The organism is Acinetobacter kanungonis, assembly GCF_009939195.1.
Classification (GTDB): Bacteria; Pseudomonadota; Gammaproteobacteria; order Pseudomonadales; family Moraxellaceae; genus Acinetobacter; species Acinetobacter kanungonis.
This window is the reverse complement of sequence record NZ_JAACKC010000010.1, coordinates 114,504-167,339: the sequence shown is the minus strand read 5'-3', so window position 1 is coordinate 167,339 and position 52,836 is coordinate 114,504. Positions and strand designations below refer to the sequence as shown.

At 43.0% G+C, this 52,836-nt stretch carries 48 protein-coding genes (1 of these 48 cut by a window edge); 17 read left to right on the top strand and 31 right to left on the bottom strand.

Features of this window, described 5'->3' with window-relative positions:
* Positions 1-201 precede the first annotated feature (201 nt).
* The 5 genes from GWK51_RS15775 (at position 202) to GWK51_RS15755 (ending at position 4,373) form a co-directional block, all read left to right on the top strand.
* Positions 202-1,125 carry an MlaA family lipoprotein gene (locus GWK51_RS15775; protein ID WP_161934424.1) on the top strand — a complete coding sequence of 308 codons (924 nt, stop codon included), beginning with the start codon at positions 202-204 and terminating at the stop codon, positions 1,123-1,125.
* A gap of 103 nt (positions 1,126-1,228) precedes the next feature.
* Complete coding sequence (gigA, locus tag GWK51_RS15770; RefSeq protein ID WP_100242108.1) at positions 1,229-2,197, top strand: RsbU family protein phosphatase GigA; 969 nt, start codon at positions 1,229-1,231, stop codon at positions 2,195-2,197.
* A gap of 113 nt (positions 2,198-2,310) precedes the next feature.
* Entirely contained in the window at positions 2,311-2,832 is a 522-nt protein-coding gene (gene gigB / locus GWK51_RS15765; protein WP_100242107.1) for an anti-anti-sigma factor GigB, read from the top strand.
* A 24-nt stretch (positions 2,833-2,856) separates the two neighbouring features.
* Positions 2,857-3,684, top strand: coding sequence for a carbon-nitrogen hydrolase family protein (locus tag GWK51_RS15760; RefSeq protein ID WP_161934423.1), 828 nt, complete (start codon positions 2,857-2,859; stop codon positions 3,682-3,684).
* A 260-nt stretch (positions 3,685-3,944) separates the two neighbouring features.
* Complete coding sequence (locus GWK51_RS15755) at positions 3,945-4,373, top strand: organic hydroperoxide resistance protein (protein ID WP_161934422.1); 429 nt, start codon at positions 3,945-3,947, stop codon at positions 4,371-4,373.
* Between the two features lie 64 nt (positions 4,374-4,437).
* Here the strand turns inward: GWK51_RS15755 and gspE are convergent, their stop codons facing one another.
* Entirely contained in the window at positions 4,438-5,928 is a 1,491-nt protein-coding gene (gene gspE / locus GWK51_RS15750) for a type II secretion system ATPase GspE (RefSeq protein ID WP_161934421.1), read from the bottom strand.
* Between the two features lie 125 nt (positions 5,929-6,053).
* On the opposite strand from gspE, the gene GWK51_RS15745 reads away from it, so the two are divergent.
* Both GWK51_RS15745 and GWK51_RS15740 read left to right on the top strand, forming a co-directional pair.
* Entirely contained in the window at positions 6,054-6,854 is an 801-nt protein-coding gene (locus GWK51_RS15745) for a hypothetical protein (protein ID WP_171519192.1), read from the top strand.
* Positions 6,855-6,863: 9 nt separating this feature from the next.
* The gene (locus GWK51_RS15740; RefSeq protein WP_100242102.1) at positions 6,864-7,781 is read left to right on the top strand and encodes a mechanosensitive ion channel family protein; all 918 of its coding nucleotides are present in this window, start codon (positions 6,864-6,866) and stop codon (positions 7,779-7,781) included.
* A 2-nt stretch (positions 7,782-7,783) separates the two neighbouring features.
* On the opposite strand, the gene GWK51_RS15735 is transcribed toward GWK51_RS15740, so the two are convergent.
* The gene (locus GWK51_RS15735; RefSeq protein WP_161934419.1) at positions 7,784-10,624 is read right to left on the bottom strand and encodes a DUF2339 domain-containing protein; all 2,841 of its coding nucleotides are present in this window, start codon (positions 10,622-10,624) and stop codon (positions 7,784-7,786) included.
* 202 nt (positions 10,625-10,826) lie between these two features.
* Between GWK51_RS15735 and polA the strand changes: the two genes are divergently transcribed.
* Complete coding sequence (polA, locus tag GWK51_RS15730) at positions 10,827-13,589, top strand: DNA polymerase I (RefSeq protein ID WP_161934418.1); 2,763 nt, start codon at positions 10,827-10,829, stop codon at positions 13,587-13,589.
* 85 nt (positions 13,590-13,674) lie between these two features.
* Here the strand turns inward: polA and GWK51_RS15725 are convergent, their stop codons facing one another.
* Genes GWK51_RS15725 through ppx form a run of 5 tightly spaced genes read right to left on the bottom strand, consistent with a single transcriptional unit; the run spans position 13,675 to position 18,798 of the window.
* Positions 13,675-14,244, bottom strand: coding sequence for a YggT family protein (locus GWK51_RS15725; protein ID WP_100242099.1), 570 nt, complete (start codon positions 14,242-14,244; stop codon positions 13,675-13,677).
* A 26-nt stretch (positions 14,245-14,270) separates the two neighbouring features.
* On the bottom strand, positions 14,271-15,101 hold the full coding sequence (gene proC, locus GWK51_RS15720) for a pyrroline-5-carboxylate reductase (protein ID WP_100242098.1): 831 nt from the start codon (positions 15,099-15,101) through the stop codon (positions 14,271-14,273).
* Positions 15,102-15,125: 24 nt separating this feature from the next.
* On the bottom strand, positions 15,126-16,481 hold the full coding sequence (gene tilS / locus GWK51_RS15715; RefSeq protein WP_161934417.1) for a tRNA lysidine(34) synthetase TilS: 1,356 nt from the start codon (positions 16,479-16,481) through the stop codon (positions 15,126-15,128).
* Positions 16,418-17,242 (bottom strand): acetyl-CoA carboxylase carboxyltransferase subunit alpha, encoded by an 825-nt coding sequence (locus tag GWK51_RS15710; RefSeq protein WP_100242096.1) that lies wholly within the window; start codon positions 17,240-17,242, stop codon positions 16,418-16,420. The genes tilS and GWK51_RS15710 overlap by 64 nt, the downstream gene beginning before the upstream one ends.
* 35 nt (positions 17,243-17,277) lie before the next feature.
* Positions 17,278-18,798 carry an exopolyphosphatase gene (gene ppx / locus GWK51_RS15705; RefSeq protein ID WP_161934416.1) on the bottom strand — a complete coding sequence of 507 codons (1,521 nt, stop codon included), beginning with the start codon at positions 18,796-18,798 and terminating at the stop codon, positions 17,278-17,280.
* Positions 18,799-19,063: 265 nt separating this feature from the next.
* Here ppx and trxA point away from each other — a divergent pair, with 265 nt between their 5' ends.
* The 3 genes from trxA to GWK51_RS15690 all read left to right on the top strand — a co-directional run bounded on the left by trxA (position 19,064) and on the right by GWK51_RS15690 (position 21,648).
* Positions 19,064-19,390: a thioredoxin gene (gene trxA / locus GWK51_RS15700; RefSeq protein ID WP_016166116.1), complete on the top strand. Its 327-nt coding sequence runs from the start codon at positions 19,064-19,066 to the stop codon at positions 19,388-19,390.
* A gap of 323 nt (positions 19,391-19,713) precedes the next feature.
* Positions 19,714-20,982: a transcription termination factor Rho gene (gene rho / locus GWK51_RS15695; RefSeq protein ID WP_100242094.1), complete on the top strand. Its 1,269-nt coding sequence runs from the start codon at positions 19,714-19,716 to the stop codon at positions 20,980-20,982.
* A gap of 411 nt (positions 20,983-21,393) precedes the next feature.
* A complete protein-coding gene (locus tag GWK51_RS15690; RefSeq protein WP_161934415.1) occupies positions 21,394-21,648 on the top strand; it encodes a hypothetical protein in 255 nt (84 codons plus the stop codon).
* A gap of 100 nt (positions 21,649-21,748) precedes the next feature.
* Here the strand turns inward: GWK51_RS15690 and GWK51_RS15685 are convergent, their stop codons facing one another.
* The 3 genes from GWK51_RS15685 to pheS form a co-directional block, all read right to left on the bottom strand.
* Positions 21,749-22,045 (bottom strand): integration host factor subunit alpha, encoded by a 297-nt coding sequence (locus tag GWK51_RS15685; protein WP_016166119.1) that lies wholly within the window; start codon positions 22,043-22,045, stop codon positions 21,749-21,751.
* Complete coding sequence (gene pheT / locus GWK51_RS15680) at positions 22,042-24,423, bottom strand: phenylalanine--tRNA ligase subunit beta (RefSeq protein ID WP_161934414.1); 2,382 nt, start codon at positions 24,421-24,423, stop codon at positions 22,042-22,044. The genes GWK51_RS15685 and pheT overlap by 4 nt, the downstream gene beginning before the upstream one ends.
* Before the next feature lie 136 nt (positions 24,424-24,559).
* Complete coding sequence (gene pheS / locus GWK51_RS15675) at positions 24,560-25,540, bottom strand: phenylalanine--tRNA ligase subunit alpha (RefSeq protein WP_100242091.1); 981 nt, start codon at positions 25,538-25,540, stop codon at positions 24,560-24,562.
* Positions 25,541-25,695: 155 nt separating this feature from the next.
* On the opposite strand from pheS, the gene GWK51_RS15670 reads away from it, so the two are divergent.
* Entirely contained in the window at positions 25,696-26,724 is a 1,029-nt protein-coding gene (locus GWK51_RS15670) for a hypothetical protein (protein WP_161934413.1), read from the top strand.
* 119 nt (positions 26,725-26,843) lie between these two features.
* Here GWK51_RS15670 and GWK51_RS15665 read toward each other — a convergent pair whose 3' ends face one another.
* The 3 genes from GWK51_RS15665 to rpmI all read right to left on the bottom strand — a co-directional run bounded on the left by GWK51_RS15665 (position 26,844) and on the right by rpmI (position 27,785).
* Positions 26,844-27,056 carry a hypothetical protein gene (locus GWK51_RS15665; RefSeq protein ID WP_161934412.1) on the bottom strand — a complete coding sequence of 71 codons (213 nt, stop codon included), beginning with the start codon at positions 27,054-27,056 and terminating at the stop codon, positions 26,844-26,846.
* A 162-nt stretch (positions 27,057-27,218) separates the two neighbouring features.
* Complete coding sequence (rplT, locus tag GWK51_RS15660) at positions 27,219-27,578, bottom strand: 50S ribosomal protein L20 (RefSeq protein ID WP_004675688.1); 360 nt, start codon at positions 27,576-27,578, stop codon at positions 27,219-27,221.
* Positions 27,579-27,590: 12 nt separating this feature from the next.
* Entirely contained in the window at positions 27,591-27,785 is a 195-nt protein-coding gene (gene rpmI / locus GWK51_RS15655; protein ID WP_001096359.1) for a 50S ribosomal protein L35, read from the bottom strand.
* A 236-nt stretch (positions 27,786-28,021) separates the two neighbouring features.
* On the opposite strand from rpmI, the gene GWK51_RS15650 reads away from it, so the two are divergent.
* Complete coding sequence (locus GWK51_RS15650; RefSeq protein WP_161934411.1) at positions 28,022-29,275, top strand: MFS transporter; 1,254 nt, start codon at positions 28,022-28,024, stop codon at positions 29,273-29,275.
* 105 nt (positions 29,276-29,380) lie between these two features.
* Positions 29,381-30,118, top strand: coding sequence for a TonB family protein (locus GWK51_RS15645; RefSeq protein ID WP_161934410.1), 738 nt, complete (start codon positions 29,381-29,383; stop codon positions 30,116-30,118).
* A gap of 90 nt (positions 30,119-30,208) precedes the next feature.
* Here GWK51_RS15645 and GWK51_RS15640 read toward each other — a convergent pair whose 3' ends face one another.
* The 5 genes from GWK51_RS15640 to thrS form a co-directional block, all read right to left on the bottom strand.
* Positions 30,209-30,637, bottom strand: coding sequence for a YqaA family protein (locus GWK51_RS15640; protein WP_161934409.1), 429 nt, complete (start codon positions 30,635-30,637; stop codon positions 30,209-30,211).
* A gap of 4 nt (positions 30,638-30,641) precedes the next feature.
* Entirely contained in the window at positions 30,642-30,935 is a 294-nt protein-coding gene (locus tag GWK51_RS15635) for a hypothetical protein (RefSeq protein ID WP_142767856.1), read from the bottom strand.
* A gap of 357 nt (positions 30,936-31,292) precedes the next feature.
* Positions 31,293-31,910 (bottom strand): glutathione S-transferase N-terminal domain-containing protein, encoded by a 618-nt coding sequence (locus GWK51_RS15630; protein ID WP_161934408.1) that lies wholly within the window; start codon positions 31,908-31,910, stop codon positions 31,293-31,295.
* A gap of 195 nt (positions 31,911-32,105) precedes the next feature.
* Positions 32,106-32,657, bottom strand: a complete 552-nt coding sequence (gene infC / locus GWK51_RS15625) for a translation initiation factor IF-3 (protein WP_100242083.1) — start codon at positions 32,655-32,657, stop codon at positions 32,106-32,108.
* A 5-nt stretch (positions 32,658-32,662) separates the two neighbouring features.
* The gene (gene thrS, locus GWK51_RS15620; RefSeq protein WP_161934407.1) at positions 32,663-34,585 is read right to left on the bottom strand and encodes a threonine--tRNA ligase; all 1,923 of its coding nucleotides are present in this window, start codon (positions 34,583-34,585) and stop codon (positions 32,663-32,665) included.
* A gap of 491 nt (positions 34,586-35,076) precedes the next feature.
* On the opposite strand from thrS, the gene GWK51_RS15615 reads away from it, so the two are divergent.
* Positions 35,077-36,720, top strand: a complete 1,644-nt coding sequence (locus GWK51_RS15615) for an acyl-CoA synthetase (protein ID WP_161934406.1) — start codon at positions 35,077-35,079, stop codon at positions 36,718-36,720.
* A gap of 92 nt (positions 36,721-36,812) precedes the next feature.
* On the opposite strand, the gene yjgA is transcribed toward GWK51_RS15615, so the two are convergent.
* The 13 genes from yjgA to cysM all read right to left on the bottom strand — a co-directional run bounded on the left by yjgA (position 36,813) and on the right by cysM (position 49,036).
* Positions 36,813-37,346 (bottom strand): ribosome biogenesis factor YjgA, encoded by a 534-nt coding sequence (yjgA, locus tag GWK51_RS15610; RefSeq protein ID WP_142767852.1) that lies wholly within the window; start codon positions 37,344-37,346, stop codon positions 36,813-36,815.
* Positions 37,347-37,348: 2 nt separating this feature from the next.
* The gene (locus GWK51_RS15605) at positions 37,349-37,618 is read right to left on the bottom strand and encodes an HPr family phosphocarrier protein (RefSeq protein WP_100242079.1); all 270 of its coding nucleotides are present in this window, start codon (positions 37,616-37,618) and stop codon (positions 37,349-37,351) included.
* Complete coding sequence (rapZ, locus tag GWK51_RS15600) at positions 37,615-38,466, bottom strand: RNase adapter RapZ (RefSeq protein WP_100242078.1); 852 nt, start codon at positions 38,464-38,466, stop codon at positions 37,615-37,617. Before rapZ ends, GWK51_RS15605 begins: the two co-directional genes overlap by 4 nt.
* 22 nt (positions 38,467-38,488) lie before the next feature.
* Positions 38,489-39,337, bottom strand: coding sequence for a pantoate--beta-alanine ligase (gene panC, locus GWK51_RS15595; RefSeq protein WP_161934405.1), 849 nt, complete (start codon positions 39,335-39,337; stop codon positions 38,489-38,491).
* Between the two features lies 1 nt (position 39,338).
* Positions 39,339-40,148, bottom strand: a complete 810-nt coding sequence (gene panB, locus GWK51_RS15590; RefSeq protein WP_161934404.1) for a 3-methyl-2-oxobutanoate hydroxymethyltransferase — start codon at positions 40,146-40,148, stop codon at positions 39,339-39,341.
* 43 nt (positions 40,149-40,191) lie between these two features.
* Positions 40,192-40,680, bottom strand: coding sequence for a 2-amino-4-hydroxy-6-hydroxymethyldihydropteridine diphosphokinase (gene folK, locus GWK51_RS15585; RefSeq protein WP_161934403.1), 489 nt, complete (start codon positions 40,678-40,680; stop codon positions 40,192-40,194).
* Positions 40,677-42,131 carry a polynucleotide adenylyltransferase PcnB gene (pcnB, locus tag GWK51_RS15580; protein WP_161934402.1) on the bottom strand — a complete coding sequence of 485 codons (1,455 nt, stop codon included), beginning with the start codon at positions 42,129-42,131 and terminating at the stop codon, positions 40,677-40,679. Before pcnB ends, folK begins: the two co-directional genes overlap by 4 nt.
* Before the next feature lie 133 nt (positions 42,132-42,264).
* Entirely contained in the window at positions 42,265-42,669 is a 405-nt protein-coding gene (locus GWK51_RS15575) for a ComEA family DNA-binding protein (RefSeq protein WP_100242073.1), read from the bottom strand.
* Positions 42,670-42,693: 24 nt separating this feature from the next.
* A complete protein-coding gene (gene mazG / locus GWK51_RS15570; protein ID WP_161934401.1) occupies positions 42,694-43,449 on the bottom strand; it encodes a nucleoside triphosphate pyrophosphohydrolase in 756 nt (251 codons plus the stop codon).
* Positions 43,450-43,525: 76 nt separating this feature from the next.
* A complete protein-coding gene (locus GWK51_RS15565) occupies positions 43,526-45,832 on the bottom strand; it encodes a RelA/SpoT family protein (protein WP_142767845.1) in 2,307 nt (768 codons plus the stop codon).
* A 29-nt stretch (positions 45,833-45,861) separates the two neighbouring features.
* Positions 45,862-47,253, bottom strand: a complete 1,392-nt coding sequence (gene rlmD / locus GWK51_RS15560; RefSeq protein WP_161934400.1) for a 23S rRNA (uracil(1939)-C(5))-methyltransferase RlmD — start codon at positions 47,251-47,253, stop codon at positions 45,862-45,864.
* 6 nt (positions 47,254-47,259) lie between these two features.
* Positions 47,260-48,078, bottom strand: a complete 819-nt coding sequence (locus tag GWK51_RS15555; protein ID WP_100242069.1) for a 3'-5' exonuclease — start codon at positions 48,076-48,078, stop codon at positions 47,260-47,262.
* Between the two features lie 28 nt (positions 48,079-48,106).
* On the bottom strand, positions 48,107-49,036 hold the full coding sequence (gene cysM, locus GWK51_RS15550; protein WP_161934399.1) for a cysteine synthase CysM: 930 nt from the start codon (positions 49,034-49,036) through the stop codon (positions 48,107-48,109).
* Positions 49,037-49,189: 153 nt separating this feature from the next.
* Here cysM and GWK51_RS15545 point away from each other — a divergent pair, with 153 nt between their 5' ends.
* Entirely contained in the window at positions 49,190-52,000 is a 2,811-nt protein-coding gene (locus GWK51_RS15545) for a GacS-like sensor histidine kinase (RefSeq protein WP_161934398.1), read from the top strand.
* Positions 52,001-52,090: 90 nt separating this feature from the next.
* A protein-coding gene (locus GWK51_RS15540; protein ID WP_161934397.1) for a crotonase/enoyl-CoA hydratase family protein crosses the window boundary here: on the top strand, positions 52,091-52,836 show its 5' portion. 43 nt of this gene lie beyond the right edge of the window; only the first 746 of its 789 coding nucleotides appear in the window; it begins with the start codon at positions 52,091-52,093; the stop codon falls past the right edge of the window.

The following is a 52,836-nucleotide window of genomic DNA, read 5'->3' as shown; positions in this document are numbered from 1 at the left end:
ACACTTGCAACACCCTTTTTTAAATTAATTCAAAAAAAGCGTTCATCCGTTCATTTAATCGGCAAAAAAGCAGTTTTATTACATATTTTGATCAAATTTGTTTTAATACTGAGCTCATAACAACTGTTACAATACGCTCCATACTCTTTAATTTAGACCACTTAAGTTGCTTGCGACATTAAGAATCGTCTTGGATCTATTATGCAACATACTCACTATTATTTATGTGCAACACTTTTAGCGGTTAGTTTTGCTTCTACTGTACAAGCAAATGATGAGCTCTCTACTACAGCCGCAAGCGACGCTTCTGTAAATGAAGTTGCACCAGATGAATCATCGACGACACAGGTTTCTAGACTTGAATCTTTAAAAGAACTTAAAAATGTAAAAGCGAATGATTTAAAAGTGAATGCCAATGCTGCACAGCCTGATAGCATCAAAGATCCTTTAGAAGCCTTAAATCGTGAAACCTTTGCATTTAATGATTTCTTAGACCGGAATTTTGCAAGACCAGTAGCCGTACAATACAAAACTAAAGTTCCTGATAGTGTGCGTGGTGCTTATCGTTCTTTTCGTAAAAACTTAAATGAACCTTGGAATGCCGTAAATCAATTGGTACAAGGTCGTCCATCACGTGCGGCGAAGTCATTAGGTCGTTTTACCATTAATACAGTAACCACTTTAGGTTTTGCAGACCCAGCGAGACGCTTGGGCTTAGATATGGAAGAAGAAGGGTTCGGCACAACACTTGGTTATTACAGCGTGCCATCTGGTCCATATTTGGTTTTACCGATTATCGGCCCAAGTACTTTCCGAGATGGCATTGGCTTCTTTGTTGATGGTCAAGCCCGTCCACAACGCTATATGTTCGACAATAACGATGGTATTTACTGGTCTGATCAAATGTTACGCGGCATTGATGCACGTGCTCAAATTCTTGATGTTGAAGATGTACTTCAAGGTGACCGCTATGCTGCAATTCGTGACATTTACCTACAACGTAAGAATTTTGAGATTGCACAAAAGCAAGGTTTAGATGCGGATAACATTTCTTTTGTAGATGAAGAGCCAGACGATGGCATGGATGACACACAAGATGAAGATTCATCAACACCTTCTGAATAATTTGTAAAACTTATTTGTCTGGAAAAATATTCTTTTTCTAGCAATTACGTGATTGATATAGTACATCTAACTAGGTACACGCCAAGGATCATACAATTTATATATGTATTTCATTCAACCGACTCGCAATATTCCTTATTTAGATCAGGTGCTTAACACACTACCAAGTGTGCAAATGATTCACATAGATGACTTAGACTTGTATGATCCGACCATTATTGCCATAGCCGATGTGCAAGATTACCTCATTCATCAATGGAATTTACCGACCATTGTATTGGCATTCGAGAATGAAGGTACGGCTTTGGCACAAGCTTGGGAAGTGGGTGCTTTGGCTGGCTGGATCTGGAACCGCTTACCCGCAAACCCAGAACACTCCTTATTAAAGATTGATGCCCAGTACAAGCGCAATCAAGACAGTCGTGATCTTCCCTCGGCTGCTGAATTACAAAAACGTTTACTGCCTAATCCAATTGAACTCACCAATTATCAGGTTGAAACCCTGTTCCAACCTTCAGCCTATCTTTCAGGCGACTGGTATGACTACTGGAAACTGAGTGATAAAGAAATCATCTTCTATTTAGCTGATGTGTCGGGTCATGGTGTGACCAGCAGTTTACTTACCTCTTGGATGGCTGCTTTCCATGGTCGCTCTAAAACCCCAAGAGAGTTGATTAAAAAACTGAATGGCATGCTGGTTCAGGAAAATATTGAAAAGCACATCACCATGATTGCGGGTACGCTGAATTTAGAAACCCATGTTTTAAAATGGTCGAGTGCAGGACACTATCCGCCCGCAATTCTTTTAGAACCAAATCATCCGCCTAAAATTCTAAATACCAGCAGTTTCCCGTTGGGTCTTACGGAAGACCTTGAAGTGGAAGAATTTGAATGTGTATTAAACAAACAATCGCGTTTCATTATTTGCTCGGATGGCGCCCTTGAACCTTTCGATGGCGGACTGAACGAACAATTTGAACAATTGGTCTTCCATTTGCAAAATCAATCATTTCAAGCACCCGAACATGTTGCAGATGATATTGCCATCTTAAGTTTATGCAGAATGAATTAGTCTATTTTTCAAATATTTAAAGATTTAAACCTGCATCTACGACTCTAGAATACTTGAGTCTGTACTTGCCCTATGTGATAATTTTCCTATCCTTCTCTGAAAATGGCATTTATATGTCAACAGGTCATGTTGAATATGCAAGCTTAGATGGAACGCATATTTTTAAGCTTATTGGCGAAGTGCGTGCCCAATCTTGTATCAGTCTAGACAAACTTTTAAACCGAATTGAACAACAGGCGAATGTTGTTGGGGCAATCGTAGATTTAACCCAAACGACATTCATCGACAGTACCGTGTTAGGCATTTTAGCGAAACTTGGGTTGAAGCTAAAACAAGCGCATAACATTCAGGCTGTCATGTTATCAACCAATCCCGATATTACGACTTTAGCCAACAGCATGGGCTTAGGTCAGGTTTTTGTCATCCTGAATTATTGTGGTGACCCAAGCGTATGTACACTTGAATTAATGGAAGAACATGTAACGCATTCAAACATGCTTACAACTGTACTTGATGCGCACAAAACCTTGATGAAATTGAACGAAAATAATCAAAATATGTTTGAACCACTGGTCAAACAACTTCAAAAAGAACAAGATAACATGGAACAAGCGTCTAATCAGCAAAACGCTTAATGCACCCGTTGCAAGGATGAACACATGTCTTTACTTTCTGTTGCTCAAATGAATTCTCAAAATGACATTGAAGAAAACTTCAAGGTCATCGAATCATTTATTCAACAGAGTAAAGCACAGGGTTCCTCTTTGGTGGTGTTTCCTGAAAATTTCGTGTGTTTTGCAGCAGGCAAGCAACGAGATACTGCTCTACAATTTGAAGCGATTCAAAAACGACTTGAGACCTTGGCACATCAGTATCAGATCTGGATTATTGCTGGGACCTTACCCTGTCCTTTCCGCCCAGATGGTTCCGTGATTCAAGATGGTCGTGTCCGCACCGTCAGTTTATGTATTAGCCCTGAACGTACCGAAGCCCGTTATGACAAAATTCACTTGTTTGATGTACAAGTGGGAGATGCTGTTGGGGGCTATCAAGAGTCCAAGTTTTTTGAACCTGGATCTGAGCTTGTGGTCGCTAAAACACCTTTTGGCAATATTGGCATGATGGTTTGTTATGACCTCCGTTTCCCCGAACTGGCTTTGCATTTACGTGCCCGTGGTGCCCACATTTTAACGGCGCCTGCTGCGTTTACTTACACCACAGGTCAGATGCATTGGCAACTGCTGCTACAAGCTCGCGCGATGGACAGCCAATGTCAAGTTTTAGGTTCTGCACAACAAGGTTGGCATGGTGAAAAACGTCAGACTTGGGGACATACGGCTGCCACCAATAGTCGTGGACAATTACTAGATATCATTCAAGAGGATGGTGCGCATTTAATTACTGTGCCATTTGACTTACAAGAACAACAACAAATCCGTGAATCTATGCCCCTGATGCAACACCGTAGACTGGTTCAGTTCGGTTAATTCACGCTTATTTCTCTATCAGTCATATATTTTATTCAGCTTAATTTACCGCCTCATTTCAAACTGATCACTCTGATGCAAGCGTAGTGATTTCAGCCTAGATTGCATTAACCCTGCTTGACTATAATTTAATCTTAATCAAACACCTTTGATGTATAGGTATCCTGTATAGAGATGTAAATTTTATTGCTTAAGACTTGCACTACTATTTAAATCGTGTACGATATATTTGTATTCGATATAAATTAAAGGTGAATAAGATGTCTCTAGAACAAGTGGTTTACCGTGCTAAAGCAAAAGCAACGGGTGGTCGTGATGGTCGTGCAATTTCTGATGATGGTATTCTGGATATCAAACTAACACTCCCTAAAGAAATGGGCGGCATGGGTGGTGGTACCAACCCTGAACAACTTTTTGCAGCAGGCTATTCAGCTTGTTTCTTAGGTGCCATGAAATTTGTAGCGAACCGTGATCAATACAAGATTCCAGCAGATGCATTTATTGAAGGTGAAGTTGGCATTGGCCCAATTCCAACAGGTTTTGGCATTGAGGTGACTTTAAATGTGCATCTTCCTACCATGGATGCCGATGAAGCTGAAAAACTTGTCGCTGCTGCCCATATTGTTTGCCCATATTCAAATGCGACACGTGGCAATATTGATGTGAACTTCAACATTATTACTGCGTAATAGAGTTCTGCTCATCTCATTACAAAAAAAGCGCCCAAGTGGCGCTTTTTTTAATTGATTGCCCTTATTCCTCGGTTTGATTGGTCACACGTAACACTTCTTCCAAAGTGGTTTTGCCTGCCAAAACTTTCCGTAATCCATCATCACGAATAGAACCCGAGTGCTGACGTGCATAATTTTCCAACTCAAACTCAGCTGCATTACCATGAATTAGACGACGCATCGACTCATCCACAGGTACGATTTCATAAATGGCTGTTCGACCACTAAAGCCCACATGTGAACATTGCTCACAGCCTTGCGGCTCTGGCAATTTCAAACCTTGTACCACAGGCACAATCGATTTAAACATCTGTTGTTCAAACGAATCCGCCTCATGCCAAGTAGTGCAATGCGGACACAAGGTGCGTACCAAACGCTGTGCAATTACGCCAATCAGTGAACTTGAAAGCAAGAAGGGTTCAATCCCCATATCTTTTAATCGAGTGACAGCTCCAATTGCGGTATTGGTATGTAGCGTCGATAACACCAAGTGACCGGTTAAGGATGCTTGAACTGCAATTTCGGCAGTTTCTAAATCACGAATTTCACCGACCATGACCACATCAGGATCTTGACGCAACATAGCTTTTAAGGCTCGTGCAAAGGTCATGTCCACCTTGGTATTCACCTGCGTCTGACCAATCCCCTCTAACTGATATTCAATCGGATCTTCAGCGGTCAAAATATTACGCGTGTTGTCATTCAAGTCAGATAAAGCGGCGTAAAGCGTAGTGGTTTTCCCCGAACCTGTCGGACCTGTTACTAAAATAATGCCATGCGGGCGATGCACCAGCTGCGTTAAACGTTCATAGTCAGGTTGCAATAAACCCAAGTGGGTCATATTCAAGCGTCCCGCTTGTTTATCCAATAAACGCATCACCACACGCTCACCATGTGAAGACGGCAAGGTCGACACACGCACATCCACTTCACGACCCGCTAGACGCAATGAAATACGTCCATCTTGCGGAACACGTTTTTCCGCAATATCTAGCTTCGCCATGACTTTAATTCGCGACACCAAAAGCGGTGCTAGTTCACGGCGTGGCTGTACAATTTCACGCAGTTGACCATCAACCCGCAAACGTACCGAAAGTTTCTTTTCAAAAGCTTCAATATGAATATCCGAAGCACTGACGCGAATCGCTTCCGAAAGCAAGGCATTAATCAAGCGAACAATCGGAGCATCATCTTCCTGATCCATCAAATCTTCAGCTTCGGGAACCTGATCGGCTAAACTAAGTAAATCGGGGTGATCTTCCAGTCCCGCAGCCACTTGCTGAGACTCCCCTGTATCCCCTGCATAACTTGAACTTAACAGTGCATTGAAACGTTGATCATCCAACACTTCATAATGTGCAGGTGTCGTCAGTAAACGGCGTGCTTCTTGTAATGCAATCCATGCGGTATTTTCACGGCGTACAATAAAAACCTGATCCCCATCATATCGAAGTAAAACGCCATGTCGTTTGGCAAAACTATAAGGAATTTGTATTTGTTTAAGTATTTGCATCACAAAATTATAATGATGAAAAAGAGGCTTTTGAGTGTACTCTAAGCTTATGACAGCGTGAAGTCTGTTTTTGACTGAACTGACTAGAGGATTTTTTTATTTTGGCACCATCTGATTTAGAGCATATTCAAGCCGATCATCCATCACTAAAATGGTGGGGCGAACAAAAATTCGAATTAAACCAGGCAAGAACATGGCAGTTCGGCTCTTTATTGTTTCGTCTGGCGCGCAGCATCAACGAATGGCGACTGGAATATCACCGTCCACTATTCCAGAAAGATTCTGAACGTCAGTGGAAAATGATTGATGATCCAGAGTTTGCTTTTCCGCAGCCAATTAAAATCGAGCGTTATATGTTTCGTAAAACGCACGATACTTTTCATCTGATGCCACGCCTCGCAGATCGTTCGGTGGTGATTAAACCTGTCGATCCGATTTATATTCCAGCAGGACAACGCGGCACCTTATATATCAGCACCCCCTTATGGATTGCTGGTTTTGTCGAAAGCCAACGTGAACCCTTATTTGATTTGCCCATGATGCAACCCAAAGATACATGGTTCGGCCCTGACCAGCGGACAGGTGAAATGTGTTATGCAACTGCGGTGGATGGGCGGACCGAATTAAACTTACTCAAACCCAGTCCTTTTCGTGCCGTCACGCCAATTGAATTTCACAATACCAGCGGTCAACAGCTACGTTTTGACCGCATGAATGTACCCGTGTCTGCATTGCCGCTGTTTTATAGTGAAAGTACCGATCGCTTATGGACCTCGCAGATTAAAGTTATCCATGAAGATTTGACGCGTCCACCACGGATTAAAATTGAAAACCGCACCCCACCATTGGCGGGCGAAGTGACTTATGTGCATGCGCCACGCTCCCCTGGGGGTGCTTTGTTAAATATGTTTGACTCATTTTTTTAGGATGCTTTTATGCCAGATACCAATATTCCTAAAGATGTTGCAGTCAGCCTGAAGGAAATTTTTACCAATATTAATTTGGAGCGTATCAGCGAGATTTTGGTCGCGCTGGTGCTGTGTCTAATCGGTTTTATCTTAGCGCGCCTGATTTCCAATACCTTTATTCGTACCGTTGGACAGAATTTTAATGCCCATCAAAGCATGGTCTGGCGACGCGGGATTTTCTATTTCATTTTCGTGCTGTTTATCATGGCGAGCCTGAAAGAAGCTGGCTTTAAACTCAGCGTCTTTATTGGCGCAGCGGGTATTTTCACGGTCGCACTCGGTTTCGCTTCACAAACCTCTGCCAGTAACCTCATCAGTGGTCTATTCCTGATTGGTGAAGGTTCCTTTGAAGTAGGTGATACCATTCAAATTACCTTAATTCGAGGTCATGTCATTGAAGGTGAAGTGATTTCAATTGATTTACTTTCAGTCAAGCTACTGACTTTAGATAATATTTATGTCCGCCTGCCCAACGAACAATTGATTCGTGCGCCCGTGATGAATTTATCTAAATTTCCCATTCGGCGGATTCCCATTACCTTATCGATTAACTTTCAGGAAGACATCATTAAAGTTCGTGAAGTCCTGCTGGATGTAGCAGCACGCTATCCTTTGGCACTGGATGATCCTAAACCTGAAGTGACCGTTACCGCCTTCCGTGAATCATCCATCGAGATTCTGTTTGCCGTATGGTGTCGACAGGAAATTTTCCTCAAAGCCCGCGATGAGCTACAAGAACGTGTTCGCAATGGCTTCTTGGAAAATCATATTGAAATTCCTGTGCCTAAAATGGGCATTATTGACCGCCCTCGCCCGAAAGCCCGTGATGAGATTGATCAATATGCTTATGAGAAGGAACTGAAACAAGAGCGCAAAGAGCGATAAAATTATCGCTCTTTTTTTTGCTCCAATAGACTTGGAGGTAAAGGTGCGATATAGGCAATCACCAACATCACCGCACCCGAGCCAATAAAGGAAATCACCCGCGTTAAGGTACCACTTTGAGAGAGATCCAATAACAACAACTTGGCAACCACAATCCCCAATAAAGCAGCCCCGACAAACCAGATTTGACGAATATGTCTTTGGCTAGAAAATGTCATTAAGACAAAGGCCAGAATTACCCACAGTAAAGTCAAACTCAGTTGTACCGAACCATCTTGCCAGATTGCGCCGCCCCACAATGGTGTATCCATATAATGATGCATACCACGTACCACAATACTGCTGAATACCAACAGGCCAATCAGAATCGTGCTAATTTTCAAGCTCCATTCTGTGGAGGATTGCTGCACGAAATCATGCTGATAGATCATCCACAACAGCCCGCCAAACACCAGCAAAGAGAGCACATCAGTTAAATTTAACAGCGGTGCCAGATAATAATGAGTTGCCGAAAACGGATCGAGATTCAAAAGTACTAACCACAACAGTCCTAAACACCACATTGAAGTTTGATTCAAAAAATCGGCTTTATGTGTAAAGAACACATACAGCGCATAAACGACTGGAACCACACCCAGTGCCCATATTGGCATTTGCGGGAATATGGCTAGTCCGATAGCCGCCAGTGCAAAACACAACTGCGCAGACCATAATTCATTGCTGATGCGTGTAGAAACTCGCTGCATGAACATCAACATCAAGCTCAAGAGCACCGCACCCACGGCAAAACTCAGTTGTACCATTAGACTTGACCATTGCTGACTGCTAAACACCTCTTCAAGCAGAGTCACCCCGTAAAGCAGCACCAACAAGCCAGCCAGTAAGGTGAGTTGTAAATTTTGCCATTCCAGTTTCAACCTCAACCAAACCACCAAACTAAATCCAGCCAGCAATGCGGTCGCAATTGTAATAGAACAACTATAGCTCCATGCCTGCCAGTGCATCAGCTCGACACCCGCAATGGCTCCTGCATACATGCCTGAAATCAGAAAAATACCGCTCAACATCCGTGCGCTGAAATATTTTTCTACATCCTGATAATGCAGCAAATAAAAGGCGGAAATAAATTGAGCGATGGCATAAATGCTGGTTGTTAATACTGGAAAATCATCATTCGACCAGATTTGATACATCAGCGCGATGGTACTCAGCAGCACCAATGCCACACCAATATAGCGACTAAGTCGATAACGCTCGGTAATACCCCAGACTATTAAAGCGGTACCTTGAATGACCCAACCCGTAGAAGTCCAATGTGCGCCTTTTGCCAGCGGAAAGATCAAGGCCGTAAAGACCACAGCAAGAATAAAAAAGCTTTTCGCCAGAATCGACAACTGCGGATGCTGACGTTTGATCCATAAATTTAACAGTCCATAGGTCACCGCCAAGGCAGCTGCTCCCCAAGTCAGAGCAACGGTTGAGTCATGCATGAGAAAAGCGTGTAATGAGAACCCCAGCACTGGAACACTGAAAATTAAACCAACATCTAGAATGGGTTGCAGTTTTTTCTGTGTATTCGAGCTGGGCTCGGATGCATGCTGCTGCTTTTGTTCTGCCAGCATCAACTGGCTATAGCGAATGCTCAACCAAATAAACAAGAAGATCTGTAACCAGAGAATCACATCTAAAATATTGAGCTGATCATTTTCCGCATATAACCCAATAACCGATCCCCCAATAAACATGGTGGCGAAAAAGGCAATTTGGTGCAAAATTTTCCACGGTTGCAAGTAATTAACGGCAACCACAGCCAAATTAATCACAAAATAATAGCCAAATAAAAACACCACATCAGGATGATTGTGCGGAATCAGCAACGGCGCCAGATAAGCCATACTCAAGGCCAAAATGGCCAAATACAAGGCTTGCTGTTTCAGGCTCAACACAACGGTCAACCCGAGTAAAACTACAAATAGAATGCTGGCCGTCATTAGACTGTGTACAACGGCAAAATGGTGCGCAAAAATCAGCGTGAGGAAAATCACGGCCAAACCCAAACCTTGCAGGGCAATCGCAAACAATGCATTTTTACGTTGTAGCAGATAACCTGCAACGGTGGTTGCGCCTCCTGCTGCTGCAATAAAACCCAGTTTGACCGCCAAACTTAATTGCCAATGCTCACTGGCAAATCGCAGCAACAACACAATACCAACCATCAGTACCGCAACTGCGACACGCAAAATCGGATTGCCATGTTTCATCCAGTCTAGCGCGGGTTGCCACCAAGCAGGAGGCTGCGAATCAGGTACTGGTTTTTGAAGATCCGAACTTTGCTGTGGTTGCTGTACCGTTGCATCTTGTTGCTGGGTCAGCGTCAACTGCCCCGATACAGGGATCGCTGATGTAAGAGGCTGCTCTACTGCCGTTGGTTTGAAGGCTGGTATCTGTGGTTCAGCTGCCACTTGCTGTATCTGCTCCAACATCACCAATCGGTTTTGAAATGTGCTGATCAAGTGAATAATGCAGAACAGTAAAACCAACACTGCCCCAGCAATCAACCACAGCCATGTATTGGCATAACCCCATAATGCCAGCAAAGTCGCGGCATAAATCAGCGCCTTCTGCACCCCAATGCCTGCGGACTGCATCATGGGACTGGCTGCCGCCTGTTCCAATTGCAGCAAACGCTGATGGATATTGGAAATCGACTGCACCAATACTAGGGTCAATCCAATCGCAGCAGCGAACACCGTAGATTGCCGTTGCATCACAATCGCAACGACCAACAGCACGCTTAAGGCAATTAAGAGGAGGAGCATTCCCTGTTTATCTTTTTTATACATGAGTCAATGAGTTACACAGCTTCAATTTATTTATCTTACTTGATCAAGCTTCAAGCAGACCATTTCACATACAAAATACTGCAATTTTATAGACTTGAAGCTCATCCGCAAAAACTACAAAGCTGCTGAGTGACATTCGGCATAAGACAGATTTGCCTTTTTCACGTAAGATAAGCCCTAGTTCATAATCAGGATTTGCAGCATGCCACCATTTGTATTGGTCGATGGGTCATATTTTTTATTTCGCGCCTTTCATGCGGTCCCACCTCTAACAACTTCTACGGGGTTGCATACCAATGCTGTACGTGGCGCAATTTCTGCGATTCAGAAACTGATGCGTCGTACTCAACCAACACACATGGCAGTCATTTTTGATACACCAGAACCGACTTTCCGCCATGAACTTTCCCCCATTTATAAGGGTGATCGTCCGAGCATGCCCGATGAGCTAGGACAACAAATTCCATATCTACACGCACTGATTCGCGCTTTAGGTATTCCTGTACATATGCTGCCAGGTGCAGAAGCCGATGACATCATCGGTACACTCGCAAAACGTGCCGAAGCCAAAGGACAACAAGTCCTGATTTCGACTGGCGATAAAGACATGGCACAATTGGTGACTGAAAAAGTTACCCTTGAAGACAGCTTCAAAGAAAAACCCATGGACGTGAATGGCGTCTTTGAAAAGTTTGGCGTTTGGCCAAATCAAATCATTGATTATCTGACCTTAATGGGTGATGCTTCCGATGGCATTATGGGCGTTCCAGGTGTAGGTGCCAAAACCGCAGCAAAATTGCTGACCGAATACGGTTCGATTGGTGGTATTTTGGAAAATGTCGATAAAATTAAAGGTAAAGTCGGTCAAAACCTAAAAGACAATGTTGAAGGCATTGCGATTGACCATCAACTGGCGAGCATTGTTTGTGATCTAGAATTGGGCATTTGCTATGAAGATTTAGCCCTTCAAGACCCGAATGTGAATGAATTACGTCGCTTATATACCGAACTGGAATTCCGTAACCAGTTACAGTCGCTTGACCATCCAAATAATCCTAACAATAGCAACAATAAACAAAGCAATGCCAGCCTTCAGCAAGCTCCAGTCGCTGCACCAATTGAAACTGAAGACCAAGCCACCTTAACCAGTGTTGATGATCAACTTGGTCAAGCCAACTATCATACGGTACTCTCTGCCGAGGCTTGGGACAACCTGTTACAACGCATGCAGACTGCGAACAAGTTTGCAATTGATACCGAAACCACCAGTCTGGATTATCGTGTTGCAGAAATGGTCGGCTTCTCGATTGCATTTGATGCTGAAGATGCTTACTACGTCCCGCTCGCACATAATTATGAAGGTGCACCTGCGCAATTAGACCGCAGCAGCGTTTTAGCACAAATCAAACCGATTTTAGAAAATCCTGAGATTAAAAAAATCGGTCATCACTTAAAATATGATGCGCATATTTTTGCCAATCACGGCATCGAGCTGCAAGGTTGGTATTTCGATACCATGCTGGCATCCTATGTGCTGAACTCTGTCGCAACCCGTCACGGCATGGATGATGTGGCACGTCTGTACTTAAGCCATCTCACCACCACTTTTGAAGAAGTTGCGGGTAAAGGTGCGAAACAAAAGACCTTCAATCAAATCGAGATTGAAACTGCGGCACACTATGCCGCCGAAGATGCCCATGTCACCTTCCGCTTATATGAAGTACTGGATAAAAAGCTGAAAGTACATCCTGAACTGATCAATATTTTGCACAATATTGAAATGCCTGTGGCACGCGTACTGACCCTGATGGAAGAAAACGGTATTCAGCTTGATCTGCAGTTCTTAGATCAATTGGGTGAAGATTTCTCCAAGACCATGCAAGATTTGGAAAATCAGATCACCGAATTGGCAGGTCAGCCGTTTAATGTCAGCTCACCTAAACAGGTCGGTGAAATCCTGTTTGAAAAACTGGGCTTAAAAGGCGGCAAGAAAACCTCAACAGGCCAATACAGCACCAGCGAAAGTATTCTGGAAAAATTGGATCATCCGATTAGTGCACTGATTCTGGATTATCGCGGTTTATCCAAACTGAAAAGCACCTATACCGATGGTTTATTGAAGCAAGCCAACAATGATACCCATCGCGTACATACCAGTTATCATCAAGCGCTTACCGCAACTGGACGTTTATCTTCGACTGATCCAAACCTGCAAAATATTCCGGTACGTGAAGAAATTGGGCGCCAAATCCGTAAAGCCTTTATTGCACCAGAAGGTCGTGTGTTATTGGCAGCCGACTATTCGCAAATTGAATTGCGTTTGATGGCACATTTCTCTCAAGATGATGCCCTGCTGGATGCCTTCCGCCATGGTCAGGATGTACACCGTCGTACCGCATCGGAAGTCTTGAACATTCCACTAGATCAAGTCACTAATGACCAGCGTCGTCAAGCCAAAGCGGTAAACTTTGGTCTATTGTATGGTATGTCAGAGTTTGGTCTGATTCGCCAGTTGGGCTTTACTCGTGAAGAGTCACAAAACTATATCAAGCAATATTTCCATCGTTACCCTGGCATTTATGAGTACATGCAACGCACGCGTCAAGTTGCCTTGGAGCAAGGTTTTGTTGAAACCATTTTAGGGCGTCGTTTATATACCCCTGAAATTGATGCGCGTAACATGATGATCCGTAAGGCAGCGGAACGTGCTGCCATCAATGCCCCCCTACAAGGCAGTGCCGCAGACATTATTAAAATGGCGATGATTGAAGTGGATAAAATGCTACCGAAAGATCAAGCCAAAATGTTGTTACAAGTGCACGATGAATTGGTGTTTGAAGTGGATGCCGACATTGCGGATGAACTAGCACCAAAACTGGCTGAAGTGATGCAATCGGTACTGGAAATTTCAGTGCCGTTGCTGGTTGAAGTCGGTAAAGGTAAAAACTGGGATGAGGCTCACTAAACAGAGCAAACTCCCGTGACCATAAAAAAAGGACTCTACTTAGAGTCCTTTTTTATGACCAAATCAAAAGATGATGAGGAAAATCTTATAACCCCGTCAACAAGGCAATTGCGACTTCATTCATAATAATTTCGGCAATATACAGCGCCAAAAATGCAATAATTGGAGACAAATCAATCATCCCCATATTTGGCAACAAGCGACGGAATGGTGCCAATAAAGGCTCCGCCAATTCCTGAATCACTTCAATATATGGCGAACGCGACTGGGTAAACATCACCACCCAACTTAAAATAATCGTGGCAAAAATCAAGTAACGACAGAAGCGAATCAAATCCTGAATCATGGTAACAAAGGTTAAAATCACCAAATGAATCGGACTGTTCGGCATGGCACCTGACAAGTACATGATGCCAAATATTTTAAGTAGATAAAGCACCACCACCAAGGCCAAGGCAGCAGAGTTCACTCGCCCTTTACCCAGTGTTGGGAAAATACGACTAAAAATATCCACAATCTTGGTGGCTTTGACTGTCGACATCACCACAGGATTGTAGGGATTAACCGCAGCCAATTGCATTAAAAAGCGGAAGAATACGAGCAAAATCGCTACGTTAATAATAATGCCAAAAATTAGCGCAGAGTTTGCACCCATATTAAAATTTTCCTAATTAAAATCAATTATTTGCTGCTTTCACTTAATTCTTGTGCCAACTCTTGGCTACGCTTTTTCGCAGCAGCTAAAGCAGACTGAATGTTCTGTGAAATTTGTGCACGATCAAAGACTTCTAAAGCAGCCTGTGTCGTACCATTTGGTGAGGTTACATTTTTACGTAACTCTGATGGTGAACTTGCACTGGTAATCGCCATTTGTGCAGCACCCAAAGCCGTTTGCAAGGTTAAAGCCGTTGCAACTTTTTCATCTAAACCTAAGTTTTTGCCTGCACGAATCATACTTTCCATCATATAGAAAAAGTAAGCAGGGCCCGAACCAGAAACAGCCGTCACAGCATCAATTTGTGCTTCGGAATTTACCCAAATGGTCAAACCAGTTGCCGCCAAAACTTGGCTCGCCAACTCACGGTCTTTCGCATCGACAACATCTGTCGCATATAAACCATGTGCACCGGTCTGTACCAAAGCTGGTGTATTCGGCATCACACGGACAATACGTTCTGTACCCGATAAACTTGCCATGGTCGCAATTTCCGCACCGGCAACAATTGAAATTACCAGTTTACCATCGAGTAAACCATGCAATTGCTTCAATACACTTGCAAGTACCTGAGGTTTAACCGCTAAAACGACAATATCTGCTTTCTCAATCGCAGCAATATTATCATCTGTCACATGCACATCTTTTTCTTGTAAAAGTTGACGTACATTTTCAAAAGGATCAGCAACTGTAATACGCGTAGTCGGCATGCCTCGTGCAATTAATCCACCAATTAAGGCTTGCGCCATATTGCCGCCACCAATAAAAGTAATATTACAATTTAAAACTGCACTCATGATTTACGCTCGTTATTGAGTATTCTATTGCCCTGAAACTAATTTCGGTTGCCATCCATCCTTAACAAGATATTCAGACTCAGCCAACCAAAAACCTTTGGGTGTAAAAACCCCTAGCATAACATTATCTATGCTTAATATTTGAATTGTATGACGCAACCACGGAAAAATTTGTGCCTGTTGCAACGCTTTTTTTAAGGGCCAACTTCCGACGCGTCCATGCAGATGGATTTTCTCGCCCCCCATCCGTGCCGACAATGTCAATTTTTGATCCAAAAGTGTCTGAGACAATCCCTGATTTTGGACCTCAATACAATAGTTTCCTGAAGCCAAAGCAAAGCTTTGATTAAGCATAAAAGAGAGATGTTGCTGTGCTGGAACAGGATTCTGCTGTTCCGCCAGATAGATCTCTGCCTTTAAACGGAAAATCTGCTGTTGATAACGGACAAAATAAAAACCATGCCAATGCAAAGCGGCTTGTGCATCTTGCTTGGCCTCAATCACCTCTGTGATGAGGCGCTGTACCATGGCAAAATTGGGACGATAAGTTGCCTCACCTTGCATCCAAGAGGAAAGTAATTGACGTTGTCTGGCAATGGACAATGTTTTTAGTGATTCAATCTGAAGAAAAAATTGATTGCCACATTTTTCCAAATCAGTTGCTAAGACCTCAGCCAAAATTTCATCCGCATCTTGCATTAAAGTACTGGTACGGGTCAGTGCTTGCTGCATTTTAGGGAAGCGTTGTTGCAAAACGGGCCATAGAATTTGACGACACCAAGCACGATCATAATCTGGATCGGCATTGGTCGGATCTTCAATATTTTGCACATCCAACTGCGCAGCCCATTGGCAAATCTGCTCACGCGACAATTCTAACATGGGTCGCCAAAGTGTCATTTGTGAACGTACATCAACCGTAGACATGGCCGATAAACCTTGTACACCCGCGCCAGAAAGCAGTCTTAACATTAAGGTTTCAGCCTGATCTTGCTGATGATGTGCTAAAACCAGCACCTCATGATGTTGCAAATGTTCTGTAAAGGCTTGATATCGGGCATTACGTGCTTGGTTTTCTAGATTTCCTTCCGCTACGCGAACAGGCACTACGCTACAGGGCACCTGCAATTGCTGACAGGTGTTCAGGACAAAGTCGCCCCACGCCGAACTCATACTTTGTAGCTGATGATCGACATAAATCGCACGGACTTTTTGCGGGAATAAAAACGACATAAGATGCAGCAACAGCATGGAATCCACGCCACCGCTACATCCTATGAGATAAGAACGCTGTTCTGTAAAGGTCTGTGCCTGTGTTAAGACGTGAGACCTAAATTGTCGCTGCCAAACTTCATTAAACGTTGGTAACGTGCTTCGCATCGCTCTTGGGCATCCATGGGTTGTAACTCATCCAATGCTTGTTTGAGTACGACCTTTAAGTTTTCCATGACCTGTTCAGGGTTTAAATGTGCACCTTGACCTTCGTCAACCACGTATTCAACAATACCAATCTGTTGTAAACGGTCTGCAGTCAATGCCAATGCTTCACTGGCTTGTTCTGCTTTCTCAGCTGTTTTCCACAGAATCGAAGCACAGCCTTCAGGTGAAATTACTGAATAAATACTGTGTGACAGCATGATCACACGGTCAGCAACACCAATACCTAAAGCACCGCCTGAACCCCCTTCACCCAACACTGTTGCAATAACAGGGACTTTCAAATTTGAAAGTTGTGCAAGGCTGGTGGCAATCGCTTCTGCTTGACCACGCTCTTCCGCACCAACACCTGGGTAAGCGCCCATAGTATCAATAAAAGTAAAAACAGGTAAATTAAAACGCTCAGCCAAATCTAGCAAACGTTGTGATTTACGATAGCCTTCAGGGTTACACATCCCGAAGTTATGCTTTAATTTTTCGCGAGTGCTACGACCACGGTGTTGACCCACAACCATGACAGGTTTGCCGTCAAAACGCGCTAAGCCACCGACCATCGCACCATCATCACCAAACAAACGATCCCCATGTAAAGCATCGAATTCAGTGAAGATTTCACCAACATAGTCCAAAAATTGCGGACGGTCTGGATGACGTGCAATTTGGACTGTTGTCCATGCTTTAGATTGAGCAGCTTTATTTTTCATAGGTCGACCATTATCCCTAAATTAACCAAACAGTGTTAATCGATAAATTGTTCCGACTGAATATTCAATTCAATATCCCAGTGCTTGAATTGCACTTGTTCGTCGTGCAAGTCTGCTACAAGCAAAGGCCATTGTTTGGCATCACCAGAAACGCAGAGTTGCCATTGTTGCGCATTGCCAATGGTTAATTCAATGGCAGGAAGCATCGCATCGCTACGACTATGATTCAGTAAAACTGCTAATCGAAGCAATAGACATAAGTGCACAAGTTTGCTACCACCCACCTTCATCACGTCAATTTTGGCATCACTGCGCAACTTACGACGATGATGTGCGACCAAATGTGAAATGAGGTTTTGGTCAATTTGTGAGAAGCCCGCAATGTCGGAATGCTGTAACAAATAAGCCCCATGACGATGATATCCACCGTGACTAATGGCCAAACCAATTTCATGCAAATAGGCAGCTCGACGCAGTAAGTCACTGTCATCACTCGTTAAATTCAATGAAGAAGCTACACCATCAAATAAATGCTGTGCCGTTTTGACCACACGTTCGGCTTGTTTTGGATCTGCACCATAGCGTCCCATTAAGGCTTGCACACTACGGTCACGGATATCTTCATGTTGGAAACGACCCAATAAGTCGTACATCACGCCTTCACGTAAAGCACCATCTGAGTACACCAGCACTTCGATGTCTAATAATTCAAAAACTGCGGATAAAATTGCAACGCCAGCTGGCAAAACTGCTCGACGGTCTTCTTTCAAGCCGTCAAAATCCATTTCTGAAATATGTTTGAATTTGAGTAACTTTTCTTTGAGTTTTTCCAGCCCTTCACGGGTCAGATTTTCCTGCTCATTGCTCCAGCCCATATTAACCGCAATTTGACGACAAGCTTTAATGGTACCACTCGAACCAACTACAGTATCCCAACCTGCTTCTTTATAAGTATTGGCAATAGCAGAAAGTTCTTTACGTGCGGCAACCACCGCTTTATCAAAACTTTTTTGGTTGATTTCACCATCTGGGAAATAACACTTGGTAAACGCCACACAACCCATTTGCAAAGATTCAGTATGAATGGGTTCAAATTCCTCACCGATAATCAGTTCGGTTGAACCACCACCAATATCAATGACCAAGCGACGACCACTGTTCGCCATGGTGTGCGAAACACCCAAATAAATCAGACGCGCTTCTTCACGCCCTGCAATAATTTCAATCGGTTTTGGTAGTATTTCTGCGGCTTTCTGAATAAATTCATGTCCATTTTTGGCTTGACGTAAAGCATTGGTCGCAACAATTCTTAAACGGTTTGGCTGTACTGAGCTCAAACGTCCGACAAAACGTGCTAAACAGGCCAAGCCACGTTGTTGCGCCGCTTCCGTTAAATTTTTATTTTCATCCAGTCCAGCTGCCAACTGAACTTTCTCTGACATTGATGCGACTTTTTTAACTTCACCATGGTCTACACGTGCAATCGCAAGGTGAAAGCTGTTCGATCCCATATCGATGGCAGCAAGTAATTCTTCATCAATCAAAAAATCAGACATTCTTCAAATAAACCTGTACAGAATTGAGCCTAGAGTAATGCACATGCATGCAATTTAAAAGCCATTTATCTCTTTTAAATATTGAGCTTTTTATTTTTAAGCATATATGACAATTGTGTTACACGATCAGCATCATCGTGAGCATCAATTAGACAAATTTGATCGAAAGGCTGAAAATTTGCATCTAACACTACATTGTTAAAGATGGCTATGTAATACTTAGAGCCATTAGCTATCTTTTAATAAAATTTTTGGAGCATATTCCATGTCAGGCAATATCATCAACACGACTGATGCAAACTTTGAAGCAGATGTTTTAAATTCAGATACTCCCGTTTTAGTTGATTTCTGGGCAGGCTGGTGTGCACCATGTAAGGCGATTGCACCTGTATTGGAAGTGCTTGCAAACGAATACGAAGGCAAAGTGAAGATTGTTAAAGTTGACGTGACTTCATGTGAAGCAACAGCAGTAAACTACAACATTCGCAACATTCCTGCATTACTTATGTTCAAAAATGGTGAAGTTGTTGCACAACAAGTTGGCGCTGCACCAAAGTCTAAATTGACTGCATTTATTGAAGACCACATCTAATTTGCACATTGCAATTAGACCAAATGCGCTATGTCCTATAGCGCATTTTTTTCGTCTATAAATTGACAAAGTCAAGAATCTCTCTTATATTGCATGCTCAAGAAAGAAAGGATTTCAAGTCCGTCATTTTCTTACAAGACACAACACATAAGATCGCCGCTCGGCAACAGAAATTGTTACATACTTTTTCTCTTCGCAACAATTTACCAGACCTCCGCGTTGTTATTGTATTAACACGATGCCGTCATTTTATTGCTGTATGCGACCGAATGTTGCTCTCCTTCCAACCTGTTTCTAGAATTTTTGATTCTATCTGACCACCTATGAATTTAACCGAACTCAAGAAAAAACCAATTGGCGAACTCATCAAAATTGCAGAGTTTATGGGCCTTGAAGGAATGGCTCGTAACCGTAAGCAAGATATTATCTTTGCCATCTTAAAGCGTCATGCGATGAATGGTGAAGAGATCTTTGGTGATGGCGTTCTCGAAATTCTGTCAGATGGTTTTGGTTTCTTACGCTCTGCTGCAGGTTCATATCTTGCAGGTCCCGACGACATTTATGTAAGTCCTTCACAAATTCGTCGTTTTAACTTGCGTACAGGTGACACCATCACAGGAACGATTCGCCCACCTAAAGAAGGTGAACGTTATTTTGCCCTACTCAAAGTTAATCAAATTAACTACGATACGCCTGAAAACTCGCGTAACAAGATTTTATTCGAAAACTTAACCCCATTATTCCCAACTGAACAATTGGTGATGGAATTAGGGAATGGTACTACTGAAGATTTAACTGCTCGCGTCGTCGATTTGGTTGCCCCAATTGGTAAAGGACAACGTTCTATTATCGTTGCACCTCCAAAAGCGGGTAAAACCATGTTGTTACAAAACATCGCCCAGTCGATTGTTCGTAACAACCCTGAGGTTTTCCTGATTGTACTTCTGATTGATGAACGTCCTGAAGAAGTGACCGAAATGGAACGTACTGTTCGTGGTGAAGTGGTTGCCTCTACGTTTGATGAATCTCCAGCGCGTCACGTACAAGTGGCTGAAATGGTGATTGAAAAAGCCAAACGCTTGGTTGAGCACAAAAAAGACGTGGTGATTCTGCTTGACTCGATTACCCGTTTGGCTCGTGCTTACAACACGGTAGTCCCTTCATCAGGTAAGGTATTAACTGGTGGTGTCGATGCCCATGCGCTTGAACGTCCAAAACGCTTCTTTGGTGCTGCCCGTAACATTGAAGAAGGTGGCTCACTGACCATTATCTCAACTGCCCTCATTGAAACAGGCAGTAAAATGGATGAAGTCATTTACGAAGAATTCAAAGGTACAGGTAACCAAGAAATTACACTAGATCGTCGTATTGCAGAGAAACGCGTGTTCCCTGCTATGAACATCAAAAAGTCTGGCACTCGTCGTGAAGAGCGCTTAATGTCTGAAGACAATCTACGTAAAGTTTGGATTCTACGTAAACTCCTTCACACCCAAGATGAATTGGCGGCAATGGAGTTCTTACTTGATCGTATGAAAGAAACCAAAACCAATGATGAATTCTTCGATCAAATGAAGCGTAAAGCAAGTAATTAATTTGCATAAAAAATTTAAAAAAAGTCGCCCATGTTGGCGACTTTTTTATTGGGTTGACTTTCTTAACATAAAAACACAAATCGATCTTTTCTATGTTATCTAATTTTTATTTTTTTGATGCCTAAATATTAGGATTTTAAAACCTGTTTATTTTTATAAACTTATAAGGTGGTTATCCAATATAAAGTTTCATTTTAATTGTTATTTTCTGTTAAAAAAATACAAATATTTGCTCATTTTTTGGTTTTTTTTCATGCAAGGCAGTAGCAATTCAAAATAGGCAGTGATAGCATATTCGCAGACCAGTTAAGCTGCTCCTGCATTGTTACTGCCTAACAAATTTAGGAAGAATAAAAGCACATAACAGCTGACCTTGGTTTTTTTTAATCTCATATTTTAGAGAGTGATGCCATGTTATTCAAAAAAATCGCTATTGCTGCTGCAGTTGCTACTACTTTAGCTTTCGTTGGCTGTGCTAAAAAAGAAGAAGCTCCTGCTGCTGAAGCTGCTGCTTCTGAAACTGTTGTTGCTGAAGAAGCTTCTGCTGCAGTAGACGCTGCTGCTGTTGAAGCTGCTTCTGCTGCTGACGTTGCTGCTTCTGCTGCTGACGTTGCTGTAGATGCTGCTGCTTCTGCTGCTGAAGCTGCTGCTTCTGCTGCTCACTAATCTTTACGATTACGTAGCACAAAAAAAGAGAGCATTTGCTCTCTTTTTTTACGTCTAAATTTTAGTAAAACACAAAAAATTAATGAATTAAAAAAGCAGATCAATCGATCTGCTCTTTCCCAACGCGCTGTCTAAATTTCTGACCCGCACGAAATGTCACAACACGACGGGCAGAAATCGGAATTTCTTCACCCGTTTTAGGGTTCCGACCTGGTCGTTGACGCTTATCACGCAACTCAAAGTTCCCGAAACCCGAAAGTTTAACCTGTTCCCCTGAAATGAGCGCTTGGCTAATTTCATCGAAGAATAATTCGACCATTTGTTTTGCTTCACGACGGTTTAAACTCGTGAGCTCACTTAAATGATCAGCCATTTCTGCTTTAGTTAATGCTGTCATGAAGCCCTCAATGTCGCCTGATAAGTGTTCTGCAACACTTCTATAATTGTATCCATACCCGATTTAATTTCAGCATCCTCTAAGGTACGTGACGGATGTTGCCACAACAAAGCAAATGCCAATGAGCGTTTACCTGCCTCAACCCCTTGTCCTGTGTACACATCGAAGAGCCAATTCGAGTTTAACAGCTCCCCACCCGTTTTAGTGATAAGTTGCTGAATTTCACCAATATTAATCTTATCACTAATTAAAAGCGCAATATCACGTCTAACCGATGGAAAACGTGATAATTCTGTAAAATTAGATACATAAGTTTGCAAAACTGCTTTTTGATCAAGTTCTGCAACCCAAGTCACTCCCAAATCCAGCTCAGCCTCTAAAGTCGGGTGTAAACGCCCTAAATAACCAATTGACTGCCCAGCAACCATAATTTCAGCGGACTGACCTGGATGCAACCATGCGCGCTCTGAACGTACGTATTCCACTTGAACACGACCTGCTGCCAAAACTTCTTCCACTTCACCTTTGAAATCAAAGAAATCCATCGCTTGTGGTTTGCCATGCCAAGACTCGGCTTGTTTTGCACCCACTGCAATCATGGCTAAAGTTGGAATCTGTTTGAGATCATGAATGTTACTTGCATCCTGATAATCAAAACGTAAACCCAACTCAAAGAAACGCACACGACTTTGTTGGCGATTGATATTGTATTGTACGCAAGGAATCAAGCTCGAAAGCAAGGTCGAACGCATCACTGCCAAATCACTCGAAATCGGATTTGCCAAGGCCAATGGATTCACGGCTGGATTAAGTTGCTTTTCAAGTTTCAAATCGGAAAAACTAAAACTAATTGCTTCTTGATACCCCAAAGTCACCAAGGTCTGACGCAATTGCGCTACTTCAAATTGATCTTGATACTTCGCAAGTTGTGCATCAATCACTGGCAGACTGATTTGAATATTGTCATAACCATGGATACGTGCAACTTCTTCAATTAAATCTTGATAAATTGCCATATCATAACGATGCGATGGCGGAACAACAGACCACTGCCCCTCCGCCTTCACCGTCACTACACAACCTAAACGTGTTAATGCATCCGCAATAAATTCGCCTTCTACACGGTATCCCAATAATTGATCAACTTGTGCCTGCTTCAATTCAATCGCTTCGCGTTTTGGCAATACTTCGGCTTGCTCAGCAACCGTAATCGGACCAAATTCACCGCCAGCCAGTTCAGCAATTAATTGTGATGCACGGTGCATTGCCATCATTGGCAATTCAAAATCCACACCACGTTCATAACGCTGTGAAGCATCGGTATGTAGACCAAAGCTGCGTGCACGACCTGCAATATGTAATGGCGCGAAGAAAGCTGATTCTAAGAAAATTTCAGTGGTTTCATCCGTTACAGAAGAAGATAAACCACCCATGATGCCAGCAATGGCCAGTGCTTTTTCATCATCAGCAATCACCATCACTTTTTCATTCAGTTCAACTTCTTGCTCATTTAAAAGCACCAGTTTTTCAGCCGCTGTTGCTTGACGCACATGTACCGCACCCTGAACTTTACCACCATCAAAAGCATGTAAAGGCTGACCCAGTTCCATCAGCACATAGTTGGTAATATCCACCAAAATACTATGTTGACGGATACCCGAACGAGCAAGCGCACGTTCCATCCATTCTGGCGTCGGTGCTTTGGTATTGACGTTTTTGATCACACGTCCTAAATAACGCGGGCAACCTTCAGTGCTGACAATGACTTTTTTCTCATCAGCAATTGTCGCAACCACTTCCTCAATCTCTGGCGCAGTCGCAGTCATTTGATTAATGACTGCAATTTCACGTGCAATCCCGCGGATACTGAAACAATCACCACGGTTTGGGGTGATGCTGATGTCAATCACATGGTCATCAAGGTCTAAATATTCACGAATATTAACACCGACAGGTGCGTCTACTGGTAGCTCTAAAAGACCATCGATTTTATCTTCAAGATCAATTTCTGAAGCACCACAGAGCATGCCTTGTGATTCAATACCACGCAGTTTACCCTTCTTAATTTTAAAATCGCCTGGTAGTACAGCACCGATGGTCGCAACAGGCGCTTTCATGCCGACGCGGACATTCGGTGCACCACAAACGATTTGTAATGGATCACCTGAGCCAATATTTACCGTCGTAACACGTAAACGGTCTGCATCTGGATGTTGTTCTACAGTAAGTACTTCACCAACAACCACACCTGTAAATGGCTTTGCTGCAGAAGATAAATCATCCACTTCTAGACCCAGCATGGTCAGTTGGTCAGATAAAGTTTCGCTATTAATGGCTGGGTTGACCCATGTGCGCAACCAATTTTCGCTAATTTTCATAAATTCAATGTCCTTAATCTCCCCTAACCCTCTTTTAAAAGAGGGAAAACACACCACCGTTTTAGGTAGACTAGTCCCCCTTTATAAAGGGGGATTTAGGGGGATTTCAATAAATCTCAAATAACTGTTTAAACTATTAAGCAAATTGGCGTAAGAAACGCACATCATTTTGGTAGAACATACGCAAGTCATTGATGCCATAACGTAACATTGCAAAACGCTCTACCCCTAGCCCAAAAGCAAAGCCTTTGTATTTTTCAGGATCGATCCCCGCAGCCTGCAAGACATTTGGATGCACCATACCACAACCCAAAACCTCTAACCATTTGCCACGTTCATCCATAATATCCACTTCTGCACTTGGCTCTGTGAATGGAAAGTACGATGGACGGAAACGGACTTTTAAATCTTTCTCAAAGAATTCATTCAGCAAATTCACCAACAAACCTTTCAGCTCTGCAAAGCTGGTATTTTCAGCAACATATAGGCCTTCAATTTGGTGGAACATTGGAGAATGGGTTTGATCTGAGTCACAACGATATACACGACCTGGACACACAATACGGATTGGTGGTTGTGAGGTTTCCATGGTACGAATTTGCACGCCTGAAGTATGTGTACGCAACAAATGATTTGCATCAAAATAGAAGGTATCGTGCATGGCACGCGCAGGGTGATGCCCAGGAATATTCAAGGCTTCAAAGTTGTGATAGTCATCTTCGACTTCTGGGCCAGTTGCGACCGTAAATCCTGCTTTAGTAAAGAATTGACAAATGCGTTCCTGCACTTGTGTAACTGGGTGAATGCTTCCAATCGTTTGACCACGCCCTGGTAGGGTAATGTCGATAGTTTCACTCGCAAGTTGCTGTTCTAATGCCGCTTTTTGTAATTGCGCTTGACGCTCAGTCAATGCAGCATTAATGGCTTCACGCACAGCATGAATTGCAGCGCCCTGAACTTTACGCTCCTCAGGGTCCATTTTACCTAGCGCTTTCGATTGTTCTGCAAGCTGGCTCTTTTTCCCTGTAAATTGCACACGAACCAGATCGAGTGCAGCAAGGTCTTGAGCTGCTGCAATGGCAGCAAGCGCTTCGGTGGTCAGGGCTTCCAGTGACATAGTAACTCTCAAAGCAACAATTTAATAATAAGATAAAACCCGATATTCTATCAGTTTTTAACAAGATTGATGAGTTTCCAATTAAGGAAAATTTGATTAACATCCGAAATTAGAAAAAGGATAAGATAAACCCACTTGTAAAGAGATCATTATCTATGCCCCTAGATCAAATTTGGAAACAACAGCTCACTTTAGTGACTTATGGCAATGAGTTTCTCACCAAAGAGCTGAGTTTTAATCGTTGGAAACAACATCCGATTTTTGATCAGCAGCAATTTGCATTTCGAGATCTACTCTCACAACACTTATTGGCACAACATTTTCAAGTTTGGCTCGAAGGACTGAAAAAGCAAGGGACAAAACGCCTGAGTTTACACAGCTCAAGCCTGCTCAATGATGAACAAAACCCGAATGCCAATGTAGAGCTGCTCCCTTTCGCCCACTTCATGGTCAGTCATGAAGCCAATAAAAAAACTGCTTGGATTTTTGGTAAGGAGTTGGCGGAGTGGTATAACGCAGATAATGATTTTGAAGCACCTGCTTCACAACAAAATCCTCTTCGTCATGAAACCTTTTGGCGCTTTGAACTCAGCGCTAAACTTGCCAAGCGCATTGAAGCGGACTTGCAACGTCCAAATTGGGATGACATTCAAAGCTATACCCAAGCCGAACTCTTTAACAGCCCGCTTGCTCAAGGTTTTGTCGAGCCAACACAGTCAAACCTGCCCTATTATGGCTATGTATCTAGGAACGTCACTGAAAATAGCAGTGGCTTAGATTCACAAAAATTAGCGTTATTACCTACAGATTATCCAGCCGATTTTGCACATAAATCATTGTATCGACTTGAAGCTCTAGAAAAATATCTACAAGACAAACTCCAACACCCTCAACATGAAGATGGCGCGCTACTCAGTGCTGATGAGCAACTCAACCTACGTCACTTTTCGCAAAAACTCGAGGATCTTCAAGCTAAATTTATTGTTAAAGTTGCCAATCATTATCAAACCGCACAGCTCACTCAAGTTGCCGTGAATAACCCCTTAGAAGCTGCTCCAGTTGCAACAGCAACATCAGCACCATCAGCACCACATCCACATCACAAGATTGGTTCTTCTGCGGTTTTCAAACTGATCCTGATTACTGTGGTGATTTGTATTGTGGCTTACTATTTCGGTTTATAAAGACCCCGAAAGCCACATAATGTGGCTTTCTTTCATTCATCATGAATCAATAGATCAATCCCTTGGCTTGAAATTTCTCATTCTAGCGTTTAGTGAAAGTATTGTGTGGTCATATTCCATCAGGAGGTGATCAACAAATTAAAGGGTCGTATCTCAATGCGTACTTTATGCTCATCCGCATGCTGATTGATATAATGCTGTACCGCAACCACCTCTCCTTCTAACTGCGCATCCGGTCCATACATAATTTTGACCAACTCACCAATTCTTGGAATCATTTCTAGTTTTACGGTAATCCGTGCCTGATTCATACCAACAATCTCTGCAAGCATCGCCCCATTCCTTTTTATGATGACTTCACTCCATTAGGCATCCAAGCCAATCTAATTTAAAGCTTAATTATGTAATTCAAAGCATATGCCATCGGAATATTCAGAAATTAGAGACAAAAAAAAGACCGCATAAAGCGGTCTTTTTCAATCATCCGAAGACGATTAAGCAGCTAATGCGCCTTTAGCTTTTTCAGCTAAAGCAGCAAATGCAACTGCGTCATGCATAGCGATGTCAGCAAGTACGCGACGGTCGATGATTACTTGAGCTTTTTTCAAGCCATCGATCATGCGGCTGTAAGACAAACCGTTTAGACGAGCACCAGCATTGATACGCGCAATCCATAGAGCACGGAATTGACGTTTCTTCTGACGACGGTCACGGTAAGCGTATTGACCAGCTTTGATTACTGCTTGGAACGCTACGCGATAAACGCGTGAACGAGCACCGTAGTAACCTTTAGCACGAGCAAGAATTTTTTTATGACGGCGATGAGCCTGTACACCACGTTTTACACGAGCCATTTATAAATCTCCTTAGATGTATGGGCACATACGGCGAACTGAAGCAACGTCACTTACGTGAACCATTACACAGCCGCGTAACTGACGAATACGCTTAGCAGATTTTTTGGTCAAAATGTGGCGTTTGAACGCTTGTTTACGCTTGAAACCGTTTGCAGTCGCTTTGAAACGTTTAGCTGCACCACGGCGAGTTTTTAACTTAGCCATAACAACCTCTTTAAACACCTGTTCGGCACGTCTGCACCATTGCAAAAACGACCTGCAGGTAAGGAAGGCGCTATTCTAAATCATCTTTGTACAAAACAAAAGCAAAAACCGTATTATTTAGGCAATAAATCCACGCATAACTTTAAAGGTATTTTTAATATAAAAATCATAATAATTCAGCATCACAAGGATCAATAACCGCTACAATAATCACATGACGATAAAATACCAAGATTATGAAGCCAACCCCTGATGCTTTCGCGGCATTAAGATATCGCGATTTTTCAATTGTGACCTTAAATCAGTTCTGCATCACTCTCGCCATTCTGATTCAAGAAATTATTGTGGCCTATTCCCTATATAAAATCACCAAAGATCCGCTGACTTTAGGCTTTATCGGGCTTGCCGAAGCTCTCCCCTTTATTGCCTTGTCACTCTGGGGTGGTTACTTCGCCGATCGCTTTAATAAACAAAGCATCATGAAAATTTGCTTATTTTTTGCAGTCCCACTTCCACTGGTTTTATGGGGCTTATTTCACGCCTTTGGCTTAGGACACATCGGTGTCACAACGCTGTCTTGGGGCATTTATGCCGTAATTTTTGGTTTAGGCACCATTCGTGGTTTTTACAATCCATCGGCAACATCCTTAAAACCTTTTTTAATACCTCGTGAACTGTATGCCAATGGTGCCACATGGACCACCATTGGTTGGCAAAGTGGCGTCATTTTAGGTCCGATGCTAGGTGGCTTCATGTTGGCCTATTTGGGACGTGAAACCAGTTTACTCAGCGTTGCCGTATTACTCAGCATTTGTTTTCTGCTGATTAATTTATTGCAAAAGCGCAGCTTTCCCAGCATTGAAACCGAAAATTTATGGGAAAGCTTGGGGGATGGTTTTCGTTTTATCTGGAAAACCAAAATTGTATTATGGGCCATTTCACTCGATCTGGTATCCGTACTCTTTGGCGGTGTCATTGCCTTATTGCCTATTTTTGCAGAAGACATTCTTAAAATAGGTCCTGAAGGTTTAGGCTATTTACGTGCAGCACCGTCCATTGGGGCACTCATCACCATGATTGCACTCACTAGATTCCCTCCGACCCATCATGCTTGGCGCAACATGTTGCTTGCTGTGGCTGGCTTTGGTCTTTTCACCCTAGTTTTTGCCTTTTCCAACCATTTCTGGCTGTCCTTATTTGCTTTAGCCATGACTGGTGCCTGTGACAGTATTTCAGTTGTGGTGCGCCAAACCATTTTGCAAATTTACCCACCCGAAAATATGCGCGGACGTGTGGCTGCGGTCAATGGCATGTTCGTATCGTCAAGCAATGAACTTGGCGCATTCGAATCTGGTCTAGCCGCCAGATATATGGGCACGATTATGGCGACTGTATTGGGTGGATGTATGACCCTGCTGGCGGTCGGGCTCAGTTGGTCAAAAACATCTGATCTATTTGGGGTTGATATCACTCAAGGAAAAGATCAATAAAACATGAATTTAGACTTGCCAGTATTTCCAAATCAGGAAATACTGAGCAACAATTCAGCCACCATTATGCATGAGCATTCTTGAACGAATGTCCTAATTGACCTTATGAAACAACTGCTTTGTTTTTCCTTGATTCTGATCTTCCCATTTGTACATAGCTATAGCGCAGAAAAAGCCAGTACCTCACAATTGGCAGTCCAAAAAAGTACGGCTTTACCTGCCCATTTAACCACCCGTATTCAATGGACGACTTTTCCTCAACCTCAATACAACAAGGAGGATTTAAAGGGACAGAATCGCGCAGCCATCTTGCGTATTTATGCAGATGAGACTGGAAAAATTACACAAGCCAGTGTTCAGGAAAGTACAGGCTTAAAAAACCTAGATGAAGTTTTGATTCAAGCGGTACGTAAGGCGCGTGTACAACCTTATACAGTGGAAGATACCACGCTACCAATTATTGGCTATCAAACCTTTAGTTTAAATTTGGAACAAGAACAGGCTGAATGCAACTACGGCTTTAATTCTAAAAACTGGCTGACACAACAACAGCAACAAAAAGTGAAGTTCTCTTACACGAAACAACCACACCTTGAACTGAGCCGTGATGATTTGAATCAACATGATCGTAAGATCAAGTTTAGCTTTAAAGTCGATAAACACGGTGATGTAAAAAAAGTCAAAATCAACCAAGGTTCTGGTCTTTATGCACTCGACCAAAATATCATCCAAGCCGTAAGGAACAGCCAAGTTGCAGTGAAACGTAGCGCCTCTACCTTATGGCTTTATAAAAAATCTAGCTTTAAAGACGAAATTCAGTTCAAGCTAAACCAATGTTCTTAAGGAATTCAGGGAGGAACTCTTCCTCCCTCTTTATGATTGCGATAGATTTCTGGTTATGATTCACAACCTCATCAAGCCAAACTTCAAATACTAGAACCAACCAATAAAAATACAATACAGCACCACATAGCGCCCAGTTTTCGCCAGTATCACCATCAACAAAAAACGAATGAAGTTTTCTTTTAACAATCCTGCAATTAACGTAATCGGATCTCCGATAATCGGCACCCAGCTTAACAGCAGTGACCAAAAACCATATTTTTGATATATAACTTGTGCTTGCAGCATTTTTTGTTCAGAAACGGGAAACCACTTCTTGTGCTTATAATGCTCAATCTTGAAGCCCAAATACCAGTTTACACAAGAACCCAGAACATTTCCCAAACTCGCCACAGCAATCAGCACAACAGCAGAATGACTGCCCTCTGCCAGTAAACCCAACAACACTGCCTCAGACTGTAAGGGCAATAAAGTCGCAGCGCCAAAAGCCGAAAGAAATAAAAGCCCTAAAGCCCACATGAGGTTATGAAGACAAGCCTAACTTTTTCTTGGTCGAACGATATTCATAAGCTGACCAAATAAATGTGAAGATCAATAACACACTGCGCGCCAGCGTGTATTTATCTGAAATTGGCTCAATGGCTGCACGTAAGATGGTTTGATTCTTGGTATTCAGTAATTCCACAATTTTTTGAACATGCACGGCTTCTGCAACGAATAACATACAACAGCCTGCTATTCCCACAATAATACTGATATAAATTTTAGGATTCGCTTCAATGATGCGGGTTAAATTCAAAAAAAATGCTTTCATCACAACCTACTGACTTCCAAATCTGGAAATCACAAAAAATGCTGGGTAAGTGGCAGATATTAACATAATGAAGGTATCCGCCTGAGAGCAAAAATCTTCCTTTCATGTCTCAGATACAAAAGAGACATAAGCCATCATCTAGGTGAATAAATGCCAAGGAAAAATAGAGACTTCCTAAAACCTTTAAAGCCCATCAAAAGTGCAAAACCTGCTTTCTAGAAAAATTATGCTCAAGATGTGATGAGTGCTGTGTAACTTTATGAATACTTGATATAAAGCTTCTGTTTTGCTTAAAAGGCTCAACGTCTGAAAATATACTTTCTTGTGGAGGTTTATAGTGCACCCCCTCCACACTTGATGTTACACCTGAATCGCCAATGCTCTTTGCACAGCAGGACGCGCAGTTAATCGCTCATAATATTCTTGCACATTCGGATAATCTTCCAATTGAATCTGCTGCCATTCATGACGCGCAATCCACGGCAAGATTGCCATATCTGCAATTGAATACTCACCCGCAACATATTGCTGACCGATCAACTGTTTATCCAAAACCCCGTACAGACGCTTTGTTTCATTGACATAACGTGCAGCAGCATAAGGAATATGCTCTGGTGCAAAACGACTAAAATGATGATTTTGCCCCAACATCGGTCCAAACCCACCTTTTTGCCACATTAACCACTGCTCAACTTCAACTCGCGCTTGCTCATCCGTCGGATAATATAAGCCTGTTTTACGTCCCAAGTATTGTAAAATTGCACCCGACTCAAACACCGAAATTGATTCTCCATTCGGCCCATCCTGATCCACAATGGCAGGAATTTTATTATTCGGAGAAATTCTCAAGAAATCAGGCTGAAACTGATCATTTTCCAAAATATTGATGGGAAAAATTTGATACTCCAAGCCCATTTCTTCTAATGCGATGGTAATTTTATGCCCATTGGGTGTACCCCAATAATATAAATCAATCATTTTTACCCTATCTTTTTACTTAGCTTGGTTGAATGAAGCTGTAGTTATAGCATGCTTTTTCTTACTACAGCAGTCTCAAATGATGAATTTCACCTTTAACGATATCCATAAAATCCAGATTTAATGAGCTTAAATTCTCTTTCTTTTCTGCAAAAAAAAGCACTGCCAATGCAGTGCTTTTTTTCAAACGGAGCATTACTTTTTCTTTTTCGGTCCAAGTAACATACCCATTTGACGGCCTTCCATTTTTGGTGCTTGCTCTACAATACCAACTTCAGCCACGTCAGCTTCAACTTTTTGCAATTGAGCCAAACCTAACTGCTGGTGAGCCATTTCACGACCACGGAAGCGTAATGTGATTTTTACCTTGTTGCCTTCTTCAAGGAACTTGATAATTGCACGTAATTTTACGTTGTAATCACCAACATCCGTTGCAGGGCGGAGTTTGATTTCTTTAACCTGCACTTGATGTTGTTTTTTCTTCGCTTCTTTCTGCTTTTGCTTCAGATCAAACAAATGCTTATTGAAGTCCATGATTTTACAAACAGGTGGTTCAGCGTTTGCCACAATCTCTACAAGATCAAGGTCAACACTTTCAGCAGCGCGCAATGCATCTGCCAAGCTCACAATACCTTTTTGCTCACCATTTTCGTCGACAAGACGAACTTCTTTCGCACGAATTTCATCATTCAAAGCAGGACGGTTTGATTTGTTACCGCCCTGTTGATTACGGTCAGGCTGTTTAATCGCTGTTACTCCACAATGTACCGGCCGCGTTCGGCAACGGCTGCTTTTACTAAGTCAACGAAAGCGTCGATTGACATAGTACCCAAATTTTTTCCAGAGCGGGTACGCACGTTCACTGTACCTTCCTCTACTTCACGGTCGCCAAGAACCAGTAAGTATGGAATACGCTCTAATGTACGTTCACGAATCTTAAAGCCGATTTTCTCATTTCTCAAGTCGGAAATCGCGCGAATACCGCTTTCTTTAAGTTTAGCAACGACAGACTCACAAGCTTCAGCCTGAGAATCGGTAATATTCATCACACATGCTTGTACTGGCGCTAACCATGGTGGCATAAAGCCCGCATAGTGTTCAATAAGTATACCAATAAAACGCTCAAAACTGCCAAGAATTGCACGGTGCAACATCACAGGTTGATCACGATCATTGTCTTCTGTGACATATGATGCATCTAAACGTTCTGGTAAGTTAAAGTCACACTGAATTGTACCACATTGCCATACACGGCCTAAGCAGTCTTTTAGCGAGAATTCGATTTTCGGACCATAGAATGCGCCTTCACCTGGTTGCAGCTCCCAAGCCAGACCCGCAGCATCCAAAGCATCAGCCAGTGATTTCTCAGCCATATCCCAAAGCGCATCATCACCGACACGTTTTTCTGGACGAGTCGACAATTTCATTTGCACTTCTTCAAAGCCAAAGTCTTTATAAACATCTAAAGTCAGTTTAATAAAGTCTGCAACTTCAGCACCGATTTGTTCTTTGGTACAGAAAATATGCGCATCATCTTGAGTAAATCCACGTACACGCATAATGCCGTGCAATGAACCAGATGGCTCGTTACGGTGACATGAACCAAACTCCGCTAAACGGATTGGCAAATCACGGTAAGATTTCAAGCCTTGGTTGAACACTTGCACGTGACATGGGCAGTTCATTGGTTTAACTGCATAGTTACGACTTTCAGAATGGGTCGTAAACATATTGTCCGCATAGTTTGCTGCATGACCCGATTTTTCCCACAACGTAAAATCTACGATTTGTGGTGTTTTAATCTCGAGGTAACCATTGTCCTGCTGAACTTTACGCATATATTGTTCAAGGACTTGGTAAATGGTCCAACCGTTTGGATGCCAGAACACCATACCCGGCGCTTCTTCTTGCATATGGAACAGGTCTAAAGCTTTACCAATTTTACGGTGGTCACGCTTTTCAGCTTCTTCAATGCGTTTGATATAAGCCGCTAGCTGTTTTTTGTCTGCCCACGCTGTACCATAAATACGTTGTAGCTGTTCGTTTTTCGCATCACCACGCCAATAAGCGCCTGACATTTTAGTAAGCTTGAATGCTTTTAAAAATTTAGTATTTGGTACGTGTGGACCACGACACATGTCCAAATAATCTTGATGGTAGTACAGGCCCATTTGGGTTTCTTCAGGCATGTCTGCAATCAAGCGCAATTTATAATCTTCACCACGCGCTGTGAATTCTGCAATCACCTCATCACGTGGCGTCATTTTTTTAATGACGTCGTAATCTTGATCGATGAGCTTTTTCATACGCTCTTCGATCGCTGCCATGTCTTCTGGCGTAAATGGCTTTGCACTGAAAATATCGTAATAGAAGCCATCTTCAATGACTGGACCAATCACCATCTTTGCTTCTGGGAAAAGCTGCTTAACTGCATGACCCACCAGGTGCGCACAAGAGTGACGGATGATTTCTACACCTTCATCATCTTTAGGCGTAATAATTTGCAGCGTTGCATCTTCGGTAATTAAATCCGATGCATCCACTAAGCGGTCATTCACACGACCTGCAACTGTATTTTTTGCAAGACCAGGACCAATGCTTAACGCAACGTCCATCACAGATACGGCTTGATCAAACTGTTTTTGATCGCCATTTGGCAAAGTGATAATTGGCATAAAAAAATCCTTAAGGAGTGATGCCCCGTACCATGGAGCATGTCACCGCGAGATTATGATCGAGGCAGAACCTCAAAAGATAAAAACGGTGTATAAAAAACTGCTAAGAATTTTACACGTGTTCAGGGTTGGATAAAACCTTTTCCCTCTATAAATCTCATCCCAATCAGAAAATTGTCATTTTTTATGCATTTGAAGCCTTTAGAATGATTTTTAATAGTCATCTCATAAATCTCTATTTTTATCCGCAGTAGTTCTCTCTATTGACAATAAAGATTAAAAAATAAACACACATTCTACTTTTTCATATATGATTGAATTTAATCACATTTATGAATTTAGATTCATTAAATGATGATTATTCATTATTTTTACATAAAATTCATAACCTTATAAATAAACCCTCACTCGACTAAAGCATAAATGCATGTCGATTCTGAAAGGCTTATCTTTAAATCATCGATGATAATAAATATACATGGAGTTATTACATGGTCGCTGCCTATGATGAACTACCGCGCACCCCTGCAAACTTTGTTGCGCTTTCACCACTTCGCTACTTAGAACGCGCGGCGTATATTTATCCGCATCAAGATGCGATTGTTCATGGCAAGCGACACATCAGCTGGCGCGAAACCTACAACCGTTGCCGCCAGTTTGCACATCAGTTGCAAAAACTGGGCATTGGTAAAAACGACACGGTTTCCGTGCTGTTACCCAATATTCCTGCCATGATTGAAGCACATTTTGCGGTACCGATGATTGGTGCGGTACTCAATACCCTGAATACGCGCTTAGATGCCAAGACTATTGCCTTCATGTTGGAGCATGCCGAAACCAAAGTCCTCCTGGTCGATCCTGAATTTGCAGCACTCGCCAAAGAAGCTTTGAGTTTGGTTTCTCATTCCATTTATGTGATTGATGTCGATGATGAGGAATACGAACAGTGTTTTTCGACCCCGATTGGGCAAATTGAATATGAAGACTGGCTTGCTGAGGGTGATGCAGAGTTTGAATGGCATTTACCCAATGATGAGTGGGATGCGATTAGCCTGAATTACACCTCAGGTACCACGGGTAATCCTAAAGGCGTGGTTTATCATCATCGCGGTGCATACATTAATGCCGCCAGTAACATTATCGCTTGCGGTATGACACCTCGTGCGACTTACCTATGGACCCTGCCTCTATTCCATTGCAACGGTTGGTGTTTTGCGTGGACCATGGCGGCCAATGGTGGTACCAATATCTGCTTGCGTAAGGTTGATCCAGAACTGATCTTTAAACTGATTGCTGAACATCAGGTCGATTATTTCTGTGGTGCTCCAATTGTGTTATCGATGATGATTAACACACCTGAACAGAAGCAAATTAAATTTGAACATCGTGTTGAAGTGATGGTGGCTGGTGCCGCACCTCCTGCTGCTATTATTGAAGGTATGCGCAATATTGGCATCAATGTCACCCATGTTTACGGACTGACCGAAACTTATGGTCCGTCTGCTCTCTGTGCATCGCAAGCGGGCTGGAGTGAACTCAGCATTCAAGAACAAGCTCAACTACATTCGCGTCAAGGTGTGCCTTATCCACTACAAGACGGCATGAAAGTGCTTGACCCAGAAACGCTAGAACCTGTACCCAAAGATGGCACCACCATGGGTGAAATCATGTTCCGCGGCAACATTGTCATGAAAGGTTATCTGAAAAATCCTGATGCTACGGCAGAAGCCTTTAAAGGCGGATGGTTCCATACTGGTGATTTAGCCGTTTGCCAACCTGATGGTTATGCCAAAATTACTGACCGCTCCAAAGATGTGATTATTTCAGGGGGCGAAAACATCTCCTCCTTAGAAGTTGAAGAAGTGCTGTATCGACATCCAGCCATTCTGACGGCTGCTGTGGTTGCCAAACCAGATCCACGCTGGCAAGAAGTCCCTTGTGCCTTCATTGAACTGAAAGAAGGAAAATCTGTGACCCCTGAAGAAATCATCAGCTTCTGCCAAGAACATCTCGCACGCTTTAAAGTGCCAAAAGATATTGTGATTACTGAGATCCCAAAGACCTCGACAGGCAAACTACAGAAATTTGTGCTGCGAGACTGGGCAAAAGAACGTGCTGTTGGTGAGTTTAGTTAAAGTTGTGTACGGGTTTTATAGTCTGAATATACGATCTCAATACCAATAAAAAAAAGCACTTCAAATGAAGTGCTTTTTTTTATTCAACCCGATCAGTTATCAGAAAGCAACGCAACCTGCTGAACATAGTTAAATAGTTTGAGTTTAGACTCAGCCAGTTCAGCCTCACTCATCTCTTTGGCCATATCGCGGTGAATACGCAAAGTATGCTGACGGATGGTATGACGTTCTGCAGCGTTATACACTTTGCAGAATTCATTAATGATCGGATCACCATCTTTAATGATACGATCGACCCAGCGCTGCAACTGCGCTGTTTTCTTCGCACCCTGCTGTGGCGTTAAATACGACAAGATCACAGTTTCATCTTCATTACGCAACAACTTGCCTACACGTTGAAATTGGCGACGACGTGCTTCATGCGAGGTAATGGTTTGCGCATCCAAGATGGCGTCAATCAAACGCTCATCCACAGGAAGTTGCTGAATTTGTTTTGGACTCAGTTGCGCCAACTGTTCACCTAAAGCAGCCATACGCTGGACTGCTTTCTTTTGTTCGGTTTTACTTGCACGTCCTTCTAAAGTTTCGAAGTCTTCGTCAGTAAAACGGTTCGGTCGACGTGCCACGGTTAATCTGCCTCGTAAAATTTTGCTGCAAATAGTGCTTGAACTTCAGACAGTGCTTTTTCTTCATCTGCCCCATCAATCACTAAACGTAAAGTGGTGCCTTTACCTGCGCCAAGCATCAGTAAAGACATAATGTTTTTCGCATCGACCAATTTATCACCTTTTCCAATTTGAATAGATGACTTGAATTTGGTGGTTACTTCAATGAGTTTGCCAGATGCACGCGCATGTAACCCTAGTTTATTAATTACGTCAACAGTTGTGTCAATCATGACCAGTGCTTCATTTCTCGATGTAGGACCTGAATAGACCAATTTTCCTCAAGGGCTTTTTTCAGTCTATCCACAATATAAACAGAACGATGCTGTCCACCTGTACAGCCAATTGAGATCGTCATGTAGTGACGATGCCCCTCTGCAAATGCAGGCAACCACTTGTCCAAAAAATGATAAATGTCTTTAAACATTTCATTGGTCTGTGGGCTTTGTTCTAAAAAATTTTGTACGGGTATATCTAAGCCAGAATATTTCCGCAACTCTAAATCCCAATGCGGATTGGGTAAATGACGCACATCAAAGACATAGTCGGCATCTAAAGGAATGCCGTGCTTATAACCAAATGACTGCAAAATCACAATTAAGTTATCGGACTGTCCAAGTTTAGACAATAAAGTATGCTTCAAATCATGCACACTTTTATCCGTTGTATCAATATGTACTGTGGAACGCAATTGTATCGGAAGTAATAAGGTTTTTTCTTCCTGTATACATTCATTCAAACTTTTAAAACGATTGGATAACGGATGCGGACGTCTTGAAGCACTAAAACGTGCAATCAACTCCTGATCACGTGTGGTCAAATAGATAATATCGACCGTCCCATGCCTTAACAACAACTCAAAAACATGATCGAACTCTTGTAAGTCGGCACGGGTACTGCGGACATCAACCCCAAGTGCAAGCTGCTCTAGATTATTTTCATGATCCAGCTTCTCGACAATCTCGGGCAACAATGCCAAAGGCAAATTGTCAATGCAGTAATAACCTAAATCTTCCAGTACCTGCAATGCAGATGACTTACCTGAACCAGATTGTCCTGTCACAATCAAAATGCGCTTCATGGCAAAGCTATTCCTTGATGTTTTATGCTGCAGTATGCTTAACCTGCAAATTATCGATGAGTCGGGTTGTGCCCAATTTTGCCGCTACAAACAATACAAGATCCTGATCAAACAGATCAATTGCTTGCAAGTTTGGTGTACGTGCTTCCACATAGTCCACAACAAGACCTGCTGCTGTCAATGCGGTTTTAATATTCTCTAACACTTCTGATAAATCAGTGCCTTGCTGTAACTCTGCTTCTGCCTTTTTCAAACTTTGGAAAATCACAGGTGCCGTTTTACGATGCTCTTCGCTCAAATAGCCATTACGTGAACTTAAAGCCAAGCCATCTTCCGCACGGGCAATGGGCACACCAATCACTTCCAGCGGAATGTTCAAGTCACGTACCAACTGGCGAATCACCGCCAACTGCTGAAAATCTTTTTGTCCAAAGAAAGCATAATTGGGCTGCACAATATTGAACAGTTTGGTGACCACCACCGCCACGCCATCAAAATGACCTGGACGTTGTTTACCACACAAATCATCAGTGATATTTGAAACACTGATATTGGTTAAACGTGGCTGTTTACCGTACATTTGCTCCACTGATGGTGCAAAAATAATATCACAACCGACATCTGCCAAAAGCTGACTGTCTTGATCCAAAGTACGTGGATAATTATCAAAGTCTTCATTCGGTCCAAATTGAATTGGATTAACAAAGATACTCACCACCACCACATCACAAAGTTTTCGTGCTTCGCGCACAAGGTTCAAATGCCCTTGGTGCAAATTCCCCATAGTCGGCACAAAACCGATAATTTTTCGCGCAGTACGAGCTGGTTGTAATGATGCAGCTAAGCCTTGTATTGTTGTTTCAGTCTTCATGTTACAGCTCTACTTGAAAAGTATGTTCTTTGGCTGGAAAGGATTGATCAAGCACCGCTGCATGATAGGCTTTAAACGCATCTAAAATTGCAGTTTCCCCTGCTTGCTCTTTCATAAAATTACGTACGAATTTCGCTACACGTCCGAAAGTCAAACCGAGCATATCTTGCACAACCAAGACTTGTCCATCAGTTTCCACCCCTGCACCAATCCCAATTACAGGAATGTGTGGGAAGCGCGCGGTCACTTCTTGACCCAACTGTGCTGGCACACACTCAAGCAATAACACTGCCGCACCCGCATTCACAACAGCCTGACAATCCGCAATCAGCTTATCTGCCGCTTCACGTGAACGTGCTTGTAGCTTATAGCCACCCAAAACATGGACAGATTGCGGGGTTAAACCCAAATGTACACAGACGGGAATACCGTTACGAGTCAACACTTCAACCGTTTCACTTAACCAAGCACCACCTTCAATTTTGACCATCTGTGCGCCAGCTTGCATTACAGTTTTGGCATTCGCCAAGGCATCATTGAGTGTCGCATAAGACATAAACGGCAAATCGGTCATGATCAATGCATGCTGATTACCACGACGCACGGCTGCCGTGTGATATGCCATATCTTCAACGGTTACTGGTAAAGTTGAATCACGACCTTGAATCGCCATTCCTAAAGAGTCACCAATTAAAATCGTATCAACTTCAGCAAGTTCCATTGCTTTTGCCATGCTGGCATCGTAGCAAGTTAAGCATGAAAACTTACGTCCATCTTGTTTAAATTGTCTTAAGTCACTCAGACTAATCATGAGATGTTCCTCTCTAGAAGTTCCTAGAACATACCTTTAGTGATTAAATGTTGGCCCAGTTTTGATCAGCGACTTCAGTTAAAGTCGTATGCTGTAATAAAGCCAAGCGATCTAATCGGTGTCCCTGAATATGTAAGTTTGGGTCTAAATCCAGTAAGGGAATAACCACAAAATCGCGCTCTAAAATGCCAATATGTGGCACAGTCAAACGTTCATGTTGAATCTGCTCATCACCATAGAGCAAGACATCCAGATCTAAAGTACGCTCACCCCAACGGCGCAGACGCACACGCCCAGCTTCCTGCTCAAATTGCTGTAATTGATCCAGCAAACTTAATGCAGGCAAGTCTGTTTCCAAGCGGGCGACCGCATTCAAATAATGCGGTTGATCTTGAGGACCCATGGGCGGGCTTTGATAGAGTTTAGAAGTTTGAACCGAGCCTAAACTTGCTAATTTTTGAATAGCTTCAGTCAGGATTTGACGCGAATCACCCAAATTACTGCCTAAGCCGATATAGCTGACCATCTTCATTGTGTTGGCCCAAAAATCACTTGGCTTAAATCGCGTTTCACCCGTTTTCTTTTCATAATCGGATGATCCTGACCGACGTCAGATGGAGCTTGACTGGTCACAATTTGCGAGGTGGTCTCCGTTGCTTTGGCTTTTCGGCTGCGACGACTACGGCTTTCCTGCTCTTGAACCAAAGGTTCAATTTCCACACTGGATTTGGTTTCAGAAACATCCTCATGGGTCGCTGCTTTACGACGTGTTTTAGCGCGCTGACGGTTATATTGACTGATCGCACGCTCTTTTTCGTCCGTCGACATCAACTGATAAGCATCCCACCAACTCCCCATCGCTTGTGTGGTGTTATCACCTGCTTTTTCACGCAGCAACAGGAAGTCAAAACCAGCACGGAAACGCGCATGATTCGACAGTGCCTCAATTTGTTGAGGTTTCGGACTGAGTAAGCGGGTTTGCATTTCCCAGACTTCCCGAATAAAGGTTTCCGCAAAACGTGGAATTACCGTACGTGTCGCTTGACGCTTCAGCACATCCAGCCCCGCTTGTGCACGTGCTTCAGCAGGCACCACACCTTTTTGCAGATAAAAATCACAACGCTCTAAGAAGGGTTTCCACAACAACACCGCGTAGAAAAATGCAGGGTTAATGGTTTTACCAATTTGAATCCGTTGATCAGTATTTTTTGCGGCACGCTCAATAAACGGCGTAATTTCAGGACGAATCTCTGCAAATAACTGACGCCAAATGCCAAAGTCAATCAACATTGGCAGCACTTGATATAAGTGCCCCATGGTAAACAACTTTTGCGATTCATCATAAAGACGGTGCGGTGAAACATCACGCAAAAGTTGCGTCCGTTCAGGTGTAAAAATTTCGAGAATCTTTGGATCAATACTAAATTTTAATTTGGCAGAGAAGCGCAATGCACGCAGCATGCGCACTGGATCTTCCTCGAAACGTAACTGAGGATCACCAAGTAAACGTAAAGTACGGCTTTGAATATCTTCTACTGCATGACAGAAGTCGAGCACAATGCCTTTACGTGGTTGGTAGTAAAGCGCATTGATTGAGAAGTCACGGCGAGCAAAATCTTGCTCAATGGTGCCCCAATTATTATCACGCAAGATCATCCCTGCTGCGGAAGTCACTGCTTTTTTAGGTGGTGCACGGAATGTCGCAACTTCAATCAGTTCGCGCCCAGAATAAACATGAGCCAACTCGAAACGACGCCCAATAATACGGCAACGACGACCGAACACTTCTTTAATTTGTGAAGGTGTGGCATTGGTTACGGCATCATAATCTTTCGGATTAAGGCCTAACATTAAGTCGCGAACACCGCCCCCTACGATATATGCTTCGTAGCCTGCCTTGGTTAAGGCATCAATCACATCAAGAATTGAAGCAGGTAATTGAGCGGTGGATAAACCACATTTTGACGCGCGCAAAGTTTGCAAAAGACGCTGTCTCCTACGCCTGAACGTAAAATATCTAAGATGGTGCTAATCATATCTCTAACACAATCAAAGGGCAATTTGATTATCTCAACACAATCGTGAATATTGAGTATCAATCCTCCAAAAGCAAAGTTTAGAGGGCTAATCGGTCTTTATTTTTCTGCAGCAGTTTAGGTCCAATCCCTTTGATATTCTGCAACTCATCAATGCTTTTGAATTTTCCATGTTGCTGACGATACTGCAAGATCGCTTCCGCCTTTTTCTCACCAATGCCAGACAACTGTTGCAATTGCTCAGCACTCGCACTGTTTAAACGAATTTTGTTACCCGATGTAGAAGTGAGACTCGGTTTGGATAAGTAATAATTTGCATCGCTATTGGAACTACTTAAGCGAGCATCTTGAGCCTGTTGCTGGGCTTTCCAATTCAAATATTGCTGGTCAAATTTTTGTGCGCTAGCAGACGTCCATCCCAAAACCAGCACGATAAAAAGCGTGACAAATCCTACAATACGATGTGCATTAAAATTCAGTTGCATAACATGCCTATATTTATTATCAAGTCATAGTTTTTTCGCCTGCTCCCACAGTTGGTCCATTTCAACCAAAGACATCTGCTCAAGAGTTTTATTTTGCAGGTGTGCCTGATCTTCAATGTAAGCAAAGCGTGTTCTAAATTTATCGATGGTGCCTAACAGCGCGATCTCATTATTGACGCATAGTTTACGTCCAACATTGATTAAAGAAAACAAACAGTCGCCAAATTCTGCCTGTATTTCATCGAGATTTTGTTGCTGAACAGCTTGTTGTAATTCTTCCAATTCCTCTTCCAATTTGGCATAGGCATCTACCACATTGGGAAAATCAAAACCAATCTGCGCAGCATTTTTTTGGATCTGTTCGGCTTGTTGTAAAGCAGGACCATGTTTGATCTGATCTAAACGTGCTTGCGGTTTCCCTTGTTTCTCTTGCTGCTTGATTTGCTTCCACAGGGTGGATACTTCCTCTGCGGTCAACTGATTAAACTGTTCAGCCTGAAAAACATGTGGATGCCGACGAATCAGTTTTTCAGTAATCCCCTGCACCACGTCCTGAAAATTAAATGCCCCTTGCTCGCTGTACATTTGCGATTGAAACACCACTTGCAGCAACAAATCACCCAGCTCTTCCTTGATATGCTGCACATCGCCCGAACGTACAGCAGCCTCGACTTCATAGGCTTCTTCAATCGCATAAGGCGTTAAACTATTGGGCGTTTGCTTTTGATCCCATGGGCATTTTTCACGTAATTCACGCATCACCGCCAATAGCTGTTCCATCTCTGACTTGCTCTCTATTCAAAATTTAAAAAAACATCGATAAAAAAGCCTGCTCTAGGCAGGCTTTTGAATGCGCTTAATTCCCTTGAATTAAACGACGGGCACTGATAATTCCAGGTTGCTGCTCTAAACGGGCCAACAAGCGTGACAACTGCGCCAAACCTTTGACCTCAATCAACAGCTTCATATTGGCAATACCGTCCGCTTCGGAAATGGTATTCACCTGACGGATATTAATCTGATCAGAGAAAATCACTTGGGTCAGATCTTTCAGCAAACCACGACGGTCATAGGCTTCCACCACAATCTGCACACTTTGACCGCGAGTTGGCTGCATTTCCCAATCTGCTTCGACGGCACGCTCAGGTTCCTGACCGATCATACGCACGTAGTCTGGGCATGCCACTTTATGAATGCTGACCCCTCGATTCAGGGTGATATAACCGCCAATCGATTCACCATGGACGGGTTGACAGCATTGTGCAACATGCAATTCCACATTGTCCAAGCCATCAATCAGAATCCCATGTGCCGATAAAGTATGGCTAGCACGTGGATTCAAAGCAGGCTTGAGCACCAGCTCAGGCTCATCCTGATCCAGATGCATATGACGATTAACCTGATTCATCAAGGCATGCAGGCTAATATCACCGCTCACCAAGTTAATCAGAATGTCATCCCCTGTTTTCACATTAAAGTGATTACAGTAGTCGCTTAAATCGATACTTTTTGGATGGATGGCCAGACGCGAAAGTTCTTTGTTCAGAATATCGCGACCAATTTCCAGATTCTTACTGCGATCTTGCTGACGGAACCAATGGCGTAACTTGTCACGCGCACGTGCAGTCTTGATATAACCCAACGAGTTCACCAACCAGTCACGGTTTGGCTCACGGTCTTTCTTGGTTAAAATCTCAACTTGCTCACCCGTTTTTAAAGTATAGGTCAGCGGTACATAGCGTTGGTTTACACGTGCCGCATAGCACTTGTTACCAACCTCAGTATGCACATGGTAGGCAAAATCCAGCACGGTCGAACCACGTGGCAATTCTTTAATATCACCATCACGGCTAAACACATAAATTTTCTCAAAATCTTCAAACTCTTGAATCTGTTCAAAGTTCTCAGAATCTTCATCTTCTTTATGCGCGCTGGCATCATTGCGCTCTTGGTAGTGTTCCAAGACTGAACGCAATGAATGTAAACGATGATTGAAAGAGCGGTCAGTGGTTTTCGCGCCTTCTTTATAATTAAAGTGCGAACATACCCCAAGTTCTGCTTCTTCATGCATATCACGGGTACGGATTTGTACTTCCAGTGATTTGTTTTCCGCAATCACAGCGGTATGCAATGAGCGATAACCGTTGGCTTTCGGATTGGTAATGTAGTCATCAAATTGATGCGGAATATGTCGCCAAATTTGATGCACAATGCCCAACGAGTGATAGCATTCTGGAACCGACTTCACCAATACACGCACTGCACGGATGTCATACAGCTGATCGAAGCTCAGGTTCTTACTTTTCATCTTACGATAAATCGAATAGATGTGTTTGACCCGACCATTGATCTCGGCTTCAATACCATGTTCAGCCAACTCATTCTTGAGCTTATCAATCACGAACTGAATATAGTGTTCGCGCTCTAAGCGCTTTTCGTTGAGTAAGGATGCAATTTCTTTATAGCGTTCTGGTGCCAGATAACGAAAGGCTAAATCTTCCAGCTCCCACTTTAATTGTGCAATCCCCAAACGGTGAGCCAAAGGTGAGTAAATGGTGAGAATTTCTCGTGCTACACGCTCTTGGCGCTCACGCGATGATTTCGCCAATTCACGCAACGCATAGGTACGTTCCGCCAGCTTAATCAGGACAACACGAACATCTTCAGTGACTGAAATCAACATCTTATAGATGCCAGTCAAATGTTCACGCTGATCATTATTAAAATGGTCTTCTAAACGTTTATTTTGTTCAATCAGCTCGGAAAGCTTACCCATCGACAGGGTACCTTTGACCAAGCCATAGACTTGTTCGCCAAAATGTTCTCGTACAAAATCAATGCTCATGAGTCCTTCACGAACACTGCGGTACAACATTGCAGCAGAAAGGGTATCTTCATCGACATGTAAATGTGCCAAAATATCAGCCATTTCAATACCCGTATAAAAGGTATTCGATCGATGATTGGTGGTGGATTCTAACTCTTTTTGCAGCGTCTCTTTGGCAACTTCTTCGAGTTGCTTGAGCGCTGCCCCGTCTAAAATGCTGCGTACTCGATCTAACCATTCGGCTAAATCCAGCTGAGCTTGTTCGGCATGCTCTACAGTCGCTTCCTCAGACAACTCGTTGAGTCGTCCAGGCAATTGCTCACGTACTGTGACCATACCCTTCTCCTACGAAATGATCATTCATATTATAAATCGTTTATCTCTTTTTCTTGCTCAAATAAGGCAATTGATTCGACATGTTCAGTATGCGTAAACATATCCATCACACCCGCCTTTTTTAATCGATAGCCATGTTGTGCCAAAACACCCGCATCCCTTGCCAGTGTTGCTGGATTACATGAAACATAAACGATTTTTTTTGCATTAAATTTAGGAACATAATGCATTACCTCTTCCGCTCCAGAGCGCGGAGGGTCTATCAATAATGCATCAAATCCCTGTTTTGCCCAAGAATGATGCGAAAAATCTTTTGTTAAATCTTGTGAAAAGAACTCAACATTGGTCATAGCATTGCGACGTGCATTGTCTTGCCCACGTTGAACCATTTCATCACTTCCTTCGACCGCAATCACCTGTCCTGTCGGTCCAACACAACGTGCGAGGGGTAAAGAGAAGTTACCAAGTCCACAAAAGAGATCCAAAACGCGATCACCTTGTTGCAGCTGAAGCAATTCACATGCCAGCTTGACCATTTGCGGATTTACAGTTGAGTTCACCTGCGTAAAATCGAGTGGACTAAAGCTAAAATTCACATCAAAGTCAGGTAAAGCATAATGTAAACGCATTTCAGCCTGTACTTGATCCACACGTTGTATGCTGTCTGGACCTGCGGGCTGCAAATACAATTGCCATTGTTTCTGTAACGTAAACTGTTTTAATTGGTTGACATCATGGTCCGATAATTTTTCTGTATGGCGAATCAGTAAGGCAATATCCTGATCCCCCATTGCCAATTCTATATGCCCAATCGCGGCTTTGGCTGTTAGACTTTGGAGTAACTGTTTTAAACGGGTAATTGAACCAAAAGCCTGATCCAGTACCAGACAACGGTCAATCGACGTCAGTTTATTACTTTGCTTTTCACGAAACCCCACAATCAATTGATCACGCTGTGGGAAATAGCGCACGCCAATTCGCGCTTTACGGCGGTAGTCTTCTCGTAATGAACGAATCGGTGCCAGCCATTCTTCAGGCTGTAAACCTGCAAAATGCTGTAAATGTGATTTCAGTACATCCTGTTTGAAGCGAATCTGCTCGTCTTTTTCAATATGTTGCAAACTACAACCGCCACAGGCATGAAAATGCGGACAAGCGGGCTTCACTCTTAAGCTTGATGGCGTACCCAAAACTTCGATGCAATCCGCCTCTTCCAAGCGCTTATTGCTATGCGTAATTTTGGCACGAACAGTTTCCCCAGGAAGTGCCTGAGCAATAAAGACTTTCTTGCCGTGCTTTTCAACAGGGTGTGCGGCATCCGTACCATAGTGGGCAATTCCACGTCCTTCATGTGAAAGTGTCTCAACCTGAAAAGTATAAATCGGTTGCTGACTTGGACGGGTATGCTGACGATGCTTCATGAAAACCTAGTTTGAATGGTGAAAATCGGATGCTGTAAATTCAGTCTGCAATGACGTTTGGCGCCAAATATTCAGAAAATCAGCATGTTGTGGATGAGACTGTAACAACTGAATGCTCGCCTGAATCCAAGCCTGATGCTCTTGCTGCTGTAATTGACCTTTCAATAACAACCAGCGTAAATAGATCAGCCATGTATTTAATACATCGCCCTCACAATAGCCAGTTAAATCCTGCCATTGTTGTAACCGAACATATTCGGGCACATGGTAACCACCATCGCCACGCTTCCCAGGGAAACCTAAAAGATGGGCAACATCATCCAGTTTTTGGAAATGGCGCAAATTAAACATCGCCATCACATCCATTAAATCGACATGACGCTGATGGTAGCGATTTTGGTAGTTATTATACTTCTTCTGATGATCAATCTCACCTTGATCGAACAGACTTGATGCAGATAAACCATGATACATGGCTCGGAACAAAATCACGGGCAAATCAAACTGCGAACCATTCCAGCTCACTAAAGTCGGATGCTTCTTATCAAAAATCGAGAGAAATTTCTTTAAGATCTCAGCTTCTGAATACTGTTCCCGACTAAACGAAAACAGTTTCATCGCCCCCAGCTCATCAATCCATAAACCTGAAATGCAGACAATTTCATGTAAAGCTAAGCGCTGAAAGTCCATCCCCGATTCTTGGCGACGCAACTTGGTGAGTGCCTGCTGCAAATCTGCTTCGGGCAAGTCCAGACCATAAAGATGCGCCCCAGACTTCAAGTCCGTCATGGTTTCAATGTCAAAAACAAGAACAGGTAAGCGCATCTTTAATCTCTATATAATCAATCTTAAATTATTCAGGATCTTGTACTGAGAACAAGCCCGTTGATAGATAACGGTCACCACGGTCACAGATAATGCAGACAATCACTGCATCTGGGTTTTCTTCTGCAATACGTAGGGATGCCCACACTGCACCACCCGATGACGTTCCCGCACTGATGCCTTCTTTTTGCGCTAGCTTACGCATGGTTTTTTCCGCTTCAATTTGTGGAATATCCATAATGCGGTCAATACGGCTACGATCAAAAATGGTCGGCAAGTATTCTTGTGGCCAACGGCGAATACCCGCAATGCTGGAACCATCTTCAGGCTGCAAACCGACAATTTGAATGTCAGGATTTTGTTCTTTTAGATATTTGGATACGCCCATAATGGTGCCCGTCGTGCCCATGGCACTGACAAAATGCGTGATCTTGCCAGCGGTTTGTTGCCAGATTTCTGGACCTGTGGTCAAGTAATGTGCTTCGACATTGTCTGGATTGCCAAACTGATTCAACACCAAACCCTTGCCTTCAGCTTGCATCTGCAAGGCCAAATCACGTGCACCTTCCATGCCTTGTTGCTGAGTGACTTCAATCAACTCGGCCCCATAGGCACGCATGGCATCTTTACGTTCTTGGCTCATGTTGTTTGGCATGATCAGTTTCATCTGATAACCGCGCATTGCTGCAACCATCGCCAAGGCAATGCCTGTATTACCACTGGTTGCCTCAATCAAAGTATCCCCAGGTCGAATTTGTCCACGCTTTTCTGCCTGCATAATCATGTTATAGGCTGGACGGTCTTTGACTGAACCCGCTGGGTTGTTGCCTTCTAATTTTGCCAAAACCGTGGCTTGCGTGTGACTTGCCAGACGTTGTAAACGCACCAAAGGTGTTTTTCCTACATAGTGGTCCAACAAAAATTCATCTGCTTGAAAATCGGGGGTTGTGTTACTCATGGTGTGCACCTTGATCGAGGTGCGGGTATTGTATGAAAAAATGCATGTCCCTGCACCCATTTCGCAGGGTTTTTCATGAAAGTGATTAAAGCACGGTCAGTTTCAAATAAAGCATGTTAATATGCTGGGCATAGGGAATTTACTACGTTTGCCATGTCGAATATCAATAAAAAGTTATTTAAACGCTTACACTTAAATCATGCGTATGGGCAATTGATTGCCATGATTTTTGTGCCAATTATGGTTTTGGCATGTGTAGGTGCGGCATTGGTCTTATCAGAAACATCAAATGCAGCCAAAGCGCAGCAACGTCAAATGGCAATTGCGATTTTGACCCGTTACCAAAGTACTGCCGAATCAGCACTCGACTTACTCAATCGCTATCCATGGCATTATGATCAAGCGCAAAATGCCATGCAGTATATGTTTAATGAAAAGCTGCTGAATCAGGCGACAATTATTGACCACACGGGTGCTGAACGCATCCATGTGGGCGGTGATGCACAAGCGCAATGGCCCAAATACCCGACCGATAAAAGCTTTTTCGGTCCGCTCAAATCCAATGGCAATCATGTCTATGGCATGCAAATTAATGATTCTCCGAATCATAAAGGCTGGCTGCTGATTGAGCTGGACAATCAACCCTTACAGATTGCGCGTTACCGCGTCCTGATTGTGTTGATCGCAACAGGATTGTTAACCCTGTTGCTGCTATTACTGTGTTTGAATTTCTATTCACGTCGCTGGATTGCCCCGATGTACGAAATTCGCATGCAGCTTCAACGTCTAAATGCCGACACCCTTGATCAACACATGATCATTAACAGTACTGGCGAATTACGCTTACTACAGCGTGACATCGCCAATGTGGTAAAACGTCTTCATTTCAGTTTTTTAGAACTCAAAGAACATACCGAACAAACTGAAGATGACTTAAGACGTACCCTCGACACCTTAGAAGTGCAAAACATTACCTATCGTCAAGCGCGTGACCAAGCAATTTCCGCCAACCAAGCCAAGTCGGTATTTTTGGCGAATATCAGCCATGAACTCAGAACACCATTAAACAGTATCGACGGCTTTATTCATTTGCTGTTGCGTCAGGGCAATTTAAGTAATGAACAAAATCTATATTTACAGACCATTCGTAAATCTTCCGCGCACTTATTGGCACTGATTAATGATGTTCTAGATTTCTCTAAAATTGATGCTGGCAAACTGGAACTGGAAACTGCTCCATTTGATCTGGAAGAAGCGATTTTCGATGTGATGGATATGCTGTCACCATTGGCAGCACAAAAGCATATCGATATGGCGTTCTACTATGGCGACGATGTTCCGAAACAGGTAATTGGTGATACCTTACGCTTTAAGCAGATTCTGACCAATTTGATTTCCAATGCGATTAAGTTTACCCCCGATGGTGAAATCATTGTTCGGGTACGTATGAAGCATGATGATATCGGACAATGCCTGCTGCATTTTAGCGTCCAAGATAGCGGTATCGGCTTAAGTGGCACTGACCGTAAACGCCTGTTTGAATCCTTCTCACAAGGGGATGCTTCGGTGACACGTCAATTTGGCGGCACAGGACTCGGTTTGGCCATTTCCAAACAGTTGGTGCATTTAATGCAAGGCCAAATTGGTTTTGAAGACAACCAAGAACGTGCACCAACCGAGAAAGGTTCGACTTTCTGGTTTACCGCGATGTTTGCCGTAGATGACGAATATGAAATTGTGCATCCACAATTCGAACATATGAAAGTGGTATCTTATCTAGCCCATCCTGCGGCGGCACATGTACTCCGTCACTATCTTGAAAACTACCAAGTCGAACATATTGAAACAGCATCGATTTTGGATTTATTTAGTCGCTTGAATCAACTTCAGTCGCAACAAGAAAATACCTGGTTGATTGTGGATCATAGTGGTGACACCGAAGCCATGTTGAAGGAAATTCGCAGCCGATATACCGGCAGCCTTGCGGTTTATGGCTACCAAATGGCGCTCGATCCGAACATGCTGAATGAATATCGTGCTCGTCCACTATATCAACCTTTAAGCCGTAGCGCCCTGATTCAACTTCTGAACAACCAGTCGGTCTTCCAGTCTGAACACCATGAAAACTTCGACGGTCAGGGCTTGCATATTTTAGCGGTTGATGACCACCTACCAAACCTGATTGTACTTGAAGCCCTGCTCAGTGAACTGAATGTCACCACCACCAAAGCGCAAAGTGGACAGGAAGCGATTGATATCATTCAAACGCGACTGGAACAAAAACTGAAACCTTTTGATCTGGTGTTTATGGACATTCAGATGCCTGTAATGTCAGGCATTGATACCACCCGCGCGATTCGTGCACTGGAGTCCACTTTAGAAGAAGAAACCCATCTGCCGATTATTGCACTCACGGCACATGCACTGGCAGATGAAAAGCAGAAACTCTTAAAAGTCGGTATGGACGACTATGTCACCAAGCCGATTCAGATCGAACAAATTATTCAGATCTTGACCCACTGGACCAGTAAAAGTTTCGACAAAGCTGCCCTCGTCGAAAAGAATATTGTGATTGAGGCGCTTGATCCAGAAATTCTGAACTGGCAGCACAGCTTACAACTGGCAGCGAACAAAGAAGACTTGGCGATTGATCTGCTAAAAATGCTGGTCGACAGTTTTCAGACTGAACTGGATGAAATGCAACAACTGATTGAACTGGAAGACTTCCCTCAACTGGAACACGTACTGCATCGTCTCTATGGTGCAACCCGCTATGTGGGTGTACCGAGTCTACAAGAAGCATCTGGAGCGTTTGAACAGTTCATCTCGACCTTGCGTAAAGAAAAGCGTCGCGCTGATGAACAGTTTATTCAAGAAACCTTACAACGCTTTGATGATTTGAAGCTGATCATGCAACAGGTAAAACAGGCAGCACAGTCCATTTTAAATAAACAAATCCAATAATTTCAGGAAAAAAGATGTGACTGAGCTGTCATGCATGGGCATACATGCACATGCTATGCTCCGAAGCAAAGCAAAATTAGAGTATCCAGCATGGCTTTATTACGTGTAGAAAAACAAAACGGAATTGCAACCGTCAGTCTAAACCGTCCAGAAAAACGCAATGCCATGAGCTTTGCCTTACTGAATGAATTGGTCAAAGTTGCCAATCAACTGAAAAAAGACCGCAGCATTCGTTGTGTGATTTTAACGGGTGAAGCCAATGTGTTTAGTGCAGGTATTGATCTTGCCGACTTAAACAATCCTAAAAACAAAGCCTATGCCGCTTGGGAGTTGGTCAAACCGGGGCAAAGCCTATTCCAAAAAGCATTTTTAATTTGGCAAGAATTACCTGTACCTGTCATTGCAGCTCTAGAAGGTTTTTGCTTTGGTGCAGGCATGCAATTGGCTTTGGCGGCAGACATACGGATTGCCCATCCTGACACTCAAATGTCAATTATGGAAAGCCGTTGGGGGCTAGTTCCTGACATGGGCTTAAGCCGCTCACTTAAAGGAGTGATTGGACTGGATTTAGCCAAAGAACTTACCCTAACTGCCCGTATTTTCGATGCCAATTATGCCAAGCAGATTGGTTTGGTCACGCATTTGTCTGAGACCCCACTACAACAAGCGCAAGCCCTTGCAGAAGAAATGCTGCAACGTTCTCCAGATGCCCTCGCCGCAGCCAAACAGGTGCTGGATGCGATGGAACATCAACCGCGTAAATCTTTACGTTTAGAAAAAATCTGGCAATTGAAACTTTTATTAGGTAAAAACAGTCAATTGGCGCGTAAAAAAGA

Excerpts from the sequence above, each read along its gene's own strand:
- GWK51_RS15775 (WP_161934424.1), top strand. The coding sequence starts at position 202 with ATGCAACATACTCACTATTATTTATGTGCAACACTTTTAGCGGTTAGT.
- gigA (WP_100242108.1), top strand. The coding sequence starts at position 1,229 with ATGTATTTCATTCAACCGACTCGCAATATTCCTTATTTAGATCAGGTG.
- gigB (WP_100242107.1), top strand. The coding sequence starts at position 2,311 with ATGTCAACAGGTCATGTTGAATATGCAAGCTTAGATGGAACGCATATT.
- GWK51_RS15760 (WP_161934423.1), top strand. The coding sequence starts at position 2,857 with ATGTCTTTACTTTCTGTTGCTCAAATGAATTCTCAAAATGACATTGAA.
- GWK51_RS15755 (WP_161934422.1), top strand. The coding sequence starts at position 3,945 with ATGTCTCTAGAACAAGTGGTTTACCGTGCTAAAGCAAAAGCAACGGGT.
- gspE (WP_161934421.1), bottom strand. The coding sequence starts at position 5,928 with ATGCAAATACTTAAACAAATACAAATTCCTTATAGTTTTGCCAAACGA.
- GWK51_RS15740 (WP_100242102.1), top strand. The coding sequence starts at position 6,864 with ATGCCAGATACCAATATTCCTAAAGATGTTGCAGTCAGCCTGAAGGAA.
- GWK51_RS15735 (WP_161934419.1), bottom strand. The coding sequence starts at position 10,624 with ATGTATAAAAAAGATAAACAGGGAATGCTCCTCCTCTTAATTGCCTTA.
- polA (WP_161934418.1), top strand. The coding sequence starts at position 10,827 with ATGCCACCATTTGTATTGGTCGATGGGTCATATTTTTTATTTCGCGCC.
- GWK51_RS15725 (WP_100242099.1), bottom strand. The coding sequence starts at position 14,244 with ATGGGTGCAAACTCTGCGCTAATTTTTGGCATTATTATTAACGTAGCG.
- proC (WP_100242098.1), bottom strand. The coding sequence starts at position 15,101 with ATGAGTGCAGTTTTAAATTGTAATATTACTTTTATTGGTGGCGGCAAT.
- tilS (WP_161934417.1), bottom strand. The coding sequence starts at position 16,481 with ATGCGAAGCACGTTACCAACGTTTAATGAAGTTTGGCAGCGACAATTT.
- GWK51_RS15710 (WP_100242096.1), bottom strand. The coding sequence starts at position 17,242 with ATGAAAAATAAAGCTGCTCAATCTAAAGCATGGACAACAGTCCAAATT.
- ppx (WP_161934416.1), bottom strand. The coding sequence starts at position 18,798 with ATGTCTGATTTTTTGATTGATGAAGAATTACTTGCTGCCATCGATATG.
- trxA (WP_016166116.1), top strand. The coding sequence starts at position 19,064 with ATGTCAGGCAATATCATCAACACGACTGATGCAAACTTTGAAGCAGAT.
- rho (WP_100242094.1), top strand. The coding sequence starts at position 19,714 with ATGAATTTAACCGAACTCAAGAAAAAACCAATTGGCGAACTCATCAAA.
- GWK51_RS15690 (WP_161934415.1), top strand. The coding sequence starts at position 21,394 with ATGTTATTCAAAAAAATCGCTATTGCTGCTGCAGTTGCTACTACTTTA.
- GWK51_RS15685 (WP_016166119.1), bottom strand. The coding sequence starts at position 22,045 with ATGACAGCATTAACTAAAGCAGAAATGGCTGATCATTTAAGTGAGCTC.
- pheT (WP_161934414.1), bottom strand. The coding sequence starts at position 24,423 with ATGAAAATTAGCGAAAATTGGTTGCGCACATGGGTCAACCCAGCCATT.
- pheS (WP_100242091.1), bottom strand. The coding sequence starts at position 25,540 with ATGTCACTGGAAGCCCTGACCACCGAAGCGCTTGCTGCCATTGCAGCA.
- GWK51_RS15670 (WP_161934413.1), top strand. The coding sequence starts at position 25,696 with ATGCCCCTAGATCAAATTTGGAAACAACAGCTCACTTTAGTGACTTAT.
- GWK51_RS15665 (WP_161934412.1), bottom strand. The coding sequence starts at position 27,056 with ATGCTTGCAGAGATTGTTGGTATGAATCAGGCACGGATTACCGTAAAA.
- rplT (WP_004675688.1), bottom strand. The coding sequence starts at position 27,578 with ATGGCTCGTGTAAAACGTGGTGTACAGGCTCATCGCCGTCATAAAAAA.
- rpmI (WP_001096359.1), bottom strand. The coding sequence starts at position 27,785 with ATGGCTAAGTTAAAAACTCGCCGTGGTGCAGCTAAACGTTTCAAAGCG.
- GWK51_RS15650 (WP_161934411.1), top strand. The coding sequence starts at position 28,022 with ATGAAGCCAACCCCTGATGCTTTCGCGGCATTAAGATATCGCGATTTT.
- GWK51_RS15645 (WP_161934410.1), top strand. The coding sequence starts at position 29,381 with ATGAAACAACTGCTTTGTTTTTCCTTGATTCTGATCTTCCCATTTGTA.
- GWK51_RS15640 (WP_161934409.1), bottom strand. The coding sequence starts at position 30,637 with ATGTGGGCTTTAGGGCTTTTATTTCTTTCGGCTTTTGGCGCTGCGACT.
- GWK51_RS15630 (WP_161934408.1), bottom strand. The coding sequence starts at position 31,910 with ATGATTGATTTATATTATTGGGGTACACCCAATGGGCATAAAATTACC.
- thrS (WP_161934407.1), bottom strand. The coding sequence starts at position 34,585 with ATGCCAATTATCACTTTGCCAAATGGCGATCAAAAACAGTTTGATCAA.
- GWK51_RS15615 (WP_161934406.1), top strand. The coding sequence starts at position 35,077 with ATGGTCGCTGCCTATGATGAACTACCGCGCACCCCTGCAAACTTTGTT.
- GWK51_RS15605 (WP_100242079.1), bottom strand. The coding sequence starts at position 37,618 with ATGATTGACACAACTGTTGACGTAATTAATAAACTAGGGTTACATGCG.
- rapZ (WP_100242078.1), bottom strand. The coding sequence starts at position 38,466 with ATGAAGCGCATTTTGATTGTGACAGGACAATCTGGTTCAGGTAAGTCA.
- panC (WP_161934405.1), bottom strand. The coding sequence starts at position 39,337 with ATGAAGACTGAAACAACAATACAAGGCTTAGCTGCATCATTACAACCA.
- panB (WP_161934404.1), bottom strand. The coding sequence starts at position 40,148 with ATGATTAGTCTGAGTGACTTAAGACAATTTAAACAAGATGGACGTAAG.
- folK (WP_161934403.1), bottom strand. The coding sequence starts at position 40,680 with ATGAAGATGGTCAGCTATATCGGCTTAGGCAGTAATTTGGGTGATTCG.
- GWK51_RS15575 (WP_100242073.1), bottom strand. The coding sequence starts at position 42,669 with ATGCAACTGAATTTTAATGCACATCGTATTGTAGGATTTGTCACGCTT.
- mazG (WP_161934401.1), bottom strand. The coding sequence starts at position 43,449 with ATGGAACAGCTATTGGCGGTGATGCGTGAATTACGTGAAAAATGCCCA.
- GWK51_RS15565 (WP_142767845.1), bottom strand. The coding sequence starts at position 45,832 with ATGGTCACAGTACGTGAGCAATTGCCTGGACGACTCAACGAGTTGTCT.
- rlmD (WP_161934400.1), bottom strand. The coding sequence starts at position 47,253 with ATGAAGCATCGTCAGCATACCCGTCCAAGTCAGCAACCGATTTATACT.
- GWK51_RS15555 (WP_100242069.1), bottom strand. The coding sequence starts at position 48,078 with ATGCGCTTACCTGTTCTTGTTTTTGACATTGAAACCATGACGGACTTG.
- cysM (WP_161934399.1), bottom strand. The coding sequence starts at position 49,036 with ATGAGTAACACAACCCCCGATTTTCAAGCAGATGAATTTTTGTTGGAC.
- GWK51_RS15545 (WP_161934398.1), top strand. The coding sequence starts at position 49,190 with ATGTCGAATATCAATAAAAAGTTATTTAAACGCTTACACTTAAATCAT.